Source organism: Pantoea sp. RG18, assembly GCF_025910075.1.
In the GTDB taxonomy this organism is placed as follows: domain Bacteria; phylum Pseudomonadota; class Gammaproteobacteria; order Enterobacterales; family Enterobacteriaceae; genus Pantoea; species Pantoea agglomerans.
This window is the reverse complement of the sequence record NZ_JAPCIL010000008.1, coordinates 1-57,671: the sequence shown is the minus strand read 5'-3', so window position 1 is coordinate 57,671 and position 57,671 is coordinate 1. Positions and strand designations below refer to the sequence as shown.

General features: G+C 55.9%; 51 protein-coding genes (1 of these 51 running past the window's edge). 33 read left to right on the top strand and 18 right to left on the bottom strand.

Translation table 11 applies throughout. The features are described from left to right. On the bottom strand, positions 1 to 214 hold the beginning of the coding sequence (sfsA, locus tag OK409_RS10835; protein ID WP_264367048.1) for a DNA/RNA nuclease SfsA. It extends 491 nt beyond the left edge of the window; the window shows 214 of its 705 coding nt (coding positions 1-214); it begins with the start codon at positions 212 to 214; its stop codon lies beyond the left edge, outside the window. After that, positions 192 to 749 (bottom strand): RNA 2',3'-cyclic phosphodiesterase, encoded by a 558-nt coding sequence (gene thpR / locus OK409_RS10830; protein ID WP_264367047.1) that lies wholly within the window; start codon positions 747 to 749, stop codon positions 192 to 194. The genes sfsA and thpR overlap by 23 nt, the downstream gene beginning before the upstream one ends. 36 nt (positions 750 to 785) lie before the next feature. Here thpR and hrpB point away from each other — a divergent pair, with 36 nt between their 5' ends. The 6 genes from hrpB to fhuB all read left to right on the top strand — a co-directional run bounded on the left by hrpB (position 786) and on the right by fhuB (position 12,014). Continuing rightward, positions 786 to 3,269 (top strand): ATP-dependent helicase HrpB, encoded by a 2,484-nt coding sequence (gene hrpB, locus OK409_RS10825; protein ID WP_182504674.1) that lies wholly within the window; start codon positions 786 to 788, stop codon positions 3,267 to 3,269. 98 nt (positions 3,270 to 3,367) lie between these two features. Continuing rightward, a complete protein-coding gene (gene mrcB, locus OK409_RS10820) occupies positions 3,368 to 5,908 on the top strand; it encodes a bifunctional glycosyl transferase/transpeptidase (RefSeq protein WP_010671853.1) in 2,541 nt (846 codons plus the stop codon). A gap of 199 nt (positions 5,909 to 6,107) precedes the next feature. Beyond that, a complete protein-coding gene (gene fhuA / locus OK409_RS10815; protein ID WP_033756618.1) occupies positions 6,108 to 8,312 on the top strand; it encodes a ferrichrome porin FhuA in 2,205 nt (734 codons plus the stop codon). 39 nt (positions 8,313 to 8,351) lie between these two features. Beyond that, positions 8,352 to 9,146 (top strand): Fe3+-hydroxamate ABC transporter ATP-binding protein FhuC, encoded by a 795-nt coding sequence (gene fhuC / locus OK409_RS10810; protein ID WP_264367046.1) that lies wholly within the window; start codon positions 8,352 to 8,354, stop codon positions 9,144 to 9,146. A gap of 10 nt (positions 9,147 to 9,156) precedes the next feature. Then, positions 9,157 to 10,035, top strand: coding sequence for a Fe(3+)-hydroxamate ABC transporter substrate-binding protein FhuD (fhuD, locus tag OK409_RS10805; protein ID WP_033756620.1), 879 nt, complete (start codon positions 9,157 to 9,159; stop codon positions 10,033 to 10,035). Beyond that, the gene (fhuB, locus tag OK409_RS10800) at positions 10,035 to 12,014 is read left to right on the top strand and encodes a Fe(3+)-hydroxamate ABC transporter permease FhuB (RefSeq protein ID WP_191921867.1); all 1,980 of its coding nucleotides are present in this window, start codon (positions 10,035 to 10,037) and stop codon (positions 12,012 to 12,014) included. Before fhuD ends, fhuB begins: the two co-directional genes overlap by 1 nt. Positions 12,015 to 12,291: 277 nt before the next feature. Here the strand turns inward: fhuB and hemL are convergent, their stop codons facing one another. Beyond that, complete coding sequence (hemL, locus tag OK409_RS10795; protein WP_010254062.1) at positions 12,292 to 13,572, bottom strand: glutamate-1-semialdehyde 2,1-aminomutase; 1,281 nt, start codon at positions 13,570 to 13,572, stop codon at positions 12,292 to 12,294. A gap of 203 nt (positions 13,573 to 13,775) precedes the next feature. On the opposite strand from hemL, the gene erpA reads away from it, so the two are divergent. Continuing rightward, positions 13,776 to 14,123, top strand: coding sequence for an iron-sulfur cluster insertion protein ErpA (erpA, locus tag OK409_RS10790; RefSeq protein WP_010254064.1), 348 nt, complete (start codon positions 13,776 to 13,778; stop codon positions 14,121 to 14,123). Positions 14,124 to 14,153: 30 nt separating this feature from the next. Here the strand turns inward: erpA and OK409_RS10785 are convergent, their stop codons facing one another. The 3 genes from OK409_RS10785 to mtnN form a co-directional block, all read right to left on the bottom strand. After that, positions 14,154 to 14,405, bottom strand: a complete 252-nt coding sequence (locus OK409_RS10785; RefSeq protein WP_010254068.1) for a hypothetical protein — start codon at positions 14,403 to 14,405, stop codon at positions 14,154 to 14,156. A gap of 123 nt (positions 14,406 to 14,528) precedes the next feature. Continuing rightward, positions 14,529 to 15,323 carry a vitamin B12 ABC transporter substrate-binding protein BtuF gene (gene btuF / locus OK409_RS10780; RefSeq protein ID WP_010671857.1) on the bottom strand — a complete coding sequence of 265 codons (795 nt, stop codon included), beginning with the start codon at positions 15,321 to 15,323 and terminating at the stop codon, positions 14,529 to 14,531. Beyond that, positions 15,316 to 16,014, bottom strand: a complete 699-nt coding sequence (gene mtnN, locus OK409_RS10775) for a 5'-methylthioadenosine/S-adenosylhomocysteine nucleosidase (RefSeq protein ID WP_010254075.1) — start codon at positions 16,012 to 16,014, stop codon at positions 15,316 to 15,318. Before mtnN ends, btuF begins: the two co-directional genes overlap by 8 nt. A 92-nt stretch (positions 16,015 to 16,106) precedes the next feature. Here mtnN and dgt point away from each other — a divergent pair, with 92 nt between their 5' ends. From dgt to OK409_RS10760, 3 genes are all read left to right on the top strand, one after another. After that, entirely contained in the window at positions 16,107 to 17,597 is a 1,491-nt protein-coding gene (gene dgt / locus OK409_RS10770) for a dGTPase (RefSeq protein ID WP_010254077.1), read from the top strand. A 133-nt stretch (positions 17,598 to 17,730) separates the two neighbouring features. Further along, entirely contained in the window at positions 17,731 to 19,176 is a 1,446-nt protein-coding gene (gene degP, locus OK409_RS10765) for a serine endoprotease DegP (protein WP_010671858.1), read from the top strand. A gap of 184 nt (positions 19,177 to 19,360) precedes the next feature. After that, positions 19,361 to 20,518, top strand: a complete 1,158-nt coding sequence (locus OK409_RS10760) for a CdaR family transcriptional regulator (RefSeq protein ID WP_010254083.1) — start codon at positions 19,361 to 19,363, stop codon at positions 20,516 to 20,518. Positions 20,519 to 20,578: 60 nt separating this feature from the next. Here OK409_RS10760 and OK409_RS10755 read toward each other — a convergent pair whose 3' ends face one another. From OK409_RS10755 to map, 4 genes are all read right to left on the bottom strand, one after another. After that, positions 20,579 to 20,971 carry a DUF3461 family protein gene (locus OK409_RS10755; RefSeq protein ID WP_010254085.1) on the bottom strand — a complete coding sequence of 131 codons (393 nt, stop codon included), beginning with the start codon at positions 20,969 to 20,971 and terminating at the stop codon, positions 20,579 to 20,581. A 224-nt stretch (positions 20,972 to 21,195) separates the two neighbouring features. Continuing rightward, on the bottom strand, positions 21,196 to 22,020 hold the full coding sequence (dapD, locus tag OK409_RS10750; RefSeq protein ID WP_010671859.1) for a 2,3,4,5-tetrahydropyridine-2,6-dicarboxylate N-succinyltransferase: 825 nt from the start codon (positions 22,018 to 22,020) through the stop codon (positions 21,196 to 21,198). Positions 22,021 to 22,103: 83 nt separating this feature from the next. Further along, positions 22,104 to 24,758 carry a bifunctional uridylyltransferase/uridylyl-removing protein GlnD gene (gene glnD / locus OK409_RS10745; protein ID WP_010671860.1) on the bottom strand — a complete coding sequence of 885 codons (2,655 nt, stop codon included), beginning with the start codon at positions 24,756 to 24,758 and terminating at the stop codon, positions 22,104 to 22,106. Between the two features lie 66 nt (positions 24,759 to 24,824). After that, positions 24,825 to 25,619: a type I methionyl aminopeptidase gene (map, locus tag OK409_RS10740; RefSeq protein ID WP_010254092.1), complete on the bottom strand. Its 795-nt coding sequence runs from the start codon at positions 25,617 to 25,619 to the stop codon at positions 24,825 to 24,827. Between the two features lie 318 nt (positions 25,620 to 25,937). On the opposite strand from map, the gene rpsB reads away from it, so the two are divergent. From rpsB to OK409_RS10635, 21 genes are all read left to right on the top strand, one after another. Continuing rightward, the gene (rpsB, locus tag OK409_RS10735) at positions 25,938 to 26,663 is read left to right on the top strand and encodes a 30S ribosomal protein S2 (protein ID WP_008925636.1); all 726 of its coding nucleotides are present in this window, start codon (positions 25,938 to 25,940) and stop codon (positions 26,661 to 26,663) included. A gap of 182 nt (positions 26,664 to 26,845) precedes the next feature. Beyond that, positions 26,846 to 27,697 carry a translation elongation factor Ts gene (gene tsf, locus OK409_RS10730; protein WP_010254097.1) on the top strand — a complete coding sequence of 284 codons (852 nt, stop codon included), beginning with the start codon at positions 26,846 to 26,848 and terminating at the stop codon, positions 27,695 to 27,697. 157 nt (positions 27,698 to 27,854) lie between these two features. After that, positions 27,855 to 28,580 (top strand): UMP kinase, encoded by a 726-nt coding sequence (gene pyrH / locus OK409_RS10725; protein WP_010254099.1) that lies wholly within the window; start codon positions 27,855 to 27,857, stop codon positions 28,578 to 28,580. Between the two features lie 143 nt (positions 28,581 to 28,723). After that, positions 28,724 to 29,281, top strand: a complete 558-nt coding sequence (gene frr / locus OK409_RS10720; protein WP_010254103.1) for a ribosome recycling factor — start codon at positions 28,724 to 28,726, stop codon at positions 29,279 to 29,281. Between the two features lie 111 nt (positions 29,282 to 29,392). Continuing rightward, positions 29,393 to 30,589 (top strand): 1-deoxy-D-xylulose-5-phosphate reductoisomerase, encoded by a 1,197-nt coding sequence (gene ispC, locus OK409_RS10715; protein ID WP_022625453.1) that lies wholly within the window; start codon positions 29,393 to 29,395, stop codon positions 30,587 to 30,589. Between the two features lie 181 nt (positions 30,590 to 30,770). Next, complete coding sequence (gene ispU, locus OK409_RS10710; RefSeq protein ID WP_010254107.1) at positions 30,771 to 31,523, top strand: (2E,6E)-farnesyl-diphosphate-specific ditrans,polycis-undecaprenyl-diphosphate synthase; 753 nt, start codon at positions 30,771 to 30,773, stop codon at positions 31,521 to 31,523. Between the two features lie 18 nt (positions 31,524 to 31,541). Beyond that, on the top strand, positions 31,542 to 32,399 hold the full coding sequence (cdsA, locus tag OK409_RS10705; protein ID WP_010254111.1) for a phosphatidate cytidylyltransferase: 858 nt from the start codon (positions 31,542 to 31,544) through the stop codon (positions 32,397 to 32,399). A gap of 12 nt (positions 32,400 to 32,411) precedes the next feature. Next, a complete protein-coding gene (gene rseP / locus OK409_RS10700) occupies positions 32,412 to 33,758 on the top strand; it encodes a sigma E protease regulator RseP (protein WP_010671861.1) in 1,347 nt (448 codons plus the stop codon). A gap of 51 nt (positions 33,759 to 33,809) precedes the next feature. Further along, a complete protein-coding gene (gene bamA / locus OK409_RS10695; RefSeq protein WP_010254119.1) occupies positions 33,810 to 36,221 on the top strand; it encodes an outer membrane protein assembly factor BamA in 2,412 nt (803 codons plus the stop codon). 110 nt (positions 36,222 to 36,331) lie between these two features. Then, positions 36,332 to 36,829 carry a molecular chaperone Skp gene (gene skp, locus OK409_RS10690; RefSeq protein ID WP_010254125.1) on the top strand — a complete coding sequence of 166 codons (498 nt, stop codon included), beginning with the start codon at positions 36,332 to 36,334 and terminating at the stop codon, positions 36,827 to 36,829. Between the two features lie 3 nt (positions 36,830 to 36,832). Then, positions 36,833 to 37,858 carry a UDP-3-O-(3-hydroxymyristoyl)glucosamine N-acyltransferase gene (gene lpxD / locus OK409_RS10685; protein ID WP_010254128.1) on the top strand — a complete coding sequence of 342 codons (1,026 nt, stop codon included), beginning with the start codon at positions 36,833 to 36,835 and terminating at the stop codon, positions 37,856 to 37,858. Between the two features lie 152 nt (positions 37,859 to 38,010). After that, complete coding sequence (gene fabZ, locus OK409_RS10680; RefSeq protein ID WP_003852639.1) at positions 38,011 to 38,466, top strand: 3-hydroxyacyl-ACP dehydratase FabZ; 456 nt, start codon at positions 38,011 to 38,013, stop codon at positions 38,464 to 38,466. 3 nt (positions 38,467 to 38,469) lie between these two features. Then, on the top strand, positions 38,470 to 39,258 hold the full coding sequence (gene lpxA / locus OK409_RS10675) for an acyl-ACP--UDP-N-acetylglucosamine O-acyltransferase (RefSeq protein ID WP_010254134.1): 789 nt from the start codon (positions 38,470 to 38,472) through the stop codon (positions 39,256 to 39,258). Between the two features lie 3 nt (positions 39,259 to 39,261). After that, the gene (lpxB, locus tag OK409_RS10670) at positions 39,262 to 40,410 is read left to right on the top strand and encodes a lipid-A-disaccharide synthase (protein ID WP_010254138.1); all 1,149 of its coding nucleotides are present in this window, start codon (positions 39,262 to 39,264) and stop codon (positions 40,408 to 40,410) included. Continuing rightward, positions 40,403 to 41,029: a ribonuclease HII gene (gene rnhB, locus OK409_RS10665; RefSeq protein ID WP_264367045.1), complete on the top strand. Its 627-nt coding sequence runs from the start codon at positions 40,403 to 40,405 to the stop codon at positions 41,027 to 41,029. Before lpxB ends, rnhB begins: the two co-directional genes overlap by 8 nt. A gap of 31 nt (positions 41,030 to 41,060) precedes the next feature. Further along, on the top strand, positions 41,061 to 44,543 hold the full coding sequence (dnaE, locus tag OK409_RS10660) for a DNA polymerase III subunit alpha (RefSeq protein WP_010671865.1): 3,483 nt from the start codon (positions 41,061 to 41,063) through the stop codon (positions 44,541 to 44,543). Between the two features lie 12 nt (positions 44,544 to 44,555). Then, on the top strand, positions 44,556 to 45,512 hold the full coding sequence (gene accA / locus OK409_RS10655; RefSeq protein ID WP_010254150.1) for an acetyl-CoA carboxylase carboxyl transferase subunit alpha: 957 nt from the start codon (positions 44,556 to 44,558) through the stop codon (positions 45,510 to 45,512). 169 nt (positions 45,513 to 45,681) lie between these two features. Then, on the top strand, positions 45,682 to 47,832 hold the full coding sequence (locus OK409_RS10650) for a lysine decarboxylase LdcC (RefSeq protein WP_158131985.1): 2,151 nt from the start codon (positions 45,682 to 45,684) through the stop codon (positions 47,830 to 47,832). Positions 47,833 to 47,896: 64 nt separating this feature from the next. Beyond that, complete coding sequence (locus OK409_RS10645) at positions 47,897 to 48,286, top strand: VOC family protein (protein ID WP_010671867.1); 390 nt, start codon at positions 47,897 to 47,899, stop codon at positions 48,284 to 48,286. Positions 48,287 to 48,338: 52 nt separating this feature from the next. Then, positions 48,339 to 49,658 (top strand): tRNA lysidine(34) synthetase TilS, encoded by a 1,320-nt coding sequence (gene tilS, locus OK409_RS10640; RefSeq protein WP_264367044.1) that lies wholly within the window; start codon positions 48,339 to 48,341, stop codon positions 49,656 to 49,658. Next, on the top strand, positions 49,658 to 49,966 hold the full coding sequence (locus OK409_RS10635; RefSeq protein ID WP_010254164.1) for a c-type cytochrome: 309 nt from the start codon (positions 49,658 to 49,660) through the stop codon (positions 49,964 to 49,966). Before tilS ends, OK409_RS10635 begins: the two co-directional genes overlap by 1 nt. A gap of 40 nt (positions 49,967 to 50,006) precedes the next feature. On the opposite strand, the gene rof is transcribed toward OK409_RS10635, so the two are convergent. Together rof and OK409_RS10625 are read right to left on the bottom strand one after the other, a co-directional pair. Next, on the bottom strand, positions 50,007 to 50,267 hold the full coding sequence (gene rof, locus OK409_RS10630; protein WP_010254167.1) for a Rho-binding antiterminator: 261 nt from the start codon (positions 50,265 to 50,267) through the stop codon (positions 50,007 to 50,009). After that, on the bottom strand, positions 50,254 to 50,454 hold the full coding sequence (locus tag OK409_RS10625) for a YaeP family protein (RefSeq protein ID WP_010254172.1): 201 nt from the start codon (positions 50,452 to 50,454) through the stop codon (positions 50,254 to 50,256). Before OK409_RS10625 ends, rof begins: the two co-directional genes overlap by 14 nt. Positions 50,455 to 50,671: 217 nt before the next feature. Between OK409_RS10625 and arfB the strand changes: the two genes are divergently transcribed. Further along, positions 50,672 to 51,082: an alternative ribosome rescue aminoacyl-tRNA hydrolase ArfB gene (gene arfB, locus OK409_RS10620; RefSeq protein ID WP_010254175.1), complete on the top strand. Its 411-nt coding sequence runs from the start codon at positions 50,672 to 50,674 to the stop codon at positions 51,080 to 51,082. Positions 51,083 to 51,314: 232 nt separating this feature from the next. Here the strand turns inward: arfB and proS are convergent, their stop codons facing one another. The 6 genes from proS to metN all read right to left on the bottom strand — a co-directional run bounded on the left by proS (position 51,315) and on the right by metN (position 56,878). After that, the gene (gene proS / locus OK409_RS10615) at positions 51,315 to 53,033 is read right to left on the bottom strand and encodes a proline--tRNA ligase (protein ID WP_264367043.1); all 1,719 of its coding nucleotides are present in this window, start codon (positions 53,031 to 53,033) and stop codon (positions 51,315 to 51,317) included. An 89-nt stretch (positions 53,034 to 53,122) separates the two neighbouring features. Continuing rightward, entirely contained in the window at positions 53,123 to 53,827 is a 705-nt protein-coding gene (tsaA, locus tag OK409_RS10610) for a tRNA (N6-threonylcarbamoyladenosine(37)-N6)-methyltransferase TrmO (protein ID WP_010254180.1), read from the bottom strand. Then, positions 53,824 to 54,222 (bottom strand): Rcs stress response system protein RcsF, encoded by a 399-nt coding sequence (gene rcsF / locus OK409_RS10605; protein WP_010254182.1) that lies wholly within the window; start codon positions 54,220 to 54,222, stop codon positions 53,824 to 53,826. Before rcsF ends, tsaA begins: the two co-directional genes overlap by 4 nt. 128 nt (positions 54,223 to 54,350) lie before the next feature. After that, on the bottom strand, positions 54,351 to 55,166 hold the full coding sequence (locus OK409_RS10600; protein ID WP_010254184.1) for a MetQ/NlpA family lipoprotein: 816 nt from the start codon (positions 55,164 to 55,166) through the stop codon (positions 54,351 to 54,353). Positions 55,167 to 55,200: 34 nt separating this feature from the next. Continuing rightward, positions 55,201 to 55,854: a methionine ABC transporter permease MetI gene (locus OK409_RS10595; RefSeq protein WP_003852613.1), complete on the bottom strand. Its 654-nt coding sequence runs from the start codon at positions 55,852 to 55,854 to the stop codon at positions 55,201 to 55,203. Then, positions 55,847 to 56,878: a methionine ABC transporter ATP-binding protein MetN gene (metN, locus tag OK409_RS10590; protein ID WP_264367042.1), complete on the bottom strand. Its 1,032-nt coding sequence runs from the start codon at positions 56,876 to 56,878 to the stop codon at positions 55,847 to 55,849. The genes OK409_RS10595 and metN overlap by 8 nt, the downstream gene beginning before the upstream one ends. Before the next feature lie 189 nt (positions 56,879 to 57,067). Here metN and gmhB point away from each other — a divergent pair, with 189 nt between their 5' ends. Continuing rightward, a complete protein-coding gene (gene gmhB / locus OK409_RS10585) occupies positions 57,068 to 57,628 on the top strand; it encodes a D-glycero-beta-D-manno-heptose 1,7-bisphosphate 7-phosphatase (protein ID WP_031591190.1) in 561 nt (186 codons plus the stop codon). The last annotated feature ends 43 nt before the right edge of the window (positions 57,629 to 57,671 follow it).

The window sequence follows — 57,671 nt, the reverse complement described above, 5'->3', positions numbered from 1 at the left end:
TTTCGGTCAGTTCCCAGCTGTGGGGGTATTTGCGCGTCAGGCTGTCGGACGTCGAATACCAGACGCGATCGCCCGGCGTGGCGCAGCCGGTCATGGCGCCGGTATTGGCGCAGTGAATTGTCAGAACGTCGCCCTCTGGCGTCACCACATCGGCCAAAAAACGTTTGTAACGGGCGATCAGACGGGCGGGTTTAAGGGACGGAGAGAAGTGCATGTGGATCCTGAGAATGTAATGGCCAGCTAGCCAGGGCGCGATAGCGGGTGCGGCCCCGGGCATATTCAGAGGCGAACAGAGAAAAGGTGGAGACGCGAAAACGCCAGTGAAAGCCGCGCGGCGGTAACGTCACCGGCTGCGTGGCGTGGCGTAACAGCGTGATGTGCGGATGAAACGGCTGGGGGCTCTGGTAACAGCCATGCCGGGCGGCCTGGGCCCGCAGCAGGCTGGCGAGCTGCAACAGACCGCGTGGCGCGCGCTGGCAGCCGAGCCAGACCACGCCGGGGCGCGGCCAGTGTCCGGCATCATCCAGGTCGAGATCAAAACCGGGCTGCACAATACGGGAGGCCAGCGTCTGCAGGCGCTGTGAGGTTTCCGGCGCAACTTCACCCAGAAACGCCAGCGTCAGGTGCAGATTCGCCGCGACCACCGGCTGGCCCGCCTCCGCAGGAAAGGTATCGGCCCGCCAGCGCACCAGCTCTTGCTGCATCTCGTCAGGCAGGCTGATGGCAAAAAATAAGCGTTGTGTCGCCATGGCGCTCTCCGGCAAATATCACGGATGGATGCTACAATGCGCGCCATCTTAGCACAGGCAGAAGCGGAGTTTGCTGTGAGCGATTTACCGGTCAGCGCGGTGCTGCCTGACATCCTGGCGGCGCTGAGTGACGCCCCACAAATCCTGCTGGCCGCACCAACCGGCGCGGGCAAATCGACCTGGCTGCCGCTGCAGTTGTTACAGCAGGCGGCGCTGCCAGGACGGATCATCATGCTGGAGCCACGTCGGCTGGCGGCGCGTAATGTGGCGCAGCGGCTGGCGGAGCAACTCGGCGAGCAGCCGGGTGGCACGGTGGGATTCCGGATGCGTGGCGAAAGCTGCGTCGGGCCACAGACCCGGCTGGAAGTGGTGACCGAAGGCATGCTCACGCGCATGCTTCAGCACGACCCGATGCTGGAAGGCGTGTCGCTGGTGATCCTCGATGAATTTCACGAGCGCAGCCTGCAGGCCGATCTGGCGCTGGCGCTGCTGCTTGATGTACAGCAGGGGCTGCGCGACGATCTTAAAATCATGCTGATGTCCGCCACGCTGGACAATGCCCGGCTGGCGGCGCTGCTGCCGGATGCGCCACTGATCGTCTCAGAAGGGCGCAGCTATCCGGTTGAGCGACGTTACGCGTCACTGAATCAGAATGTGCGTTTTGAAGAGGCGGTCGCGCGTGAAGTCGCCCAGCTGCTGCGGGATGAGAGCGGTTCGCTGCTGCTGTTTCTGCCGGGTGTGGCGGAGATCGAACGGGTGAAGCGCGAGCTGGAATCACGCATCAGTGACGACGTTGATCTGACGCCGCTCTATGGCGCACTACCGCTGGCGGCGCAGCGCCGGGCAATTCTGCCTGCCGCCGACGGCCGCCGCAAAGTGGTGCTTGCCACCAATATCGCCGAAACCAGCCTGACCATTGAGGGGATTCGGCTGGTGGTCGACAGTGCGCTGGAACGCAGCGCACTGTTTGACGCCCGCAGCGGCGTGACGCGTCTGCAGACCCAGCGAATCAGCCAGGCATCGATGATCCAGCGAGCGGGTCGCGCCGGGCGACTGATGCCGGGGCTCTGCCTGCATCTGGTGCCGCAGGAGCAGGCATCACGAGCGGCGGCGCAGAGTGAACCGGAAATCGTTAACAGCGATCTCTCGTCACTGTGGCTGGATCTGCTGCAGTGGGGCTGTACCCAGCCGCAACAGCTGCAGTGGCTGGATCAGCCGCCCGCCAGAAATCTGGATGCGGCGCAGCAGCAGCTGACCCGACTGGGAGCACTGGACAACAACGGCCTGCTCAACACGCTGGGACGGCGCATGGCGCAGCTGGGATGCGATCCCCGACTCGCCGCCATACTGTGTGCCGCAGGCGATGAGCCGGATGCGGTCGCCAGCGCCGCGCTGCTGGTGGCGATTCTGGAAGATCCTCCCCGCAGCGGCAGCGCCGACCTGCGTGATGCGCTGCATCGGCCGCAGGCGCAATGGCAGCGGCGGGCGCAGCAGTGGCAGCAGCGGCTTAAAATCCGTGGCGGGCGCATCGATGAAGATCGTTTCGCCGGATTGCTGGCGGTGGGCTTTGGCGATCGGCTGGCGCGGCGACGCGATCAGAGCGGTCGCTATCAGCTGGCCAACGGGCTGGGCGCCAGACTCGATGAGCAGGATGGCCTGACGCGTAATGAGTGGCTGATTGCGCCTGCTCTGTTGCAGGGCAGTGCCACACCGGATGCCCGGATGTTGCTGGCACTGCCGGTCGATATTGAAACGCTGTGCCAGCAGCAGCCCGCCCTGATTGAGCGCCGGACCGAAGTAGAGTGGGACGAAGAGAAAGGCACGCTGCGTGCGTTCAGACGTGAGCAGATTGGCGCGCTGATACTGAAAACCCAGCCGATGGCGCGCCCGGAACCGGAGGTGCTGCACGCGGCCATGCTGCGCTGGATCGTCGAAAAAGGTCTGTCGGTACTGGGCTGGACACCGGAGGCCGAACAGCTGCGTCTGCGAATCCAGTGTGCGGCCCGGTGGCTGCCGGAAGAGAGCTGGCCCGCGACCGACGATGACACCCTGCTTGAGAGCCTGTCGCAGTGGCTGTTGCCGCAGATGTCAGCGGTACGCGATCTCCGCAGCCTGCAGGCGGTGAACCTGACTACGGCACTCTTACATTTACTCACATGGTCACAACGTCAGCGGCTGGATACTGTGCTGCCAACTCATTACACTGTGCCCACCGGAAGCCGGCTGCCAATCCGCTACGATGCGGAGAAGCCGCCCGCGCTGGCGGTAAGGATTCAGGAGATGTTTGGCGAAGCGCAGAATCCCACCGTGGCGGAAGGACGCATTCCGCTGGTGCTGGAGCTGTTATCGCCCGCCCAGCGGCCGTTGCAGATCACCCGCGATCTGGCGGCGTTCTGGCGCGGTGCCTGGCCGGAGGTCAGGAAAGAGATGAAGGGACGTTATCCTAAACATCCCTGGCCCGAGGATCCGGCCACCGCCTTGCCAACAAGGCGAACCAAAAAAATGTCCCCGCAGGGTTGAGTCCGCTGGATCGAATTCAGAGGGTTCTGCCATGCGGCACGCGAGAAAGCAGTTAGAGTAGCGGCGCTGCCGTAAGCACTGCCTGGAGAAGAAAAGTAATGTCTGGGAACGATCGCGAACCAATAGGGCGCAAAGGTAAACCGTTGCCGCCGCGCAGCAGTGCGGGCCGGGGACGACGCAGGGATATCGAACAGGATATCGATCAGGACGATTTTAATGATGACGAGGAGGAAGCGCCGGTGCCACGTAAAGGTAAAGGTGGAAAACCGCCGCGCGGCAAACGCCGTTGGCTGGGATGGGTAATCAAACTGTTCCTGGTGTTTGTGGTGGTCATGGCCGCGTGGGGCATCTACCTCGACTCGGAAATTCGCAGCCGGATTGACGGTAAAGTGTGGCAACTGCCCGCCACCGTCTATGGCCGCATGGTCAGCCTGGAACCCGGCATGGCCTACAACAAAAGTGAAATGGTGGCGCTGCTGGAAGGTACTCAGTATCGCGAAGTCTCCCGTATTACCCGCCCTGGCGAGTTTTCGGTGAAGGGCAACACCATCGATCTGCTGCGTCGCCCGTTTGATTTCCCCGACAGTAAAGAGGGGCAGATCCACGCGCGCATGAGCTTCAGTAAAGATGAGCTGAGCGAGATTAAAAACCTCGAAACCGGTCGTGATTTTGGCTTTTTCCGCCTCGATCCGCGCCTGATCACCATGCTGCAGTCGCCGAACGGTGAACAGCGACTCTTCGTACCGCGCGCCGGTTTCCCGGACCTGCTGGTCGATACGCTGATCGCCACCGAAGATCGCCATTTCTATGAGCATGATGGCATCAGCCCTTACTCCATTGGCCGCGCCTTCCTGGCGAACATCACGGCCGGGAAAGCGGTGCAGGGCGGCAGTACGCTGACGCAGCAGCTGGTGAAGAACCTGTTCCTCACCAACGAGCGTTCGCTGTGGCGTAAAGCGCGTGAAGCCTACATGGCGGTGATCATGGATGCGCGCTACAGCAAAGATCGCATCCTGGAGCTCTACCTGAACGAGGTCTATCTCGGTCAGGCTGGCAGCGATCAGATCCGCGGTTTCCCGCTGGCCAGCCTCTACTACTTTGGCCGTCCGGTTGATGAGCTGAGTCTGGATCAGCAGGCGATGCTGGTCGGCATGGTGAAAGGCGCGTCGCTCTATAATCCGTGGCGTAACCCGAAACTGGCGCTGGAACGACGCAACCTCGTGCTGCGCCTGTTGCAGCAGCAGAAAGTGATCGACCAGGAGCTGTATGACATGCTGTCGGCCCGTCCGCTGGGCGTGCAGCCGAAAGGCGGCGTGATTACGCCGCAGCCGGCCTTTATGCAGATGGTGCGTAACGAGCTTCAGGCGAAACTGGGCGACAAGGTGAAAGATCTCTCCGGGGTGAAAATCTTCACCACGCTGGATCCTGTGTCGCAGGATGCGGCCGAAAAGGCGGTGATCGATGGCATTCCGACGCTGAAAAAACAGCGTGGTCTGAAAGATCTGGAAACCGCGATGGTGGTGGTTGACCGTTTCAGCGGCGAAGTCCGCGCTATGGTCGGCGGTGCCGATCCACAGTATGCCGGTTACAACCGTGCGCTGCAGGCACGCCGCTCTATCGGCTCACTGGCGAAACCGGCGACTTACCTGACCGCGCTGAGTCAGCCAAACAGCTACCGGCTGAACAGCTGGATCGCCGATGAACCGATTGCGCTGAAACAGCCAAACGGCAGCATCTGGAAACCGATGAACGACGATCGTCGCTTCAGCGGCAAAGTGATGCTGGTGGATGCGCTGACCAACTCAATGAACGTGCCGACCGTAAACCTCGGCATGACGCTGGGGCTGGATGCGGTGGTGGATACCTGGAACAAGCTGGGCGTGCCGAAAGAGCAGCTGCATCCGGTGCCATCGATGCTGCTGGGTGCCTTAAACCTGACGCCGGTTGAAGTGGCTCAGGCGTTCCAGTCGATTGCCAGCGGCGGCAACCGCGCGTCGCTGTCAGCGGTGCGTTCGGTGATTGCGGAAGATGGCAGCGTGCTCTATCAGAGCTATCCGCAGGCGCAGCGTGTTGAGCCGGCGCAGGCCGCTTATCTGACGCTCTACACCATGCAACAGGTAGCTGACCACGGTACCGCCCGTGCGCTGGGCGCGCGTTTCCCGAATGCGCATCTGGCGGGCAAAACCGGTACTACCAACGATCTGGTGGACAGCTGGTTTGCCGGTATTGATGGCAAAGAAGTGGCGATCACCTGGGTGGGACGCGATAACAACCAGCCGACCAAACTCTATGGTGCCAGCGGCGCGATGCAGCTCTACCGTCGCTACCTGGACATTCAGGCCCCGATGCCGTTACAGCTGACGCCGCCGGAAGATGTGTCGCTGATGAATGTGGATTCTGCCGGTAACTTTGTCTGCGGCACAGGCAGCAGTACCTGGCGTTCTCTGCCGGTGTGGGCGCTGGATCCGAATGCGCTGTGTCAGCAACAGCAGCAGCAGGTTCAGCAGCAACAACAGCTCTTCGATCAGCAGCAACAACAACAGCAGCAGCAGCAGCCGCAACAACCGGCCCAGCAACAGCAGGAGCAGAAAGATAGCGACGGCGTAGCAGGGTGGATAAAAGATATGTTTGGCAAATAAATCAGTCAGACAGGTTAAAAAGGGCGCTTCGGCGCCCTTTTTTTGTTCCTGATCAATACGCGTCAATCGGCCTGCAAACGGCGTCACTACTGGGATTTCTTCTTGCAGTGCCTGCTGAATTTCGCATATTATCTAAGCGTTATAATAATCATTATCGTTTCGATTCGCCTGCCTGAGCCTATTGTTAAGAGACACTTTTATGAATGCGCGAACGACTTTTTCTGACAACACCAAAAAAACATTTTCCCGACCGCTTCTGGGCATCATGATCTCACTGAGCCTGAGCTCCTCTCTTTACGCCGCGCAGACGGAGACGATGGTCGTCTCGGCTGATGGTGGCAGCGGCGTCGAGGCGGAAAGCGCCTGGGGACCAGCACCCACCGTGGCAGCGAAACGCAGCGCCACCGGGACCAAAACTGATACCCCCATTGAAAAAAATCCGCAGTCCATCTCCGTGGTCACCCGTGAAGAGATGGAGATGCGTAACGTAACCAGCGTGAAAGGGGCGTTTAACTACACGCCTGGCGTGCTGACCGGTAACCGGGGCAGCTCAGACGTGATTGATGCGCTGTCGATTCGCGGTTTCAGCGAAACCAACACCAATCAGTATCTGGATGGTCTGAAACTGCAGGGTGATAACTACTCTGAGTTTGCCATCGATCCTTACTTCCTGGAACGCGCTGAACTGCTGCGCGGCCCGGTTTCGGTGCTCTACGGTAAGAGCAATCCCGGCGGCGTGGTCTCGCTGGTGAGTAAGCGTCCGACCCAGGAAACGCTGCGCGAAGTGCAGTTCCAGATGGGCAACGACAACCTCTTCTCGACCGGCTTTGACTTTGGCGGCGCGCTGGACGACGACGGCGTCTACAGCTATCGCCTGACCGGCCAGGCGCGCAGTCAGGATGCGCAGCAGGCGATGAACAAAGAGAAGCGCTACACCATCGCACCGGCTTTCAGCTGGCGTCCCGACGATCGCACCCGCATTGACCTGCTGACCTATTTCCAGAACGAGCCAGAAACCGGTTATTACGGCTGGCTGCCGCGTCAGGGCACGGTGGTACCGATCACCCGCGCCGATGGCAGCCAGTACAAACTGCCAACCAACTTTGATGAAGGCGAGCAGAGCAACAAGATTTCACGCAACACCAAAATGGTCGGTTATAACGCCGAGCACAGCTTTAACGACACCTGGACGCTGCGCCAGAACCTGCGTTATGCCGACCTGCGCACCGATTACCGCAGCATTTATGGCAATGGTTTCCTGCCGGCGACTCAGGAAATCACGCGCGGTTCGGCGGTTTCAGAAGAGAAACTCAACCAACTGGCGGTCGATACCCAGGCGCAGGCGAAATTCGCCACCGGCCAGGTTGATCATACGCTGCTGCTGGGCGTGGACTTCCAGCGTACCCGCAATGATATCGATGCACAGTTTGGCACTGCCTCCAGCCTGAATGCGGTTAATCCGCAATATGGCGATAACAGCGTAACGCCATTTGCCGATCCCTATCAGCATCTCAACAAACAGCGTCAGACCGGCCTCTATGCTCAGGACCAGATGGAGTGGAACCGCTGGGTGCTGACGCTGGGTGGCCGCTACGACTATGCCATGAACTCGGTTTACGATCGGGTAGCGGATAGCGTTGATCGCCAGAACGATCAGGCCTTTACCTGGCGCGGCGGCCTGAACTATGTGTTTGATAATGGCATCGCGCCTTACTTCAGCTACAGCGAAGCCTTTATTCCGAATGCAGGTTCGACCTATGAGGGTCAGGCATTTGATCCGTCACGTGCTAAGCAGTATGAAGCGGGCGTGAAGTATGTGCCGAAAGATCGTCCGGTGGTGCTCACCGCCGCGCTTTATCAGCTGACCAAAACCAAGAACCTGACTGCCGATCCCGATCCAAACAGAGCTTTTTTCAGCGTTCAGAGCGGTGAAATCCGGTCACGGGGCGTAGAGCTGGAAGCTAAAGCGGCGCTGAATGCCAACGTTAACCTGACGGCGTCCTACACCTACACCGATGCGGAATATACCGAAGACACCCAGCTCAAAGGCAAAACACCGGTGCAGGTGCCGAAACATATGGCCTCACTGTGGAGCGACTACACCTTCCACGAAACCGCTTTGTCAGGCGTGACGATCGGCGCGGGTGTGCGTTATGTCGGTGAGAGTCAGGGCCTTTACAGCACTGGCACTGAGCAGAACCAGAACTTTAAAGTTGCCGGTTACACCACGGTGGATGCGGCGCTGAAATATGATCTGGGTCGTTTCGGTTTGCCGGGTTCGACTGTGGGCGTCAACGTCAACAATCTGTTTGACCGCGACTACGTCGCCAGCTGCTATCGTGAATACGCCTGCTACTGGGGTGCGGAGCGCCAGATTGTCGGCACCGCGACCTTCAGATTCTGATTTAACCGGGCGCTTCGGCGCCCGTTCACAGGGATAACCATGCCGCATCCGCACGCAGAAGAGGCGACCTTTACGCTGAAAAATGCCAGTTTTGAAGTGCCGGGCCGGACGCTCCTTCAGCCACTGTCGCTGACCTTTCCGCCGGGAAAAGTGACCGGGCTGATCGGTCACAACGGCTCGGGCAAATCAACACTGTTAAAAATGCTGGGTCGTCACCACGCGGCCAGCAGCGGAGAGGTGCTGTTGAATCAGCAGCCCGTCGGACGCTGGAACAGCAAAGCCTTTGCCCGTCAGGTAGCCTATCTGCCGCAGCAGTTACCGGCAGCCGAAGGGATGACGGTGCGTGAACTGGTGGCGATTGGCCGCTATCCCTGGCACGGCGCGCTGGGGCGCTTTGGTCAGGAAGATCGCCATCGGGTTGAGGATGCGATTGCCCAGGTCGGACTTAACGCATTTGCCGGACGGCTGGTAGATAGCCTGTCGGGCGGCGAGCGTCAGCGCGCCTGGCTGGCGATGATGGTGGCGCAGAACAGCCGCTGTCTGCTGCTGGATGAACCGACGTCGGCACTGGATATTGCCCATCAGGTTGAGGTGCTGGCGCTGATAAAAGCGCTGAGCCAGCAGCGCGGCTTAACCGTGATTGCGGTGCTGCACGATATCAATATGGCAGCACGCTACTGCGATCATCTGGTGGCGCTGCGTCAGGGCGCGATGATTGCCGAAGGAGACGCAGAGGCGATTATGCAGGCTGAGGTGCTCGGTGCGATTTATGGCATTCCGATGGGCATTTTACCGCACCCGCAGGGCGGCGCGCCGGTCAGTTTTGTCTGTTAAGGAGAGGATGATGCCCGATCTTAATCGCCGCCGACTGATGCTGGCGCTGGCAGTCTCTCCGCTGTTTTGTGCGCTTCCCCTGCGTGCCGCCAGGCCAAATCCGGGTCGGATTATTGCACTGGAGTGGTTACCCACCGAACTGCTGATAGCATTAGGCGTCACGCCCTGGGGCGTGGCCGATCTGCACAACTACAACATCTGGGTAGGGGAGCCGCCGCTGCCTGAAGGCGTGATCGATGTAGGTCTGCGCACTGAACCCAATCTTGAGCTGATGGCGCAAATGCAGCCGTCGCTGATCCTCTGCTCCAACGGCTACGGCCCGCCTAAAGAGAAACTGACGCGCATCGCGCCCATTATGGGCTTCGACCTCCACAGCGGCGACGGGAAACCTCTCACTGCCGCGCGCGCATCGCTGCGTCAGCTGGCGGCGCGCCTTGGATTAAGCGCGCGAGCGGAACAGCATTTGCGCGAGGTCGATGATCAGCTGGCGGCGGCGCGCCAGCGGCTGGCTCCCTATGCCGGACGCACTATCCTGCTGATGTCGCTGCTCGACAGTCGTCACGCCATTACCTTCGGCAAAAACAGTCTGTTTCTGGAAGTGATGACTCTGCTGGGCCTGAAAAATGGCTGGCAGGGCGAAACAAATTTCTGGGGCAGCGCGGTGATCGGCATTGAAAAGCTGGCGCAGGTCGGGGATGTGGATGTCATCTGTTTTGATCATGATAACGATGCGGAGATGCAGCAACTGATGCGCAGCCCGCTATGGCAGTCGCTGCCGTTTGTACGCACCGGACGCTTTCAGCGCGTCCCGGCCGTCTGGTATTACGGTGCGACGCTCTCGGCGCTGCACTTTGTTCGCGTGCTGGAACGCGCGCTGGAGACGCACTGATGCGCCATGCTCTGTTTCCCGCAGGCCTCCTCAGCCTGCTGTTTCTGCTAGCGCTCAGCCTGACGCTGGTCAATCTGCATCAGGCGTTGCCACAGGCTGAATGGTGGCAGGCACTCTGGTCACCGGCGGTCGATAGCCTGCCGCAGATGGTGTTTCACCACAGCCTGCTGCCGCGTATCGTGCTGGCGCTGCTGGTGGGGAGTGGACTGGGGTTAGCCGGTCTGCTGTTTCAGCAGATATTGCGTAATCCGCTGGCGGAGCCAACCACGCTGGGCGTCTCTTCCGGCGCACAGCTGGGCATTACCGTGGCGACGCTGTGGCATCTGCCGGGCGGGGCGCTGACACAGCAGTTTGCCGCGCTCAGTGGCGCGCTGCTGGTGGGCGCGCTGGTGTTTGGTGTGGCCTGGGGCAAACGTCTGTCGCCGGTAACGCTGATTCTGGCCGGGCTGGTGCTGAGCCTCTACAGCGGCGCGGTGAATCAAATCTTCGCTATCTTCAATCACGATCAGCTGCAGAACATGTTTCTGTGGAGCACTGGCGCGCTGAATCAGATGAGCTGGGAAAATGTGCAGCAACTCTGGCCGCGCCTGCTGCTGGCGTTTGTGCTGGCGCTGGCGCTGCTGCGTCCGCTGACGCTGATGGGGCTGGATGATGGCGTAGCGAAAAACCTTGGCCTTGCGCTCTCCGTGGCGCGTGTCGGTGGCCTCGGGCTGGCGATCCTGCTCAGCGCACAGCTGGTCAACGTCGCCGGTATCATCGGCTTTATCGGGCTGTTTGCGCCGCTGCTGGCGAAGATGCTGGGTGGACGACGGCTCATCACCCGGATGCTGCTGGCTCCGCTGACTGGCGCGCTGCTGCTGTGGCTGGCGGACAGTTGCGTGTTGTGGCTCAGCACTCACTGGCGCGATATCCCGACCGGCACCGCCACGGCGCTGCTCGGCGTACCGATTCTGCTGTGGCTGCTGCCGCGACTGCGCACCGGTTCGGTGCCGCCCGCGCTGAATCAGGGTGATAAGGTGCCCGTCGAGCGACAGAACCTGCTGCGCTGGGCGCTGACGGGACTTGCCATCCTGGCACTGCTGGGGTGGGGCGGTCTGGCGTTTGGGCGAGATGCGCAGGGCTGGGTCTGGTCAGCGGGTGAGATGCTGCAATCGCTGCTGCCGTGGCGCGCACCGCGCGTGCTGGCCGCGCTGGTGACCGGCCTGATGCTGGGCGTGGCGGGGAGTCTGATTCAGCGGCTGACCGGCAATCCCATGGCCAGTCCGGAAGTGCTGGGCATCAGTTCGGGTGCCGCTTTTGGCGTGGTGATGATGATGTTCTTTGTGCCGGGCGATGCGCTGGCCTGGCTGCTGCCCGCCGGTGCGCTGGGCGCGGCGCTGACGTTGCTGGTGATCATGGCGGTAGCCAGTCGGGGCGGCTTTTCGCCGGAACGAATGCTGCTGGCGGGCATGGCGCTTAACAGCGCCTTTGTCACCCTGCTGATGCTACTGCTGGCGAGTGGCGATCCGCGTATGGGCGGGCTGCTGAGCTGGATCTCCGGCTCGACCTATAACATCAGCGGCACTCAGGCGATTCAGAGCGCAATCTGCGCACTGGTGCTGGTGTCGCTGGCACCGCTGGCCAGTCGCTGGCTGACATTGCTGCCGCTGGGAAGCGCTACCGCACGCTCGGCCGGTATGGCGTTGACGCCTGCGCGGCTGAGTCTGCTGCTGCTGGCGGCCGCGCTGACCGCCAGCGCGACACTGACTATCGGCCCGCTGAGTTTTGTCGGACTAATGGCGCCCCATATGGCGCGCATGCTGGGATTCCGGCGGGCGTTGCCGCAACTGCTGCTGTCAGGATTACTGGGGGCGGGATTGATGGTGCTGGCTGACTGGTGCGGACGAATGCTGGCATTCCCGGATCAGATCCCAGCCGGGCTGATGGCGACCTTTTTAGGCGCGCCTTACTTTATCTGGCTGCTGCGGCGTTCAGGTTAAGAGGAAAAAGCAGGCTGGTTTCAGACGCCGGCCAGATCCAAAGTAGGGTGAATCTGACAACAACGAAGAAGCTCAATGCGCAGGAAATTGGGTCAGAGGAGGAAAGCGTCCCGCGCCAGGGACGGCGCGGGCCGAGCGAGTCAAGGATGACGGCTTTCGCGCCTTTCCGATCTGACCCTGTTTCCTGTGCGTGCACCCTCTCACAACAGAGCGGGGCAAGCCTCATCAATAACAAAAGACCAACTGCTGCCGGTCTTCATCTTTAACGCTGCCGCAATTACAGCTTCGCGAAACAACGACGCGCGGCGTCGACAGTGCGCTGAATATCCTCTTCGCTGTGCGCCAGCGACATAAAGCCCGCTTCATAGGCTGAAGGCGCAAAGTAAACGCCCTCTTCAAGCATCAGGTGGAAGAAGGTTTTAAAGCGCTCCACATCGCAGCGGGTCACATCGGCGTAACAGGTCACACTGTCAGCATCGGTGAAGAACAGGCCGAACATCCCGCCAACATGGTTAATCACCAGCGGGATATTTTGCTGTTGTGCTGCTTCGCGCAGACCCTCTGCCAGCTTGCGGGTCAGGGCATCCAGCTTCTCATGGGTGCCCGGCTGCGCGATCTGCGTCAGGCAGGCGAAACCCGCCGCCATGGCGATTGGGTTACCAGAGAGCGTTCCCGCCTGATAAACCGGACCGGTCGGGGCCAGCGCTGCCATCACTTCGCGACGGCCACCGAACGCACCGACGGGCATTCCGCCACCAATGATTTTCCCAAGGCAGGTCAAATCAGGGCGCACATTGTAATGAGCCTGCGCGCCACCCAGCGCGACACGGAAACCGGTCATCACTTCATCGATAATCAGCAGTGCGCCGAACTCATCACACAGTGAACGCAGACCCGGCAGGAACTCTGGCTGCGGTGGGATGCAGTTCATGTTGCCAGCCACCGGCTCAACGATGATGGCCGCAATCGACTCGGGATATTGCTCAAAAGCGCTGCGCACTGAGTCGAGATCGTTAAAGGTGCAGGTCAGGGTATGTTTAGCGAAATCGGCCGGTACGCCCGGCGAGTTCGGCTGACCCAGTGTTAACGCACCGGAGCCGGCTTTCACCAGCAGATGATCGGCGTGGCCGTGGTAGCAGCCTTCAAACTTGATGATTTTATCGCGGCCGGTAAAGCCACGCGCCAGACGGATAGCGCTCATAGTCGCTTCGGTGCCGGAGTTGACCATCCGCACCATCTCCATGCTCGGCACCAGCTCACACACCAGCTGTGCCATGGTCACTTCCATTTCGGTCGGTGCGCCAAAACTTAAGCCGCGCTGTGCCGCTTCAATCACGGCGTTACGGATCGCCGCGTTGTTATGACCCAGCACCATCGGACCCCATGAGCCGACATAGTCGATATAGGCTTTGCCGTCAGCGTCATAGAGATAAGCGCCATCAGCGTGTTCAATAAACAGCGGAACGCCGCCCACACCGGTAAATGCGCGTACTGGCGAGTTTACCCCACCCGGGATCAAGCGTTGTGCCTCGGCAAACAGTTGTTCGGACTTACTCATTTTCGGCTCCAGCGGTTCAGAAAAATATTGCGCCATTCTACGGAAGAGGGGCAGCAGACGAAAGGTGGATTCACCCCCTGTGCCCTTAACAGGAGTAAAAGCGGCACAGAGTGCGAAGGGCAGAGCTTGATTGCGCTGAGGTGCTGGCTGATAATAGCGTAATTAAGGTCGTTTTCTGACCTGGGCGTTTACCGGAGTAAAACATGAGTGATGAAGTAGTAGCACTGCCGTTGCAGTTTACCGACGCCGCAGCCACCAAGGTGAAGAACCTGATTGCCGACGAAGAGAACCCGGCGCTGAAACTTCGCGTCTATATCACCGGTGGCGGTTGCAGTGGTTTCCAGTACGGCTTCACCTTTGATGACCAGATGAATGATGGCGACATGACGATTGAAAAGCAGGGCGTCTCACTGGTGGTTGATCCGATGAGCCTGCAATATCTGGTGGGCGGTTCAGTGGATTACACGGAAGGTCTGGAAGGCTCACGCTTTATCGTGACCAACCCGAATGCCAAAACCACCTGTGGCTGTGGCTCTTCCTTCAGTATCTGATAATGCAGGCCGTCATACAGACGGCCTCGTTTACCATTCTATTGTGACCAGCCGGTTACTTTGCTTCACACTTCCCTGCGATTGAATCTGGCCGTTTGTGACGCGCGGCTGCGCACTTGCCTGTCTGCCGCAGTTGATCTGCGGCGCGGGCTGGCCGTTAGCCGTGTTGATTTCACAGCGTGAATAGATGACAAGTCTGGCGCCAATAGAGCCATTTATCGATCCTGCAAAGGCAGAACCGGCGATCGACAGCCCTATGGCCAGCAGCAGTGCTCTGGTCATATAAGGTTCCTGGTGTTTTAAAAAAGCGCCGGAGCGCTAAAAGGACGGCGAGCATACGTGGCGCGTTCGTCTCTGGTATTGATCAACGGCAAAAATCGCAGTGACTTTAATCAATTCGCCGATTTATTCATCGGGATGCAGGGCCGCACAGAGTTGCTGCGCGGCCAGCAGCAGTCGCGGGCCTGGCCGGCTAAGCCAGTCCTCGTTGATGGCAATCACCGGTACATCCAGCTGCGGTCGCCAGAACACCCGGATGTTTTCCGCCTGCTGCGCACTGCCACCCGTCACAACGGCCTGAGGATGGCGCATCAGCACCTGCTCACGGCTGACCTGCGGCCAGCTGACGCGGCTGTCAGCAAAGATGTTCCTGCCACCACATAACGTAATAATTTCATTCTGCAGCGTGGCTCTGGCGGCGGTAAACAGGGGCTGCTGACCAAATTGCAAAAAAAGCGGAACCGCAGTCAGATGAGCATAGCGCTGACGCAGCGCGGCTTCCTGCTGACGTAACTGGCGGGCAGCGCGAGTTGCCTGCTCCGGTCTGGGACTCCAGTGGCCCAGATCGGCCAGCGCCGTGAACATCTCATCCAGCGTCAGCGGATCAATCCATTTAACCGGCACGCCGAGCTGCTGTAGCTGGTCAATCTGCCGCTGCGGATTACCGCCTCGCCAGGCTAATACCAGATCCGGCTTAAGCTGCAGAATACGTTCAGCCTTGATGCCCTGCCAGTTTGCGACCTGCTCAATCTGTTTGGCCTGCGGCGGATAGTCGGACCAGGCGCTGACCGCAATCGGGGTAATCCCGGCAGCAAAGGCGAGTTCGGTAAGGTGAGGGGAGAGGGTAATCACGCGTGGCGGGGAAGCCAGCAGGCTGCCGCTCAACAGCAGCAGCCAGCAGAGGAGTAGCGTTTTAGCCACGCGCCAGATGCGCCAGCAGGTTCTCCACCATCAGCGAAGATTGCTTCGCCGCAACGCTTAAGAACTCATCAAAGCTGAGATGAGATTGCTTATCGGCCACGTCGGAAATGGCGCGGACTACCACAAAAGGCACCTGGAACTGATGACAGACATGGCCGATAGCGGTGGCTTCCATCTCAACGGCAATCGCCTGCGGGAACAGATTACGAATGCGCGCCAGCGGTTCGGCACCATTGATAAAGGCATCACCGCTGACCACCAGACCGCGTACGGCATTCAGATCCAGCTGCTGAATACAGGCTTCTGCAGCGGCGATAAGCTTGCTGTCTGCCACAAACGCGGCCGGACAACCCGCCATCTGACCCGGCTCATAACCAAAAGCGGTGACGTCAGCATCGTGATAACGCACTTCTTCTGACACCACGATATCACCGACGCTGAGCGACGGCGCTAAACCGCCAGCCGAACCGGTGTTGATCACCACATCCGGCTTGCAGAGCTGCAGCAGCAGCGTGGTACCCAGCGCGGCAGAGGTTTTACCAATGCCCGATTTCAGCAGAGCCACCTCAACGCCCTGCAGGGTGCCGGTATAAATTTCACAACCCGCCAGCGACAGCGTTTGACGGTTTTCAATTTTGTCGCGCAGCAGTGTGACTTCCTGCTCCATCGCGCCAATAATGCCTGCTTTCATAGTGAGTTCCGCTAATGTAAAGAATCAAAATTTAGGGCATAGTCTACCATGGCATTCAGGGGATTAATTCACGAAAAAATAAGGGGTAATCCATGTCAGCGATCAATTTCAGGAAGAAGATCAGCTTCTCGCGCCCTTATAACAGCCGCAAGGAACCGGAAGGCGAATATTACATTACGCGCCATTTTGAGAGCGATCGCGGACGGATTATAAACTCCGCCGCAATCCGGCGTTTGCAGCAAAAAACGCAGGTGTTTCCGCTGGAGCGTAACGCTGCCGTTCGTTCCCGCCTGACGCATTCGCTGGAGGTGCAGCAGACCGGGCGTTACATCACCAAAGAGATCCTGCAAACCCTGAAGATGCAGGGCGGGCTGGCGCAGTATGGTCTTGATGAGCTGGAAGGCGCGTTTGAAAGTCTGATTGAGATGGCCTGTCTGATGCATGATGTCGGTAATCCACCTTTTGGCCATTTTGGCGAGGCGGCGATTAACGACTGGTTTGAAGAGAACCTCTCTGCCGAGCTGGTGGATCCGCTGGTGGCCGGCGTGGAAGGAGAAGCACAGCGTAAAGCCTTTGATCAACTCAACGCCATGATCCGCCAGGATCTCTGTCACTTTGAAGGCAATGCGCAGGCGATCCGGATGGTGCATACGCTGCTGCAACTGAATCTCAGTTATTCTCAGGTCGCCTGCATCCTGAAATATACCGCGCCTGCCTGGTGGCAGGGGGAAAAGCCCGCCGAATTTAGCGTACTCATGAAGAAGCCTGGGTTTTATCTCTCTGAGCAGGATTATATTGCCGACCTGCGTGCTGCCACCAATATGGAAGAACACCACCGTTTTCCGCTGACTTATATAATGGAAGCTGCGGATGATATCTCCTATTGTATTGCCGATTTGGACGACGCTGTAGAAAAAGATATCTTTAATGTTGAAAGTTTGTATGAGTTTCTCAATAAAGCCTGGGGGCCGGTTAAAAATAATGACGCTTTCAGCCGGACTATTGGCGAAGCCTGGCGTGAAGCCTGCAGTAAAAAACGCCGAAGCCGCAGCGATCAATTTTTTATGTCACTCCGCGTAAACGTTCAGAGCGTGCTGGTAAGCTATGCGGTGAAACGTTTTGTTGATAATCTTCCTGCTATATTCGATGGAAGTTTTAACCATGCGCTACTGGAAGATGAGGGTGAAGAGGGCCGCTTACTGCAATTGTTTAAAACCGTTGCGCGCCAGCAGGTCTTTAATCATTCTGAAGTAGAGCAGCTGGAGTTGCAGGGTTACCGGGTGATTAAAGGGCTGCTGGAGATCTATCAGCCGCTGATGCGCCTTAATTACGAAGCCTTTACCACGCTGATAAATGAAGATTTCCTCCGTCAGCATCCGATCGAAACCCGGCTTTTTCATAAGCTCTCGGGTAAACACCGTAAAGCCTATTTGCATAAGATGCGTAATCTGGTTGTAGAACATAAATATCAGCGTCTGTTGTGGGAACGTTATTATCGCTTCCGGCTCATTCAGGATTATATCAGTGGTATGACCGATCTCTATGCCTGGGATGAGTACCGGCGACTGATGGCGGTAGAATAAGCCGCCAATTGTAAAGAGCGCGAATAAATTTTTACTTTTGCCTTAAACTTTTAAAGGAACTTCGCGCTAAAACATTTATCTCACTTTCGACCACAGCAATGGTCTGAACAGTAATCTTATTGAGAAACGAAAAATGAAAAAAAAGACCTTAATGTTAAGTGCGCTGGCGTTGAGCCTGAGCATGGCGCTCGCCCCTGTTACTGTTTCTGCTGCGCAAACGGCCTCTTCCGATAGCCTGCAACAGCCAAGTCTGGCACCGATGCTGGAGAAGGTGATGCCGTCTGTGGTCAGTATCAGCGTCGAGGGGACCACCACGGTGAAAACCCCGCGTATGCCGCAGCAATTTCAGCAATTCTTTGGCGACAATTCGCCATTCTGCCAGGATGGTTCCCCGTTCCAGGGTTCACCGATGTGCCAGAACGGCGACGGTGCAGGCGGTAACGGCGGCGCGCCAGTGCCTGATACCCAGCAGGAAAAATTCCGTGCTCTGGGATCGGGTGTCATCATTAACGCTGACAAAGGCTATGTGGTAACTAATAACCACGTCGTGAATAATGCCACCAAAATTCAGGTACAGCTCAGCGACGGTCGTCGCTATGACGCCAAAGTCATCGGTAAAGATCCCAGCTCTGACATTGCCCTGATTCAGCTGCAGGAAGCCAAAAATCTTACCGCAGTCAAAATCGCTGACTCTGACAACCTGCGCGTCGGCGATTATACCGTGGCGATCGGCAACCCTTATGGTCTGGGTGAAACGGTCACCTCAGGTATCGTCTCCGCGCTGGGACGCAGTGGCCTGAACGTGGAAAACTACGAAAACTTTATCCAGACAGATGCGGCCATTAACCGGGGCAACTCCGGTGGTGCGCTGGTTAACCTCAACGGTGAACTGATCGGGATTAACACCGCCATTCTGGCGCCCGATGGCGGCAACATCGGTATCGGCTTTGCTATCCCCAGCAACATGGTGAAAAACCTGACGGCACAGATGGTCGAGTTTGGTCAGGTGAAACGCGGCGAGCTGGGCGTGCAGGGGACTGAGCTGAACTCTGAGCTGGCAAAAGCGATGAAGGTCGACGCACAACGTGGTGCCTTTGTCAGCCAGGTGCTGCCAGACTCAGCGGCCGCCAAAGCCGGTATTAAGGCGGGTGACGTCATTGTCTCGATGAACGGTAAACCGCTGAGCAGCTTTGCTTCGCTGCGTGCGGAAGTGGGCTCACTGCCGGTTGGCACCACCCTGAAACTGGGGCTGCTGCGTGACGGCAAACCGGTCGATGTCTCTGTTAAGTTGCAGCAGAGCAGCCAGTCAAAAGTGCAGTCCGCGACCATCTACACTGGCATTGAAGGCGCCGATCTCAGCAATATCGAAGCGGGTACCAAAGGTGTCCGGGTTGATAACGTGAAACCGGGCAGTGCTGCGGCGCGTATCGGCCTGAAAAAGGGCGATGTGATCCAGGGCGTTAACCAGCAGGTAGTGACCAACCTGGGTGAGCTGCGCAAAGTTCTCGACAGCAAGCCGTCCGTTCTGGCGCTGAATGTAAAACGCGGCGACAGCAGTATCTATCTGCTGATGCAGTAAGAGAACAGCAACGGATGAAGAGGCGGACTGCGGTCCGCCTTTTTTATGTCCACTTTCTGCCTCATCAGAGTGTGATGCTCGCCGCAAATTCGGCAAATGACGGCCTGGCTCTGTGCAATTGCACAATGTTCTGCGTGCTGTGCATGCGTATTCTGTTTCTCCCCCTCTTTTTCAGGAGTAATGGATGGCTACCTATCACCTTGATGCCCGGCTGGCACAGGATATCGTGGCGCGCACCATGAAAATTATTGACAGCAATGTCAACGTGATGGATGCGCGGGGCCGGATTATCGGCAGCGGTGACCGGGAACGTATTGGGGAGTTGCACGAAGGTGCACTGCTGGTGCTCTCTCAGGGGCGCGTTGTCGACATCGATGAGGCCGTGGCTAAACATCTTCATGGTGTGCGGCCTGGCATTAACCTGCCGCTGCGCATCGATGGTGACATCGTTGGGGTGATCGGCCTGACCGGTGAGCCGCTGGCGCTGCGGCATTATGGCGAGCTGGTCTGCATGACCGCGGAGATGATGCTGGAGCAGGCCCGGCTGCTGCATATGCTGGCGCAGGACAGCCGTCTGCGTGAAGAGCTGGTACTGAACCTGATCCGCAGCGATACCCTGTCGCCACAGCTGACCGAATGGGCGCAGCGGCTCGGGATCGATCTCAATCAGCCGCGTGTGGTCGCCGTGGTGGAAGTGGATAGTGGTCAGCTCGGTGTCGACAGCGCGATGTCAGAGTTACAGCAGCTGCAAACGCTGCTGACCACGCCGGAGCGGGACAATCTGATCGCGATTGTGTCACTGACCGAAATGGTGGTGCTGAAACCGGCCCTTAATGGGCATGGGCGTCACGATCAGGAAGATCATCGCCGCCGCGTAGAGCAGTTACTACAGCGGATGAAAGAGAGCGGTCATCTTCGGATGCGTATCGCGCTGGGCAACTTCTTTACCGGACCCGGCAGCATCGCACGCTCTTACCGGACGGCGCGCACCACGATGATGGTGGGCAAGCAACGTATGCCCGAGGTGCGCAGCTATTTTTATCAGGATCTGGTGCTGCCCGTGCTGCTCGACAGCCTGCGGGGTGGCTGGCAGGCCAATGAGCTCGCCCGGCCACTGGCGAAGCTCAAGAGCATGGATAACAACGGCTTGCTGCGCCGTACGCTGATCGCCTGGTTCACCCACAACGTCCAGCCGAGCGCCACCGCGCGTGCGCTGTTCATTCATCGTAATACGCTGGAATACCGGCTGAACCGGATTTCTGAACTGACCGGACTAAATCTTGGCCATTTTGATGACAGGCTGTTGCTCTATGTCGCTTTGCAACTGGATGAGCAGGGCTGAAGTGCAGATTTGCGGCATAAAAAAGGCCAGCAATGCTGGCCTCTCTGGTCGGGCAGGAAATTAACGACCGTTACGGGTTAATTTTTCCAGATCCGATTCAATTTCAGTGATCTTGTGAGAAACCACGCTTTCCAGGTGACGCAGGTCATCCAGAATTTTGCGTTTCAGATCCACTTCAACCTGATCGCGCTGGCAAATCTGGTCCAGTTCATCGATGACATAACGCAGATTCGGGCTGATTTCCTGAACTTCTTTGTAGCCCTGGGTCGCGTGATCGGCAACAACCGTTTTGCGCTGGCGCGGATATTTGAATTTGACGCTCTTCGCGAAAAACTCACCTTTATCTTTGCGGAAGTAGATTTTCAGAATGTCGTTATTGGCTTCCTGACGCAGGCTATAGCGGTCAATGTCGTCCGGGTTACTGATACCTAAGCTTTTCAGATTGTCATACATAGCGTTGTTTCCATCAAAAGTGAGAAGCGCGCAGACTTGTTCATGACGTCCGTCAACTGTAGACATAAATAAGCGGGATGAACATTGCGCGACAGGATTTAACTGGCGCGGATTATGACCTGGATAAAAACTAAACGCACCAGTTAATTCGCGACGCGAAGCATGTTGTTCAGGAATCACTGTAAAGAAAAGATGACGGGCTGGAAACCAGCCCGTCGCTTAAATCAGTCGATGGTGCGCAGCAGCTCGTTAATACCTGTTTTGCCAAGCGTTTTCGCATCCACTTTCTTCACGATTACGGCACAGTAGAGGCTGTAGCTGCCATCTTTAGAGGGCAGGTTACCTGAGACCACCACGGATCCCGCAGGAACACGGCCGTAATGCACTTCGCCGGTCTCGCGGTCATAGATTTTGGTGCTCTGACCGATGTAAACGCCCATTGAGATCACGGAACCTTCTTCAACAATCACGCCTTCAACGATTTCAGAGCGCGCGCCAATGAAGCAGTTATCTTCGATGATGGTCGGGTTCGCCTGCAGCGGCTCCAGCACGCCACCGATACCCACGCCGCCAGAAAGGTGAACGTTTTTACCAATCTGCGCACAGGAACCAACGGTCGCCCAGGTGTCCACCATGGTGCCTTCATCCACAAAGGCGCCAATGTTGACGTAAGAAGGCATCAGCACCGTGTTGCGGGCGATATAGGCACCCTGACGCACAGCCGCAGGCGGCACGACGCGGAAACCGGCTTCTTTGAAACGTGCTTCATCCCAGCCAGCAAACTTCATCGGCACTTTGTCGTAAAAGCGGGTTTCTGCACCTTCCATCACCTGATTGTCATTGATGCGGAAAGAGAGCAGTACGGCTTTCTTCAGCCACTGATGCGTTACCCACTCGCCGTCGATCTTCTCAGAAACGCGCAGTGCACCGCTGTCCAGCAGGGCGATCACCTGGTTGATGGCATCACGGGTTTCGCTGTCGACGCTGGCGGGTGTGATGTCAGCGCGACGTTCGAAGGCGGATTCAATAACGCTCTGTAACTGTTGCATATTTTTTTCCTGATCTGTCATGTGCGATGCCGGGCAATACCCCGACACAAGTAAAGAGATTAATGTTTACAAATAGAGTCTGGTCACACTTTATCGTTTGGATTAAGGGCCTCTGTCAACCGTTGTCGCAACGCTTTTCGCATTTCTTCGTCCAGTGCCTGACGTTCGCTGTTGGCCAGAATAAACAAATCTTCGACCCTCTCGCCGATGGTGCTGATGCGTGCGCCATGCAGTGAGACTCCGAGATCGGCAAAGACTTCACCGACCCGCGCCAGCAGGCCTGGCTGATCCAGCGCCACCAGTTCCAGATAGCTGCGACGATCGGTATGCGTCGGCAGGAAATTGACCTCGGTATCGACGCTGAAATGCCTGAGTTTGGCCGACGGACGGCGGGTACGCGGCGGCGCCCACTCTGACTGGGTTATCGCCTGCTCCAGCGCCTGAATGATCATCGGATGGCGATCCGGAGAGAGCGGGCTGCCATCCGGCTCCAGCACAATAAAGGTATCCATCGCCATGCCGTCGCGGCTGGTAAAGATTTGCGCATCGTGCACGCTGAGATTACGGCGATCGAGTTCACCTGCAACGGCGGCAAACAGGTGCGGGCGATCGGGACTCCAGATAAAGATTTCGGTCCCGCCGCGCGTGGCCTGCGGACTGACCAGCACCAGCGGTTTTTTCAGGTCGTGAACCAGTAAGTGGCGGGCATGCCAGGCGATCTGATTCGGCGTATGGCGCAGGAAGTAGTCAGCGCGGCAGCGATTCCAGATCTGGTGCAGACGCTCTTCATCGATGTTGTCCATCCGCAGCAGCGCCAGCGCCTGCAGGCGATGATGACGCACCCGCTCACGCAGATCCGGACTATTTTCCATGCCGCGTCGCAACTGCTTCTCGGTGGCGAAAAAGAGCTCACGTAACAGGCTCTGCTTCCAGCTGTTCCACAGACTTTCATTGGTGGCGCAGATATCGGCTACGGTCAGGCAAACCAGATAGCGCAGCCGGTTCTCATTCTGCATCACCTCGGCGAACTGCTGTATCACCGTCGGGTCCTGAATATCGCGCCGCTGTGCTGTCACCGACATCAGCAGATGATGACGCACCAGCCAGGCCACCAGCTGGGTTTCACGTGAGTTAAGACCGTGCATTTCAGCAAAATCGAGCGCATCCTGCGCGCCGAGAATGGAGTGATCGCCGCCGCGCCCTTTGGCGATGTCATGCAGCAGCGCGGCCATCAGCAACAGCTCCTGTTGCGGCAGGCGCGGCCATAACTCGACGCACAGTGGATGCTGCGGGCGGGTGCTTTCATTGGCAAAACTTTCCAGCTTCTGCAACACCCGAATGGTGTGCTCATCCACGGTGTAGGCGTGAAACAGATCGAACTGCATCTGTCCGACGATATGGCCCCACAGCGGCGTATAAGCCCACAGCACGCTGTAGCGATGCATCGGCACCAGCGCCCGGCTGACCGCGCCGGGATGTCGCAGAATCGACATAAAGGTGCGGCGCGCTTCCGGGATCTGACACAGCGGCTGTTTAAGATGACGACGCGCATGGCGCAGGTGACGCAGGGTGGTGGAGTAGATCCCTTTGATGCTGTCGTTACGCACCATGACGTAGAACATGCGCAGAATCGCCTGCGGCTCTCGCCGGAACAGCGTTTCGTCGCGCAGGTCGATCAAATCGCCACGCAGCTGGAAATCGTCATCAATAGGCCTGGGCTTTTCGCTGGTGGAGAGCGCCAGAATCGCCTCATCAAACAGCTGCAGCAGCATCTGATTCAGTTCGCCGATACGCCGCGTGACCCGATAGAAATCTTTCATCATCCGCTCGACCGGCTCATTGCCCTCGCCCTGATAATTCAGGCGTTGTGCCACGCTGAGCTGGCGATCAAACAGCAGGCGGTTATCGTAACGGGGCAGGGAGAGGTGCAGGGCAAAGCGGATGCGCCAGAGAAATGCCTGACATTCGTTGAGTTCGCTGCGCTCCGCGTCGGTGAGGAAACCAAAGCCGACCATCTCATCCAGCGTGGTGGCGCCAAAATGGCGTCGGGCGACCCACTGCAGCGTATGAATGTCCCGCAGGCCACCGGGGCTACTTTTAATGTCCGGTTCGAGGTTATAGCTGGTGCCGTGATAACGCTTGTGGCGCTCCTGCTGCTCTTCAATTTTGGCGGCGAAAAAGCAGGATGAGGGCCAGAAACCATCGCTGAAGATGTTTTTCTGTAATTCCAGAAACAGCGCCACATCGCCGGTCAGCATGCGTGACTCAATCAGATTAGTGGCAACGGTCAGGTCAGATAACCCCTCCAGCAGACACTCTTCCAGCGTGCGGACGCTGTGACCCACTTCCAGCTTAAGGTCCCACATCAGCGTTAACAGATCGCTGGTGCGCTGCGCAGCCTGTTCATTCAGCGGCTGGCGGCTCAGGATCAGGACGTCAATATCAGAGAGCGGATGCAGTTCGGCACGGCCATAGCCGCCAACGGCGACCAGCGCGATAGCCGGCATCTCATCAAAGCCAAAGAAGCGCCACAGGCGACGCAGCAGCCGATCGATAAACAGCGTGCGGGCATCAATCAGCGGCTCAACGGGTTCACCGGCATCAAACGCGGCGGCCAGATGTTGCTGAAACTGCTCCAGCCGCGGCTTCAGAATGTCACGCGTCAGCTGGTCGTCACCCCATTCGGCTGGCGAATCGACCAGACCGTTTTTCACATCTTCTGACAGACTCACGCTCATGCAGCTCTTCTCTTTTTTAGCCAAAAAAAAGCCGGCTCAGCGCCGGCTTGATCTGTAATGGGGAAATTACCCTTCGGCGACAAGCACAGCGGGCAGCGTGTCGTCTTTGCGCAGGGTTAAAATCTCACAGCCGTTCTCCGTCACCACAATAGTATGCTCATACTGCGCGGACAAGCTGCGATCTTTGGTTTTTACCGTCCAGCCATCTTTCATGGTGCGGATGCGGTAATCCCCGGCATTGACCATCGGTTCTACCGTAAAGGTCATGCCCGCCTGGAGTACCACGCCGCCATCATCGGCATCGTAATGCAGCACCTGAGGCTCCTCATGGAAACCCTTGCCGATACCGTGGCCGCAATATTCGCGCACCACAGAGAAGTCGTTGGCTTCAACATATTTCTGGATGGCGCGGCCCAGTTCGCGCAGGCGGATGCCGGGCTTGATCAGACGCAGTGAGAGATAGAGGCTCTCCTGCGTGACACGGCACAGGCGTTCGCCCTGAATGGTCGGCTTACCGACGATAAACATCTTTGAGGTATCGCCGTGGTATTCATCTTTAATTACGGTGACATCGATATTCACTACATCACCATCTTTTAACGGACGATCATCGCTGGGGATCCCGTGGCACACCACTTCATTCACCGAGATGCAGACCGACTTCGGAAAGCCGTGATAGCCGAGGCAGGCGGAGACGGCCTGTTGCTTTTGAGTAATGTGATCGTGGCAGATGCGGTCCAGTTCACCGGTGGTCACACCCGGTTTTACGTAAGGCTCGATCATCTCCAGCACTTCGGCGGCCAGTCGGCCCGCGACGCGCATTTTTTCGATTTCTTCAGGGGTTTTAATTGAAATTGCCATTAAATTAATCCGCAGTTGTCGAAATTTTCGACAATAATAAGTTCTGTGCTGTCATGTTAGCAGCCAGCAAATGGGCTGCCAAATAGAGAACGCGCTGACCTCCGTCAGTGATCATTTATTGGCGTCCCTGGGCTGGTTGTGGTATAAAGCGCGCCGACGATTCTCTGTATGGCCGTTTCGGTCAGCAGGAAACGCATAACTCTCATTATGTGTAATAAAACACACATGTATCGACACATACGCCGGGGTGCCTTGAAAGAGGTCGGTCGTATGGGATACATGGAGGCCCAACCCCAATCAAACTTTAGAGGTTTTATCATGGCAACTGTTTCCATGCGCGACATGCTCCAGGCTGGTGTTCACTTCGGTCACCAGACCCGTTACTGGAACCCAAAAATGAAGCCATTCATCTTTGGTGCTCGTAACAAGGTTCACATCATCAACCTGGAAAAAACTGTACCTATGTTCAACGAAGCTCTGGCTGAACTGAACAAGATCTCTTCCCGTAAAGGTAAGATCCTGATCGTAGGTACTAAGCGTGCTGCTGCTCAGGCGGTAAAAGAGTCTGCACTGAGCTGCGACCAGTTCTTCGTAAACCACCGCTGGTTGGGTGGCATGCTGACTAACTGGAAAACCGTGCGTCAGTCAATCAAGCGTCTGAAAGATCTGGAGATTCAGTCTCAGGATGGTACTTTCGACAAACTGACCAAAAAAGAAGCGCTGATGCGTGCGCGTGAGCTGGCCAAGCTGGAAAACAGCCTGGGCGGTATCAAAGATATGGGCGGTCTGCCAGACGCGCTGTTTGTTGTCGATGCTGACCACGAACACATCGCAATCAAAGAAGCAAACAACCTGGGTATCCCGGTATTTGCTATCGTTGATACCAACTCAGATCCAGATGGCGTTGATTTCGTTATCCCAGGTAACGACGATGCAATCCGTGCTGTAAACCTGTACCTGACTGCCGTTGCGACCACCGTTCGCGAAGGCCGCTCTCAGGACCTGGCTGAGCAAGCTGAAGAAGCGTCTTTAGAAAACGCTTAATAAGGTTTGCTCTGCATAAGAGCCCTTAGCATTCAGATGTGATCTGTAAGGGGCCTATACTGGCCCCTTTATTTTATCTTAAGTCTGTTACGCCCCCAACCGGACGGCGGGACAGAGTAAATTTTCCGCAAATAAGTGTCTGCTGGTGCAAACGTACACAGGCACGAACCGAGGATTCTGGAATGGCTGACATTACCGCTGCATTGGTAAAAGAACTGCGTGAGCGTACTGGCGCTGGCATGATGGATTGCAAAAAAGCGCTGACTGAAGCGAACGGCGACATTGAGCTGGCGATTGAGAACATGCGTAAGTCTGGCGCAATCAAAGCAGCGAAAAAAGCAGGCAACGTTGCTGCTGATGGCGTAATCAAAACCAAGATCGTTGGCGACTACGGCGTGATTCTGGAAGTAAACTGCCAGACTGACTTCGTTGCAAAAGATGGCGGTTTCCAGGCGTTCGCAGACAAAGTTCTGGATGTGGCTGCAGCTGATCGCGTTACCGACGTTGAAGTTCTGAAAGCGCAGTTCGAAGAAGAGCGCGTTGCACTGGTTGCTAAAATCGGTGAGAACATCAACATCCGTCGCGTTGCTATCCTGGAAGGCGCAGAGCTGGGCAGCTACCTGCACGGCGCACGTATCGGCGTTCTGGTTTCAACCAAAGGCGCTAACGAAGATCTGATCAAACAGATCGCGATGCACGTTGCGGCAAGCAAGCCTGAATTCGTTAAGCCAGAAGACGTTTCTGCTGACGTGGTTGATAAAGAGTACCAGGTTCAGCTGGACATCGCGATGCAGTCTGGCAAGCCAAAAGAGATCGCAGAGAAGATGGTTGAAGGCCGTATGAAGAAATTCACCGGCGAAGTCTCTCTGACTGGTCAGGCTTTCGTTATCGACCCAAGCAAAACCGTTGGCCAGGCTCTGAAAGAGCAGGGCGCTGACGTTATCAACTTCATCCGCTTCGAAGTTGGTGAAGGCATCGAGAAAGTTGAGTCTGACTTCGCTGCAGAAGTTGCAGCAATGTCCAAACAGTCTTAATGCTTTGAAAGAACCGCCAGATGGCGGTTCTTTTTTGTCTGTGAATCGCAACAGATACGTTTTCAGTTTCATCCCAATAGCAATTTCATTGCGGTAAGCGGATGATCGATCAGAATTTACTTCTCCTTTACACCCAATCTTCCAGGAAGAACTGACCATGGCGACCAACGCAAAACCTGTTTATCAACGTATCCTGCTTAAACTCAGCGGCGAAGCCCTGCAAGGCGCTGAAGGTTTTGGTATCGACGCGAGTGTGCTTGACCGCATGGCACAAGAGGTAAAAGAGCTGGTTGAACTGGGCATCCAGGTTGGCGTGGTGATTGGCGGAGGGAACCTGTTCCGTGGAGCGAGCCTGCAGCAGGCCGGCATGAACCGCGTTGTGGGTGACCACATGGGTATGCTGGCAACCGTGATGAACGGCCTGGCGATGCGTGATGCACTGCACCGCGCCTATGTGAATGCACGCCTGATGTCAGCGATTCCACTGAATGGCGTCTGTGACAACTACAGCTGGGCAGAAGCAATCAGCCTGCTGCGTAACAACCGCGTGGTGATCTTCTCCGCCGGTACCGGTAACCCGTTCTTCACCACTGACTCTGCAGCGTGTCTGCGCGGCATTGAGATTGAAGCGGACGTCGTGCTGAAAGCGACCAAAGTGGACGGCGTCTACTCTGCGGATCCGGTGAAAAGCCCGGACGCAACGCTGTATGAGCAACTGACCTATGCTGAAGTGCTGGATCAGGAGCTGAAAGTGATGGATCTTGCGGCCTTTACCCTGGCGCGTGACCACAAATTACCTATCCGTGTTTTCAACATGAATAAGCCTGGCGCACTGCGTCGCGTAGTGATGGGTGAAAAAGAAGGCACCCTGATTACGCATTAATACCCGAGGCGAGATAAAATAAGGTATATTCTGTCAGCGCGATGATAATGCATCGCGCACCAGTCAGGATTATCGATGATTATCGATCCCGCTTCCGGTTACGCCGGAACTGGCCAGGTCAAACCGAATCCAAGGGTTTCAACGTGATTAACGACATCAAAAAAGATGCTGACACGCGCATGGAAAAATGCGTTGAAGCATTCAAAACCACCATCAGCAAAGTGCGCACCGGTCGTGCTTCACCTTCGCTGCTCGACGGCATCGTCGTCGAATATTACGGCACGCCGACGCCACTGCGTCAGCTGGCTTCTGTCACTGTGGAAGATTCACGCACGCTGAAAATCAACGTGTTTGATCGTTCACTGAGTCCGGCAGTCGAAAAAGCGATCATGAAGTCCGATCTCGGTCTGAACCCAAGTTCAGCCGGTACCGACATCCGTGTTCCGCTGCCTGCGCTGACAGAAGAGCGTCGTAAAGATCTGATTAAAATCGTGCGCGGCGAAGCCGAGCAGGGCCGTGTGTCGGTACGTAACGTCCGTCGCGATGCCAACGATAAAATCAAAGCGCTGCTGAAAGATAAAGAGATCAGCGAAGACGACGAACGTCGTGCGCAGGATGAAGTGCAAAAAATGACCGATGCGTACATCAAGAAAGTTGATGCTGCACTGTCAGAAAAAGAGACGGAGCTGATGGATTTCTAATCCCATCACTGCCGGACAAAACGCCGTACAGAGAGGTATTCGTATGAATGCGACATCTGGCGGCGTTTTACATTGTGCCTGTGGGCACGCTGACTTCACACGGATAGCTTCATGAAGCGATTAACTCTGCTGGGATCCACCGGATCAATCGGCACCAGTACGCTGGCGGTGGTGCGCGCCAACCCGGCGCTTTATCAGATTACGGCGCTGGTTGCCGGCCATAACGTGGCGCTGATGGCCGAGCAGTGTGCGGCCTTTACACCGCGCTACGCCTGCATGGCAGACGAGGCATCCGCCGCTGCGTTGCGTGAGCGACTGAGAGCAATCAGGGTCAATACTGAAGTGCTCTCCGGCGTTCAGGCAGCCTGTGAGCTGGCCGCGCTGGATGAGGTGGATCAGGTGATGGCGGCGATCGTTGGCGCATCGGGTTTGCTGCCGACGCTGGCGGCCATTCGCGCCGGAAAAACGGTGCTGCTGGCCAACAAAGAATCGCTTGTCACCTGCGGCCGTTTGTTTATGGAGGCCGTGCGTCATCATAACGCACAGTTACTACCGGTCGACAGCGAGCATAACGCCATTTTTCAGAGTTTACCGGCTACCATCCAGCATCAGTTAGGTTACGCTGACCTGCGGGATAATGGCATTGAGTCGATTATCCTTACGGGATCGGGTGGTCCTTTTCGTGACACAGATTTAGCGGATCTCAGCGCCATGTCGCCAGATCAGGCCTGTGCACATCCGAACTGGTCGATGGGGAGAAAAATCTCTGTCGATTCGGCCACCATGATGAATAAAGGTCTTGAGTACATTGAAGCCCGTTGGTTGTTTAATGCCAGCGCAGCGCAGATGGAAGTGATACTCCACCCACAGTCGGTGATTCACTCCATGGTGCGATACTGCGATGGCAGCGTGCTGGCTCAATTAGGTTCTCCTGATATGCGTACGCCGATTGCCCACAGCATGGCCTGGCCTTCGCGCATCAATGCAGGCGTGACGCCGCTGGATTTTACCCGCATGTCGGCGCTCTCCTTTGCAGAACCTGATTTTAGTCGCTACCCCTGTCTGAAACTGGCCATTGATGCCTGTGATGCAGGGCAGGCGGCGACCACCACGCTAAATGCAGCCAACGAGGTTGCCGTCGCGGCTTTCCTGAATCACCAGATCCGCTTCACCGACATTGCCGCGCTTAATAGTGAGGTGATGGCGGCACAAGTGTGTCCGGAGCCGGATTCGGTGGACGCTGTCCTTGAAATCGATCGCACTGCGCGCGCGCTGGCGACAGAAATGTTGCCGCGTTTCACGTCGTGATGCCGATCGTTATGAGGCCATTTGTTCGCTTCAGGTGAAAATGATATAGTCGCTGGCTCGCGTTTCACGGTCTGTCACCGAATTCGGTGTGGCCCGGCACTGAGAGTGTGTCGGGATTTGAATCGGGCGCAATGTATTCAGAAACCACAGCATTTCTGATGAAAGGAATTGGTTAAGCGTTATGTCGTCTAACAATCACAACAACACTGATGACCAGCAGGGAAACGGTCCGCGCCACGTCGCTATCATCATGGATGGCAATGGCCGCTGGGCCAAAAATCAGGGAAAATTGCGCATTTCAGGCCACAAAGCTGGCGTTAAATCGGTACGCCGTGCCGTCAGCTTTGCGGTCAGTAACAATCTTGAAGCCCTGACGCTTTACGCCTTCAGCAGTGAAAACTGGAGTCGTCCGCCGCAGGAAGTCACCGCGTTAATGGAACTCTTTGTCTGGGCGCTTGATAGTGAAGTGAAGAGCCTGCACAAACACAATGTTCGCTTACGCGTCATTGGCGATACCAGCCGTTTCAGCCCGCGTATTCAGGAACGTATTCGCCGTTCTGAGACGCTGACCGCAAATAATAGTGGCCTGACGCTCAACATTGCTGCCAACTATGGCGGCCGTTGGGATATTATCGAAGGCGTGAAAAAACTGGCTGAACAGGTTCAGGAAGGATTACTGCGACCTGACCAGATTACCGAAGAGAGCCTGACGTCGCAGCTCTGTATGCAGGAGCTGGCGCCAGTGGATTTAGTGATAAGGACCGGGGGAGAGCATCGGATTAGCAACTTCCTGCTGTGGCAGATTGCCTATGCTGAATTCTATTTTACCGATGTGCTCTGGCCGGATTTCGATGAACACGTTTTTGAAGGTGCACTGAATGCATTCTCTCTGCGGGAGCGTCGTTTTGGCGGCGCTGCACCAGGCGGCGCCTGAGCAATCTGGGGGTAACCTTTGCTGAAGTCTCGTCTGATTACCGCGTTGATATTAATTCCGCTGGTAATAGCTGCACTGTTCTGGTTACCGCCTGTTGGCTTCGCCCTGACAACCATCGTTATCTGCATGCTGGCAGCCTGGGAATGGGGTCAGTTTGCAGGGATGGCATCACGGCAACAGCGCGTCTGGCTGGCTGTACTTTGTGGTCTGCTGCTGGCGCTGATGCAGTTTACGCTGCCACCTTATCAACACACGGTGCATCTGCCACAGATCGCGACATCGCTTTGGGCGTCGCTGGTGTGGTGGGTCGTTGCACTGCTGCTGGTGCTCTCCTATCCCGCTTCTGCGGCCTTCTGGCGCCATTCGCGTCCCCTTCGCTTACTGTTTGGCGTGTTAACGCTGGTCCCTTTTTTCTGGGGCATGGTGGCGCTGCGCCAGTATCACTATGACACCGACCACTTCGCCGGTGCCTGGTGGTTGCTGTTTGTGTTGCTGCTGGTATGGGGAGCGGATTCAGGTGCTTATATGTTTGGCAAGATGTTTGGCAAGCACAAGCTGGCGCCAAAGGTCTCACCAGGCAAAACCTGGGAAGGCTTCCTGGGCGGTCTGGTCACCTCGGCGCTGATTGCAGTGCTGTTTGCGACGCTGGCGCCACTGACGGTTTCCACCGGTACGCTGGTGATTTGCGCGATTATCGCGACGCTGGCCTCTGTGCTGGGCGACCTCACTGAGAGCATGTTTAAACGTGAAGCGGGCATCAAAGACAGTGGTAATCTGATTCCTGGTCACGGCGGCATTCTTGATCGTATTGATAGTCTGACTGCGGCGGTGCCGGTGTTTGCCTGTTTATTGCTGCTGGTGTTTCGCACCCTTTAAGGACAGGCAAAGATGTTGAGCATACTCTGGAGTTTCGTCGCCTTTATCGTTGCGCTGGGCGTATTAATTACCGTTCATGAGTTTGGCCATTTCTGGGTCGCTCGTCGCTGTGGCGTCAAAGTTGAGCGCTTTTCCATTGGTTTTGGTAAGTCGCTCTGGCAGCGCCGTGATCGCCACGGCACCGAATTTGTCATCGCGCTGATTCCCCTTGGCGGCTACGTTAAAATGCTCGACGAGCGTGTTGAAAGCGTGCCAGCCGAATTTCGTCATCAGGCTTTTAACAACAAAGCCGTCTGGCAACGCGCCTCAATCATTGCGGCAGGTCCTGTCGCTAATTTCATCTTTGCCATCTTTGCCTACTGGGTTGTGTTTATTCACGGCGTGCCCGGTGTGCGCCCGGTAATCGGTGAAATTTTAAACGGTTCGGTGGCTGCGGAAGCTCAAATTACGCCCGGCATGGAACTTAAGGCTGTTGACGGTATCGAAACGCCTGACTGGGATGCTGTGCGTATGGCGCTGGTGGGTAAAATCGGCGACAGCAGCACCACCTTAACAGTGGCTCGATTTGGCGAGGACGCAACCCAGCAGAAACAGCTGGATTTGCGTAACTGGCAGTTTGAGCCTGATAAGCAGGATCCGGTCGTCGCGTTAGGGATTCAGCCACGCGGTCCGCAGATTGAGACCACGCTGGCAGAAGTGCAGGCGAACTCGCCAGCCAGTGAAGCCGGTTTGCAAGCAGGCGACAGGATCGTTAAAGTCGATGGTCAGCCATTATCGCAGTGGCAGACTTTTGTCACGCAGGTCCGGGATAACCCCGGCAAAAGCATGGCGCTTGAGGTGGATCGCGGCGGTGAGTCTATTGCGCTGACGATGACGCCAGAAGCGAAATCTGGCAGTAAAGCGGGATTTGCGGGTGTCATTCCGCGCATTGTTCCTCTGCCAGAAGAGTACAAGACGGTAAGACAGTATGGCGCGTTTGCGGCTATCGGTGAGGCTAGTGTAAAAACCTGGCAACTGATGAAGCTCACCGTCTCCATGCTGGGCAAGTTAATAACCGGTGATGTGAAGCTGAACAACCTGAGCGGGCCAATTTCGATTGCGCAGGGTGCAGGGTTGTCAGCAGAGTATGGGTTGATTTACTACCTGATGTTCCTGGCGTTGATTAGCGTCAACCTGGGCATCATCAACCTGTTCCCTCTGCCGGTTTTAGATGGTGGGCACTTGCTCTTCCTGGCGATCGAAAAGATCAAGGGTGGACCGGTGTCCGAGCGAGTTCAGGACTTTAGTTATCGCATCGGTTCAATTTTACTGGTGCTGTTAATGGGGCTTGCACTTTTCAATGATTTCTCACGTTTGTAACCGCTGGAACGCGAACATTCGAGGGATGTGTTAGGAAAACGCATAACAACGATGGCGATGAAAAAGTTGCTCATAGCGTCGCTGCTGTTTAGCAGCGCCACCGTTTACGGTGCAGACGATTTCGTAGTGAAGGATATTCATTTCGAAGGGCTGCAGCGAGTCGCCGTCGGCGCGGCTCTGCTGAGCATGCCAGTACGGGTTGGCGATACGGTGAATGACGATGATGTCAGAAATACCATTCGCTCGCTGTTCGCTACTGGCAACTTTGAGGATGTTCAGGTCCTGCGAGACGGTACAACGCTGATTGTCCAGGTCAAAGAACGTCCTACCATTGCCAGCATTACCTTCACCGGTAACAAAGCGGTGAAAGAGGATCAGCTCAAACAAAATCTGGAAGCCTCAGGTGTCCGTGTCGGCGAAGCGCTGGACCGTACCACCATCTCCTCTATCGAGAAGGGACTTGAGGATTTCTACTACAGCGTAGGTAAATATACCGCCAACGTGAAAGCCGTGGTCACGCCACTGCCGCGTAATCGTGTGGATCTGAAGCTGGTCTTTACTGAAGGTGTCTCTGCAAAAATTCAGCAGATCAACATCGTCGGTAATAAAGCCTTTAGCTCCGATGAGCTGATTTCCCGCTTCCAGCTGCGCGATGAAGTGCCATGGTGGAACGTGGTCGGCGATCGTAAATATCAGAAGCAGAAACTGGCGGGTGACCTTGAAACCCTGCGCAGCTTCTATCTGGATCGTGGCTATGCACGCTTTAACATCGATTCAACGCAGGTCAGTCTGACGCCTGATAAAAAAGGCATCTACATCACGGTGAACATCACCGAAGGTGACCAGTACAAAATCGCTGGCGTGATCGTCAATGGCAGCATGGCGGGCCATTCAGCAGAAATTGAACATCTGACCAAGATTCCGGCAGGCGAGCTTTATAACGGCGCCAAAGTCACGAAAATGGAAGATGACATCAAGAAACTGCTGGGCCGCTACGGCTATGCCTATCCGCGCGTGGCAACACAGCCAGAAATCAACGACGCCGACAAAACCGTAAAACTGCATATCAATGTGGATGCGGGTAACCGTTATTATGTCCGTAACGTCCGTTTCGAAGGCAATGACACGTCGAAAGACTCCGTGTTACGTCGCGAAATGCGTCAGATGGAAGGCGCGTGGCTGGGCAGCGATCTGGTTGAACAGGGTAAAGAGCGCCTGAACCGTACCGGTTACTTTGAAACCGTTGATGTGGATACTCAGCGTGTGCCAGGTTCGCCGGACCAGGTTGACGTGGTCTACAAGGTTAAAGAACGTAACACCGGTACCTTTAACTTCGGCGTCGGCTACGGCACCGAAAGTGGTGTGAGCTTCCAGGTCGGCGTCACGCAGGATAACTGGCTGGGCACCGGTAATACCGTGGGCATCAGCGGGACCAAGAACGATTACCAGACCTATGCTGAATTCTCGCTGACTGACCCTTACTTCACCGTTGATGGTGTCAGTCTGGGTGGTCGTCTGTTCTACAACGACTTTAAAGCAGATAACGCGGACCTTTCTGACTATACCAACAAAAGTTATGGTCTGGATGGCACGCTTGGCTTCCCGGTTAACGAAAACAACACCCTGCGTGTCGGTCTGGGCTATGTCCACAATGACCTGTCAAACATGCAGCCGCAGGTGGCGATGTGGCGTTATCTTGACTCGGTCGGCAAGCCGCAGCAGCTCAATGATGAAGGTGATTTCTCAGCAGATGACTTCACCTTTAACTACGGCTGGACTTATAACACCCTGGACCGCGGCTTCTTCCCGACGTCCGGTAACCGTACCAACCTGAACGGTAAGGTGACGATTCCGGGCTCGGATAACAGCTTCTATAAGGCCACGCTGGATACTCAGCAGTATGTGCCGATTAACCAGGATCGTACCTGGGTGCTGTTAGGCCGTGGTCGCGTAGGTTATGGTGATGGTCTCGACGGCAAAGAGATGCCGTTCTACGAGAACTTCTACGCCGGTGGTTCAAGCACCGTGCGCGGCTTCCAGTCCAACACCATTGGACCGAAAGCAGCCTACTTAAATAACAACTCGTCGAACTGCCGAATCGCCGATCCAAATGGCGTCTGTAAGTCTGACGATGCGGTGGGCGGTAACGCTATGGCGATTGCCAGCCTTGAGCTGATTACGCCAACGCCGTTCCTGAGCGAGAAGTATGCTAACTCGGTTCGTACCTCGGTGTTTGTCGATGCCGGTACAGCGTGGGATACCCATTGGGAAAATACCGCGGAAACGCGTGCGGCGGGCATTCCTGACTACAGCGATCCAAACAATATCCGTGTATCCAGCGGTGTTGCGCTACAGTGGATGTCACCGCTCGGCCCGCTGGTGTTCTCTTACGCCCAGCCGATGAAGAAAGTCGATGGAGACAAGTCAGAGCAGTTCCAGTTTAACATTGGTAAAACCTGGTAATGTTCTGAGCATGGATGCATAGCTGAAGTATTGCTGCCGGACAGCACCTGTTGCTGTTCCGGGGCAAACACTGTGTCGCTGACACAAACGTTGATGGTAAGGAGTTTATAGTGAAAAAGTTGTTGTGTGCCGCAGGTCTGGGTCTTGCTTTAGCGGTCTCCGCTGGTGTTCAGGCTGCCGACAAAATTGCAGTGGTAAACGTGTCCAGCATTTTCCAACAGTTACCGCAACGTGCGACTGTTGCTAAACAGCTGGAAAACGAGTTCAAAGGCCGTGCAACTGAGTTGCAGAGCCAGGAGCGCGATCTGCAAACCAAAATGCAGCGTCTGCAGCGTGACGGTTCTACCATGAAGGCGAGCGAACGCAGCCGTATGGAAAAAGATGTCATGTCTCAGCGTGAAGCTTTCTCTACAAAAGCCCAGTCTTTTGAGCAGGATAATCGCCGTCGTCAGATGGAAGAGCGTAACAAGCTGCTGAGCCGTATTCAGGATGCCGTGAAGAAAGTCGCTGACAGCGATGGTTACGACGTCGTGATCGACGCTAACGCGGTGGCTTATGCGTCAAACGCAAAAGACATTACTGCTGACGTGCTGAAACAGGTTAAATAATTCATGTCATCTATTCGACTGGCTGATTTAGCCCAGCAGTTGGATGCAGAATTGCACGGAGATGGCGATATCGTCATCTCCGGCATTGCTTCTATGCAATCCGCCACAACTGGCCAAATCACTTTTCTTGCAAACAGCCGTTACCGCGAGCAACTCGCCCTGATTAAGGCCTCAGCCGTGGTGCTGACGGAAGCGGATCTGGAGTGGTGCAATACCGCAGCGCTGGTGGTCAAAGATCCCTACCTGACCTATGCGCGTATGGCACAAATACTCGATACCACGCCACAGCCAGCGCAAAATATTGCCCCCAGTGCAGTGATCGATCCCTCAGCCCGACTCGGCAGCAACGTCGCCATTGGCGCCAATGCGGTGATCGAAGCGGATGTTGAGCTGGGCGATAACGTGGTCATTGGTGCAGGATGTTTTGTTGGCAAAAAAACCCGTATCGGCAGCGGTACCCGTCTCTGGGCCAACGTCTCTGTTTATCACGAAATTGAAATCGGTCAGGATTGCCTGATTCAGTCAGGTACCGTCATTGGTTCTGATGGTTTCGGCTATGCCAACGATCGTGGTAACTGGGTGAAAATCCCGCAGTTAGGCGCGGTGATAATCGGCGATCGCGTAGAAATAGGTGCCTGCACCACTATCGATCGCGGTGCGCTGGATAACACTCTGATCGGCAATGGTGTTATCATAGACAACCAGTGCCAGATCGCTCACAACGTAGTTATTGGCGACAATACTGCGGTTGCAGGCGGTGTGATCATGGCGGGTAGTTTGAAAATTGGGCGTTACTGTATGATTGGCGGTGCCAGCGTCATTAACGGCCATATGGAAATCTGTGACAAAGTAACGGTGACCGGTATGGGTATGGTCATGCGTCCTATCACAGAGCCTGGTGTCTATTCATCAGGCATTCCGCTGCAACCCAACAAAACCTGGCGCAAAACTGCAGCGCTGGTGATGAACATCGATGACATGAGCAAACGCTTAAAAGCCATCGAGCGCAAGGTCGGCAAAGACGACTAACCGCCATCCCAAAACTGACCGGCTTTCATAATAAAAATGTTAAGCAGGGAAGCCCGGCGCCACAGAACCTATTTGCGGCCTGCGGAAGATCATTTTGATCTGTGCAGGCCGTGTTATTGATGTCATCAGATTTTTAGGACAGGAAGAGTATTTTGACTACTGAAACTCATACTCTGAAAATTGAAGAGATTTTAGAGCTGCTGCCGCACCGCTATCCGTTTCTGCTGGTAGACCGCGTGCTGGAATTTGAAGAGCACAAATACCTGCGTGCAGTGAAGAACGTTTCTGTTAATGAACCGTTTTTCCAGGGGCACTTCCCTGGTAAACCGATTTTTCCTGGCGTTCTGATCCTGGAAGCGATGGCGCAGGCTACCGGTATTCTGGCGTTTAAAAGCGTAGGTAAACTGGAGCCAGGCGAACTCTACTACTTTGCCGGTATCGACAGTGCCCGTTTCAAGCGCCCTGTGGTACCAGGCGACCAAATGATCATGGAAGTCACTTTCGAGAAAACCCGCCGTGGTCTGACCCGCTTTAAAGGCGTGGCGACTGTCGACGGTAAAATCGTTTGTGAAGCGACCATGATGTGTGCCCGCAGCCGGGAGGCATAATTCGTGATTGATCCAACAGCCACTATCCATCCCAGTTCTGTCATCGAAGAGGGCGCTATTATTGGCGCCCGCGTTCACATTGGCCCGTTTTGCTTTATTGGTGCGAATGTTGAGATCGGTGAAGGAACGGTACTGAAGTCACATGTTGTGGTGAACGGCCACACGCGCATCGGTAAAGATAATCAGATTTATCAGTTCGCCTCAATTGGCGAAGTGAATCAGGATCTGAAATATGCCGGTGAGCCAACACGGGTTGAGATCGGTGATCGTAACCGCATCCGTGAAAGCGTGACGATTCATCGCGGCACCACGCAGGGTGGCCAGGTCACCACAGTGGGCAGCGATAATCTGCTGATGGTTAATGCTCACATCGCGCATGACTGCGTGATTGGCAACCGCTGTATCTTCGCCAACAACGCCACCCTGGGTGGTCACGTGACGGTCGATGATTTCGCCATTATTGGCGGCATGACAGCGGTACATCAGTGGTGCATCATCGGTGCTCACGTGATGGTTGGCGGCTGTTCGGGCGTGGCGCAGGATGTGCCGCCTTATGTTATTGCGCAGGGCAACCACGCTACGCCGTTCGGGATCAATATCGAAGGCCTCAAGCGTCGTGGCTTCAGCAAAGAGTCGTTGCACGCTATCCGCAACGCCTACAAGTTGCTCTATCGCAGCGGCAGAACGCTGGAGGAAGTGAAACCGGAGATCGAAGCCATCGCACAGCAGCACAGCGAAGTGCAACCTTTCTACGATTTCTTCACCCGTTCAACCCGTGGATTAATTCGTTAATCCATGTCAGCGCGTCCCTTAACGATTGCCCTGGTCGCCGGAGAAACCTCCGGCGATATTCTTGGTGCAGGTCTGATCCGTGCCCTGAAAGCCCGTCATCCGGATGCACGCTTTGTCGGCGTGGCGGGTCCCCTGATGCAGGCAGAAGGGTGTGAAGCCTGGTATGAGATGGAAGAGCTGGCGGTGATGGGCATTGTCGAGGTGCTCGGTCGCCTGCGACGCCTGCTGACAATCCGTCGCGATCTCACCCGGCGTTTTACCGAACTCCGACCCGATGTCTTTGTCGGGATTGATGCGCCCGATTTCAATATCACGCTGGAAGGCAATCTTAAACGCACTGGCATTCGCACTATCCACTATGTCAGCCCCTCGGTGTGGGCATGGCGGCAAAAGCGTGTCTTTAAGATTGGTCGTAACACCGACCTGGTGCTGGCGTTCCTGCCATTTGAAAAAGCTTTTTACGATCGCTATAACGTTCCCTGTCGTTTTATCGGTCACACCATGGCGGATGCCATGCCGCTGCAACCCGATAAGCTGGCTGCACGCCGTCATCTGGGCATTGCCGATGATGCGCTCTGCCTGGCCTTGCTGCCCGGCAGCCGGGGTGCGGAAGTGGAAATGCTCAGCGCCGATTTTCTGAAAACCGCTCAGTTGCTGCGTCGTCACTATCCGGCGCTGGAAATCGTGGTGCCGCTGGTCAACGCCCGTCGCCGCGAACAGTTTGAGAAGATTAAAGCCGAAACCGCCCCCGAACTGCCGATGCATCTGCTTGATGGTCAGGGACGTGAGGCGATGATTGCGAGCGATGCCGCACTCCTGGCGTCAGGCACTGCCGCACTGGAGTGTATGCTGGCAAAATGCCCGATGGTCGTCGGTTATCGCATGAAGCCGGCCACCTTCTGGCTGGCGAAACGGCTGGTCAAAACCCCTTACGTCTCGCTGCCAAACCTGCTGGCAGGGCGTGAGCTGGTCAAAGAGTTACTGCAGGATGAGTGTCAGCCTGAAGCCCTGGCCGCAGCGTTAGATCCGCTGCTGCATGCCGGGCCTGAGCGAGAAACACTCCTGCAGACGTTTCATGAATTACATCAACAGATCCGCTGGAACGCCGATGAGCAGGCAGCGGATGCGGTACTGGAGCTGGTGAATGCCTGATTTTATCTATCCTGTCGCCAGACTGATTGCCGGTGTGGACGAAGTGGGGCGCGGTCCGCTGGTTGGCGCGGTCGTTACTGCCGCGGTGATCCTCGATCCGGCAAACCCGATTACCGGCCTGGCCGACTCGAAGAAACTGTCTGAAAAGCGCCGCCTCGCGTTGTATGACGAAATCAAAGAGAAAGCGCTGGCATGGAGTCTGGGACGCGCAGAGCCTGAAGAGGTCGATCAGCTCAACATTCTGCATGCCACTATGCTGGCGATGCAGCGCGCCGTAGCTGGCCTCGGCATTCAGCCCGATTATGTGCTGATTGATGGTAATCGTTGCCCGGCACTGCCAATGCCTTCACAGGCGGTAGTTAAAGGGGATAGTCTGGTTGCCGAAATCAGTGCAGCATCGATCATCGCCAAAGTGTCGCGTGACCAGGAGATGACCGAACTCGATCTGCTGTTCCCGCAGTATGGTTTTGCGCAGCACAAAGGTTATCCGACGGCGCTGCATATGGAAAAACTGACGCAGTATGGCGTCACGCCGCACCACCGTCGCAGTTTTGCGCCCGTACGCAATGCGCTGCTCGATGCTGAAGTACTGGCTGCACGCCAGACCCTTACGCTTTAATAGCCTGACGCTGTTTTAACCGGAAACTGATATGGCTGAACCCCGTTTTATACATCTGCGTGTCCACAGTGACTATTCGATGGTTGATGGCCTGGCGAAAACCGGGCCGTTAATCAAGAAGGCGGCTGCCCTTGGCATGCCGGCTATCGCGATTACCGACTTCACTAACCTCTGTGGCCTGGTGAAATTCTACGGTGGCGCGCACAGCGCAGGGATAAAGCCGGTCATTGGTGCCGATTTCAACGTTGCCAGTGAGCTGATGGGGGATGAACTGACACAGCTTACCGTGCTGGCGTCCAGTAATACCGGATATCAGAACCTGACGCTGCTGATCTCCCGTGCCTATCAGCGTGGGTATGGCGTGGACGGACCGATCATCGACCGCGACTGGCTGATTGAATTGCAGGAAGGATTAATCCTGCTGTCGGGCGGACGGCGCGGCGATGTGGGTCGCAGCCTGCTGCGCGGCAACAATGCCCTGGTTTCGCAATGCCTGTCGTTTTACCAGCAACATTTCCCCGATCGCTACTACCTGGAGCTGATTCGTACCGGCCGTCAGGACGAAGAGAGCTATCTGCATGCGGCAGTTGAACTGGCGATTGCAGAGGGAATACCGGTCGTTGCCACCAATGAAGTCTGCTTTATCAATGCAGAAGATTTCGATGCGCACGAAATTCGCGTTGCCATTCATGATGGCTATACGCTGGATGATCCCAAGCGTCCGCGTAACTACAGTCCTCAGCAATATATGCGCAGCGAAGAGGAGATGTGCGAGCTCTTCTCGGACATCCCGGAAGCGCTGGAAAACAGCGTAGAGATTGCTAAGCGTTGTAACGTCACGGTCCGGCTGGGCGAATACTTCCTGCCGCAGTTCCCGACCGGTGACATGACCACCGAAGATTATCTGGTGGTGAAATCCCGTGAGGGTCTGGAAGAGCGTCTCGAGTTCCTGTTCCCGGACGAAGCCGAACGCCTTGAGAAACGCCCGGAATATGATGAACGTCTGGAGATTGAACTCAACGTTATTAACCAGATGGGTTTCCCCGGCTACTTCCTGATCGTAATGGAGTTCATCCAGTGGTCCAAGGACAACGGCGTGCCGGTCGGGCCGGGGCGTGGTTCCGGTGCCGGTTCGCTGGTGGCCTATGCGCTGAAAATCACCGATATCGATCCGCTGGAATTTGACCTGCTGTTCGAACGCTTCCTGAACCCGGAACGCGTCTCGATGCCCGATTTCGACGTCGACTTCTGCATGGAGAAGCGCGATCAGGTGATCGAACACGTTGCAGATATGTACGGACGTGAAGCGGTTTCCCAGATTATTACCTTCGGCACCATGGCGGCGAAAGCGGTCATTCGCGATGTGGGCCGCGTGCTGGGACATCCTTACGGCTTCGTTGACCGCATTTCAAAACTGATCCCGCCCGATCCCGGCATGACGCTGGAAAAAGCTTTTATTGCTGAACCGCAGCTTCCCGCCATGTATGACGCGGACGAAGAGGTTAAAGCGCTGATCGACATGGCGCGCAAGCTGGAAGGGGTCACGCGTAACGCCGGTAAACATGCGGGCGGCGTGGTCATTGCGCCAACGAAGATCACCGATTTTGCGCCGCTCTATTGCGATGAGCATGGGCAGTTCCCGGTAACTCAGTTCGATAAAAATGATGTGGAATATGCCGGCCTGGTGAAGTTCGACTTCCTGGGCCTGCGTACGCTGACCATCATCGACTGGGCGCTGAAGATGATCAACCCGCGCCGGGAAAAGCAGGGGCTGGAGCCGATCGATATCGCCTCTATCCCGCTGGATGATAAGAAAAGCTTCGATATGCTGCAGCGCTCGGAAACCACCGCGGTGTTCCAGCTTGAATCGCGCGGCATGAAAGATCTGATTAAGCGTCTGAAGCCCGACTGCTTCGAAGATATGATCGCACTGGTGGCGCTGTTCCGTCCTGGCCCACTGCAGTCCGGCATGGTGGATAACTTCATTGACCGTAAGCATGGCCGTGAAGCGATCTCCTATCCCGACATTCAGTGGCAGCATGAAAGCCTGAAACCGGTGCTGGAACCGACCTACGGCATCATCCTCTATCAGGAACAGGTGATGCAGATCGCCCAGGTTCTCTCCGGTTACACGCTGGGCGGTGCGGATATGCTGCGTCGCGCCATGGGTAAAAAGAAACCCGAGGAGATGGCCAAACAGCGTTCTGTATTCCGCGACGGTGCCGAAAGTATGGGCATCGACGGGGAACTGTCGATGAAGATCTTCGATCTGGTAGAAAAATTTGCAGGTTATGGCTTTAACAAGTCACACTCTGCGGCCTACGCACTCGTCTCCTACCAGACGTTGTGGCTGAAGGCGCACTATCCGGCTGAGTTTATGGCTGCGGTCATGACCGCCGATATGGATAACACCGAGAAAGTGGTTGGCCTGGTCGATGAGTGCTGGCGGATGGGACTGAAAGTCCTGCCGCCTGATATCAACTCCGGTCTCTATCAGTTCCATGTTAATGACGCGGGCGAGATCGTTTACGGTATCGGCGCGATCAAAGGCGTCGGTGAAGGCCCGATCGAAGCGATCATCGACGCCCGTAACGAAGGCGGTTATTTCCGCGAGTTGTTTGATCTCTGCGCCCGTACCGACACCAAAAAGATCAACCGTCGGGTAATGGAAAAATTGATCATGTCCGGGGCCTTTGATCGCCTTGGACCGCATCGCGCTGCGCTGATGAGTTCACTCAGTGACGCGTTAAAAGCGGCCGATCAGCACGCGAAAGCGGAAGCGATTGGCCAGGCTGATATGTTTGGCGTACTGGCGGAAGAGCCGGAGCAGGTTGAGAAATCGTACGCCAGCGTCACGCCGTGGCCTGAGCAGGTGCAGCTGGATGGCGAACGGGAAACGCTGGGGCTTTACCTTACCGGCCACCCGATTAATCAGTACCTGAAAGAAATTGAGCGTTACGTTGGCGGGGTGCGGCTGAAAGATATGCATCCTACCGATCGGGGTAAAATTACCGTGGCGGCCGGTCTGGTGATCGCGGCACGGGTAATGGTCACCAAACGCGGCAACCGAATTGGTATCTGTACTCTGGACGATCGCTCCGGTCGTCTTGAGGTGATGTTATTTACCGATGCGTTAGATAAATACCAGCAGTTGCTGGAGAAAGACCGAATTCTGATCGTCAGCGGACAGGTCAGCTTTGATGACTTCAGTGGTGGCCTTAAAATGACCGCTCGTGAAGTCATGGACATCGACGAAGCTCGCGAAAAATACGCGCGCGGACTTGCTATCTCGCTGACGGACAGGCAAATTGATGACCAGCTATTAAACCGACTCCGTCAGTCTCTGGAACCTCATCGATCAGGGACTATTCCGGTGCATCTCTACTATCAGAGAGCCGACGCGCGAGCGAAGCTGCGCTTTGGTGCAGCGTGGCGAATTTCGCCCAGCGATCGTTTACTTAACGATCTGCGCTCGTTGATTGGATCGGAGCAGGTGGAACTGGAGTTTGACTAGAACAGGAACATTATGAGTCTTAATTACCTGGATTTTGAACAGCCAATTGCAGAACTGGAAGCGAAGATCGATTCGCTGACCTCAATTGGTCGTCAGGATGATAAACACGTTAATCTGGATGAAGAAGTTCAGCGTCTGCGTGAGAAAAGCGTTGAGCTGACCCGTAAGATCTTCGCCGATTTGGGCGCATGGCAAATCGCTCAGCTGGCGCGTCATCCTTTGCGTCCTTACACCTTTGACTACGTGCGCAACGCCTTCGACGATTTCGATGAGCTGGCGGGCGACCGTGCTTATGCCGATGACAAAGCGATTGTGGGCGGGATTGCACGTCTTGATGGACGTCCGGTGATGATCATCGGGCACCAGAAAGGCCGTGAAACCAAAGAGAAAATTCGCCGTAACTTCGGCATGCCAGCACCGGAAGGCTATCGCAAAGCGCTGCGCCTGATGGAGATGGCTGAGCGTTTCAAAATGCCAATCATCACCTTCATCGACACACCGGGTGCCTATCCGGGTGTGGGCGCGGAAGAGCGTGGGCAGTCTGAAGCGATTGCCCGCAACCTGCGTGAAATGTCTGGCCTGAAAGTGCCGGTGATCTGTACGGTCATCGGTGAGGGTGGTTCAGGTGGTGCGCTGGCGATTGGCGTGGGCGACAAAGTGAATATGCTGCAGTACAGCACCTATTCAGTGATCTCGCCGGAAGGCTGTGCATCCATTCTGTGGAAAAGCGCTGACAAAGCGCCGCTGGCCGCTGAAGCGATGGGCATTACCGCTCACCGTCTGAAAGAGCTGAAGCTGATTGACTCGGTGATCCCTGAGCCGCTGGGTGGCGCGCATCGCCGTCCGGTTGATATGGCGCAGTCACTGAAGCAGCAGCTGCTGGCCGATCTGGCCGATCTCGATGGATTTAGCACTGAAGAGCTGCTGGATCGTCGTTATCAGCGCCTGATGAGCTACGGCTACGCCTGATTTAGCCCCATCAATAAAAGCGGACTCCGGTCCGCTTTTTTTATGCCGCCGGTTTATCTCCGCACGCTATTCCCCTCTCTTTCAGCGCCATCCGATAGCCGCCTTGCTACACCTTCCGCGGGTTAGCGGTTATGCTTGTCCGGTTCCACAATAATCAGGGAGATGGGCATTGAATATTCTGGCGATCATGGGCGCGCACGGCGTGTTTTATAAAGATGAACCGTTACGCGAACTCGACGCGGCGTTAAATCTGCAAGGCTTCAGGCTGCTTTACCCGAAAAACAGTGACGATCTGCTGAAACTGATCGAGCACAATCCGCGTATCAGCGGCGTCATCTTCGACTGGGACGCGCACAACAGTCCGGAACTCTGCCGTGAGATTAATCAGCTCAACGAATATCTGCCGCTGTACGCCTTTATCAACACCCACTCGCAGATGGATATCAGCGTCAATGAGATGCGCATGCCGCTGCACTTTTTTGAGTACGCGCTGAATGCCGCCGACGATATCGCGCTGCATATCCGGCAATATACCGATGACTATCTCGACCACATTACGCCGCCGCTGACTAAAGCGTTGTTCACCTATGTGAAAGAGGGCAAGTACACCTTCTGCACGCCGGGCCATATGGCGGGTACCGCGTTTCAGAAGAGCCCGGTGGGCTGCCTGTTCTACGATTTCTTCGGGGCCAATACCCTGAAATCGGACATCTCAATTTCCGTTACCGAACTGGGTTCGCTGCTTGATCACACCGGTCCGCACCTTGAAGCGGAGGAGTACATTGCACGCACTTTTGGCGCCGAGCAGAGTTACATGGTGACCAACGGGACCTCAACGTCGAACAAAATTGTCGGCATGTATGCCGCACCGGCGGGCAGCACCGTGCTGATCGATCGCAACTGCCACAAGTCACTGACCCATCTGCTGATGATGAGCGATCTTATCCCCATCTGGCTGAAGCCGACCCGCAATGCGTTGGGTATTCTCGGCGGTATCCCGAAGCAGGAGTTCACCCGCGAGAGTATTTCGCTCAAGGTGGCTGCCACCGACCGTGCCACGTGGCCGGTTCATGCGGTGATCACCAACTCCACCTATGATGGGCTGCTCTACAATACCCAGTACATCAAAGAGACACTGGATGTACCGTCGATTCATTTCGATTCAGCCTGGGTGCCTTACACTAATTTCCATCCGATCTACGCCGGTAAAAGTGGCATGAGTGGCGACCGCATCCCGGGAAAAGTGGTGTATGAGACGCAATCGACCCACAAACTGCTGGCGGCGTTTTCGCAGGCATCAATGATTCACATTAAGGGCGACTACGACGAACAGACGTTTAACGAAGCCTACATGATGCACACCACCACCTCGCCCAATTACGCCATCGTCTCCTCTATTGAAACTGCTGCTGCCATGCTGCGTGGCAATCCCGGTAAACGACTGATCAATCGCTCGGTGGAGCGCGCGCTGCACTTCCGTCGGGAGATCCAGCGCCTGCGCGAAGAGTCCGACAGCTGGTTCTTTGATATCTGGCAACCGGAAGAGGTTGACGAAGCGCAATGCTGGCCGATCCAGCCCGGCGACGAAGAGTGGCACGGATTTACTCAGGCCGATCGCGATCACATGTACCTGGATCCGATCAAAGTCACCATTCTGACGCCGGGCATGAGCGAACTGGGGAAGATGGCGGAAGAGGGGATCCCGGCGGCGCTGGTGGCGAAGTTTCTGGATGAGCGCGGCATCGTGGTGGAGAAAACCGGTCCCTATAACCTGCTGTTCCTGTTCAGCATCGGCATCGACAAAACCAAAGCAATGAGCGTGCTGCGCGGTCTGACCGAGTTCAAACGCGCCTACGATCTTAATCTGCGGGTGAAAAACATGCTGCCGGATCTCTATGCCGAAGATCCTGACTTCTATCGCAATATGCGCATCCAGACACTGGCGCAGGGGATCCATCAGCTGATCCGCCATCACGATCTGCCGCGTCTGATGCTGCAGGCATTTGATGTCCTGCCCGAAATGAAGATGACGCCGCATCAGGCGTTTCAGCAGCAGGTGAAGGGCAACATCGAAACGGTGGATCTCAGCGAGCTGGTCGGGCGGGTGTCGGCCAATATGATTCTGCCTTATCCGCCAGGCGTTCCACTGGTGATGCCAGGCGAGATGATTACTGAGAAGAGCCGCGCGGTGCTCGATTTTCTGCTGATGCTATGCAGCATTGGACGGCATTATCCGGGCTTCGAAACGGATATTCACGGTGCCAGCCTGACCGAAGAGGGCGAGTATCGCGTCCGCGTGCTGAAAAACGACCTCGCATAAAACTTTAAACAACTATCAGCGGCAGGGTGTCTGCGGACAGCCTGCCCGAATCAGGGAATTGAACATGTTGCAGTTAACCGCTATTCACCACATCGCCATCATCGCCTCTGACTATCAGCGCAGCAAAGCATTCTATTGTGACGTACTGGGTTTCCGTCTGATGGGCGAATATTACCGCGAAGCGCGGGACTCCTGGAAAGGCGACCTTGCCCTACAGGATCGCTACACCATTGAGCTGTTCTCTTTTCCTGAGCCGCCGGCGCGGGTCAGTCATCCCGAAGCGTGTGGCCTGCGTCATCTGGCCTTTACCGTGCCGGATGTTGCCGCTGCCGTCGCGACGCTGGCCGATAAAGGCGTTATCTGCGAACCGATTCGCATTGATGACCTGACCGGTAAACAATGCACTTTCTTTGCCGATCCGGATGGTTTGCCGCTGGAGCTTTATCAGGCGTAAAATAGCGCGCTCAGCGGGCGACATTCAGTGGCCCGATTTTCTGGATTCTGCCATGTCTTTGCCCGCTTTTGACACTCTGTTGCAACCTGGTGCCGCCCTGGTGGTCGCATTCAGCGGTGGACTGGATTCAACCGTGCTGCTGCATCAGCTTCGCGGCTGGCAGCAGCAGCATCCTCAGTTGCGCCTGCGGGCACTGCATGTTCACCATGGGCTTAGCCCGAATGCCGATCGCTGGGCAACCCATTGCCAGACGATTTGCGCGCAGTGGCAGCTGCCCTGTGAAGTGCTCCGCGTTAACGTTGATGGCCGGGAAAACGGCATTGAAGCGGCCGCCCGCACCGCCCGTTATCAGGCGCTGAGTGCGGCACTGCAGCCGGGCGAAGTGTTACTCACTGCGCAGCACCTCGACGATCAGTGCGAAACATTCCTGCTGGCGCTGAAGCGCGGCAGTGGCCCCGCCGGGCTGGCAGCGATGCCCGCTACACGCACGCTGGGTTCACATCAGCTGGTGCGTCCGCTGCTGAATCAGACGCGACAGTCGCTTGAAGCCTATGCCGACGCGCATCAGCTGGTGTGGATTGAAGATGAGAGCAATCAGGATCTTCGCTACGACCGCAACTTTCTGCGTCAGCGGCTGCTGCCTGAGCTTTACCAGCGCTGGCCCCATTTTGCCGGGGCAACGGCCCGTAGTGCGACGTTGTGCAGTGAGCAGGAGCAGTTGCTGGATGAACTGCTCACCGGGCAACTGGCAGAGCTGATCCAGCCTGATGGCAGCCTGCACTTTCCACCCTTAATGGCCATGAGTGAGCTGCGTGCTAATGCCTTATTGCGGCGCTGGATCGCCGGACAGGGTGGGGCGATGCCGTCCCGTGAAGCGCTGAAACGCATCCACGACGAAGTGATGGCGAGCCGGGAGGATGCGCAGCCCCGGCTGCGATTCGGTCAGGCTGAACTCCGTCGTTACCGTCAGCAGCTCTACTGGCTGCCGTTGTTCAGTTCACTGCGCGATACCGCGCTGGCATGGCCCGATCTCTGCCAGCCGCTGGCGTTACCGCAGAATCTTGGCACGCTGCGTGCCAGCCAGTCGCAGAGCCTGTTGCGCTATCCTGAGCCGGATGAGCAGGTCAGCGTGCGGTTTCACGCACAGGGTCATGTCCATCTGGTGGGCCGTCGTGGCGGAAGGGAAATGAAAAAACTGTGGCAGGAGTTACAGATACCGCCGTGGCAGCGTGAACGGCTGCCGTTAATTTTTTATAACCAGACGCTGGTCTGCGTTCCGACTCTCTTTGTCACCCGTGATGGCGCGGCCCCTGATCAGCAGGGCTGGCAGATAGTCTGGGACGGGGCATCCGGCGCAGGAGAACAACAATAATGAAACAGTGGCTTATTGCCTGTTTAGCGGTCACCGTGTTACCGGCATGGGCAGCGGGTGATGCGCAGCGCGGCGCACAGAAAGCGGGCAGTTGCATGGCCTGTCATGGCGCAGCAGGAAAAGCGGCGGTGCCGCTCTATCCTGACCTGGCCGGGCAGCACGCACCTTATCTGGAACATGCGCTGCAGGCCTATAAAAAGGGCGAACGCAGTGGCGGTCAGGCTGAAGTCATGAAGGCGTTTGTGGCGGGATTGAGTGACAGCGATATGGCGGATTTAGCGGCGTACTACAGTTCGTTGCAGCCCTGAAGTTTAACAGGGCGGAAAGGTCCCGCCCTGAATGCGTAGGTTACTCTGCGCTGACAACCACCGTACCCAACTCGGGATGGGTGAAGCTGGCGATATGGTCGAGACGTAATTCGCGATGTTCACCGGAAAGATCGATAGCCAGATATTCAACGTTCTTACGTGAAAAGATCTCTTTGGCTTTTGCCTTAAGCTGCTCGCCATCTTTCATTTCCAGCGACAGCATCCAGTTGTTCTGGCAGGCGAGTTCCAGATTATCGTAATCATCGCAATTGATAGGTTGGTACGCTTCATTTATCAACATAGTCGCTCACCAATAAGTTAGCAGCGGCGTAGGCCGCCTGTTCCCTGACAGAAGAGTTTAGCTCAGTATTTGCGGCAACATCATTAAGTGCCTTCAATGCGCAGCCAATCGCATCCGGTATGTAACCTAAATCCCCGCTGCCGATTTCGGCATACTTCCGGCGAACTAACTCACAATAATTTTGCACGTGGCCCTCCTCGGCAGAGCGTAAATACTCTGGTTAACTGGCGACTATATCATAGCCATTTAGAGGAAATCAGCCTGCGTAAAGCAGGAACAGTGCGCGAATCACTGCTAAAGTGACAGATTCCGCTGTCTGAGGCGGAATAAATCAGAGCACAAAAGGTTAATTTGATGAACAGGTTATCGGAGGTCAACGTGGTTAAGGTGTGGGGAGCGAGCTTATGATTATGCTATCCCGTTCGGTTGAGATTCCGGAGAGTGAGATTGAGCTGACGGCGATTCGTGCTCAGGGCGCAGGCGGACAACATGTCAATAAAGCCAGCACCGCCATTCATCTGCGCTTCGATATCGCTGCCTCTTCACTGCCCGCGTTTTATAAAGAGCGGCTGCTCACCGCCACTCATCATTTGATTACCGGTGATGGCGTTGTGGTGATCAAGGCGCAGGAGTATCGCAGTCAGGAGATGAATCGTGAAGCGGCGCTGCAACGTCTGGTTAATCTGATCCAGGAGCTGAGTACCGTGGAAAAAGCCCGGCGCGCCACGCGGCCGACCCGCGCCTCAAAAGAGCGCCGTCTGGAAGGAAAAGCCCGCCGCAGTTCAACTAAATCGATGCGCGGCAAGGTGCAATAAAAAACGCCCCGCAGGCGGGGCGTTTGAGTACTTACAACGTCAGGGGCGAGCGGCGAAGAGTTCGAGCCTGCTCAGGGAACGGGGTCAGATCGGAAAGTCGCTAAAGCCATCCATGGCCGCTCGGCCCGCACCGTCCCTGGCGCGGGACGCTTTCCTCTCCTGACCCGGTTCCCTTCGCGTTGAGCTCATCTGTTGCGGCCAGATTCAGCCCGCTTTGATTAACGCTAAGAACTTACTTATTCAGAGCCTTCAGCAGGAATTCAACAATTTCATCCTGCTTAATCATCTGCTTCTCACCGGCACGACGTGATTTGTACTCAATCTCCTGATTATCGAGATTGCGGTCACCAATGACGATGGTGTGTGGCACGCCGATCAGTTCCATATCAGCGAACATCACGCCCGGACGCTCTTTACGGTCATCCAGAATAACCTCAACGCCTTTGGCACGCAGGGTGGCATACAGCTCTTCCGCCAGCTCTTTAACCCGGAACGATTTCTGCATATTCATTGGAAGAATCGCAACCTCGAAAGGTGCCAGTGCGGCTGGCCAGATAATGCCGCGGTCGTCATGGTTCTGCTCAATGGCTGCCGCAACAACGCGGGTGATGCCGATGCCGTAGCAGCCCATGCTCATCACCTGATTGCGGCCATCTTCGCCCTGAACAGACGCTTTCAGCGCGTCAGAATACTTGGTGCCGAGCTGGAAAATATGACCGACTTCGATGCCGCGCTTAATCTGCAGCGTACCTTTACCATCCGGGCTTAAATCGCCTTCGACCACGTTACGAATATCCGTAACGCTGGCCAGCGGCAGATCGCGCTCCCAGTTAATGCCGAAGTAGTGCTTACCATCGACGTTGGCACCGGCGCTGAAGTCGCTCATCTTCGCCACGGTACGGTCAGCAATCACAGGCATCTGCAGACCAACCGGGCCGATTGAACCCGGTCCGGCACCCACTGCGGCGCGAATCTCTTCTTCGGTCGCGAACACCAGCGGTGACGCAACGATCTCTGACTTCTCCGCTTTGATCTCATTAAGCTGATGATCGCCGCGTACCAGCAGGGCAACCAGCGCGTGGCCGCTCTCTTCGGCACCTTTAACAATCAGCGTTTTCACTGTTTTTTCAACAGGCACATTGAATTGCTCAACCAGCTCCGCGATGGTTTTTGCGTCTGGCGTCTCGACCAGTTGCATCTCCTGCGACGGCGCTGCGCGCTCACCGGCGGGTGCGACGGCTTCGGCCAGCTCAATATTGGCCGCGTAATCAGAATCGGTAGAGAAGATCACATCATCTTCACCGCTCTGCGCCAGAACCTGGAACTCATGGGAGGCGCTGCCGCCAATCGAGCCGGTGTCGGCCTGCACGGCGCGGAAATCCAGACCCATACGGCTGAAGATCTGGCTATAGGCGCGGTACATCGCGTCATACGTTTCCTGCAGCGACTCCTGCGAAACGTGGAACGAGTAAGCATCTTTCATGATGAATTCACGTGAACGCATCACGCCAAAGCGCGGACGGACTTCATCACGGAATTTGGTCTGGATCTGATAGAGGTTGAGCGGCAGTTGCTTATAAGAGCTCAGCTCATTGCGGATCAGGTCAGTGACCACCTCTTCATGCGTCGGACCCAGCACGAACGGACGCTCGTGGCGATCTGCAATACGTAACAGTTCCGGGCCATACTCCTCCCAGCGACCGCTCTCCTGCCACAGGTCGGCGGGCTGCACAACCGGCATTAAAATCTCAACCGCGCCCGCGTTGTTCATCTCTTCGCGCACGATGTTTTCGACTTTTTTCAGCACGCGAACCCCGGTCGGTAACCAGGTGTACAAGCCAGAAGCCAGTTTGCGGATCATACCGGCGCGCAGCATCAGCTGGTGGCTGATCACTTCAGCGTCGGAAGGCGTCTCTTTCTGAGTAGAGAGCAGATATTGAGTAGTACGCATTGATTACGGTTCCAGTTGATCGGAAAGTCACAGACAGAATTTTGCTGGCGGCTAGTGTACCAGTGAGATCACCGGCTCAAAAGCGGGTTTTAACGCGGGTCGATGGCGATCACTTCAGTACCGGCATCGTCAATGCGCCAGCGTACATTAAAATCCATCAGCCAGGCCGCATATTCCCGCGCCTGTGTCTCGCCCTGACGGTAAGCGGGACGGGGATCCTGTGCCAGCACTTCACTGATAAAGCGAGCCAGATTGGGGTAGCGCGACTGCTGGTGAAGCTGCTGTTGTGCCAGCGCGGAGAAGCGAACCGGCATATCAGCCGCAGGTGCCGCCTGAGCAAAACCCGCCTGGGCATGCGGCAATGCTTCGGCAAAGGGCAGATAAGGTTTGATATCCACCACCGGGGTGCCATCGACCAGATCCAGACTGCCAAGCTGCAGGATCACCTGCTGTTTTTCAATCCTGATACCTTTTAGCTCAACCAGCGACATGCCAATGGGATTGGGACGGAACGTTGAACGTGTCGCAAATACACCCATGCGCGCATTGCCGCCCAGCCGGGGAGGGCGAACCGTGGGACGCCAGCCGCCCTCCATCGTCTGATGGAAGACAAACAGCAGCCAGAGGTGGCTGAACGCTTCCAGTCCACGCACCGCTTCCGGCTGATTGTAAGGTGGCTGCAGGTGCAGTTCGCCGCCGCCATCCTGCACCAGCCCTGGCTGGCGCGGCACGGCAAACTTCTCCTTCCACGGTGAGCGGATTACCCCAATTTGCGCAAAGGCGAATTCACTCATTGATTGCTGACTTTCAGTGCCGAACCCTGACACACCGCCTGACGATAGCAGCCTGGCGTGCCGGTGACGATTTCACACTGATGCAGCAGCACCGCATTGGCTTTCATCTGTGACGCTTTGATCTGCAGGCGTTTACGTGCAGTAGCGATGTTGGCTGGGGAGTTCTGATTACTCATCTGGCAATCTTCAGCGGAGACTTCACCCAGATCGCGGAACGGCTTGCTGACCAGATCGGCGGCATCGGTATAGAGCTTAACCGGTGCCGGTCGTGACACAGGCTTGCGGGTGGGTTCACTGGATTGCTGCGGCCGGGACGGTGCGCTGCTTATCGGGTGATACTCATGAACACACCCTGTCAGCATCAATGCTAACAAGCAGAGCGGTAAAAAACGCATGGCAACATCCTCAGGTTTCAAAAAGTGGCGTTATTGAAACAAGGACAAGAATAAATAACAAGTCGGGCAGGGCACCCAATAACAGAAAGGGCGGCATAGCGCCGCCCTTAAGGAGATGAACAGCTGAATTACCAGCCTTTAACCGCGCCGCCGTTAAAGACTTTGTTAGCGGCATCGTAGACTTCGTCAGACTGGTAAGCTTTGACAAATTTCTTCACGTTTTCCGCATCTTTATTATCTTCGCGCGCCACAATCAGGTTCACGTACGGTGAATCTTTATCTTCGACGAAAATACCATCTTTGGCTGGCGTCAGGCCAATCTGGCTGGCGTAGGTGGTGTTGATAACCGCCAGCGCGATCTGCTGATCGTCCAGTGAGCGTGGCAGCTGCGGCGCTTCCAGCTCAACAATTTTCAGATGCTTAGGGTTTTCAGTGATATCCAGTGAGGTTGGCAGCAGGCCCACGCCATCTTTCAGCTTGATCAGACCCACTTTCTGCAGCAGCAGCAGCGTACGGCCCAGGTTGGTCGGGTCGTTTGGAATAGCAACCTGAGCGCCATCCTGCAGCTCATCCAGTGACTTGATCTTTTTCGAATAGCCCGCAATTGGGTAGACGAAGGAGTTACCCACTGAAACCAGCTTGTAGCCACGATCTTTGATTTGCTGATCCAGATACGGTTTGTGCTGGAAAGCGTTGACGTCGATATCGCCTTTGCTCAGCGCTTCATTCGGCAGTACGTAATCGTTGAAGGTGACCAGCTCAACGTCCAGACCATATTTCTCTTTGGCAACTTTCTGCGCTGCTTCAGCAACCTGCTGCTCAGCACCGACAATCACACCCACTTTGATGTGGTTAGGGTCTTTCTCTTTTTGATCGCATCCTGCCAGCGCAATCGCGCCAATCAGTGCACCCACAGCGGCAATTTTCTTGAATCTGAAAGACATATCCTTTCCTTCTTAATAATGTGATATTGCTGGCTTATTTATGGGACACCGCATGCACGATGCGGTCGCCACAGAATTGAATGAGATACACCAAAACTACTAACAACACCAATACCGTATTCATCACAGTGGCGTTATATCCGATATAACCATACTGATAACCGATCTGGCCCAGACCACCGGCACCCACCGCGCCACCCATGGCGGAGTAACCAACCAGGGTAATCAGGGTGATGGTCGCAGCATTCACCAGGCCAGGCATCGCTTCCGGCAGCAGAACCTTACGGATGATCTGCATTGGCGTGGCGCCCATAGCTCGTGACGCTTCAATCAGTCCGGTTGGCAGTTCCAGCAAGGCATTTTCAACCATACGTGCGATAAACGGTGCCGCGCCAACGGTCAACGGCACGATGGCCGCCTGCAGTCCGATTGAGGTGCCGACGATTACGCGAGTAAAAGGAATCATCCAGACCAGTAAGATAATGAAAGGAATGGAGCGGAAGATATTCACCAGCGCGGAGAGCACGCGATAAAGTCCCTGATTCTGCAGAATCTGGCCCGGACGGGTGACATAGAGTAAAACGCCGACCGGCAGACCCAGCACAAAACCGAAAAAGCCAGAGACGAAGGTCATCATCAGCGTTTCCCACACGCCCCGTCCCAGCAACCACATCATCGCTTCAGACATAACCTAACACCTCTACTTTCACATGATTCTCCTTCAGCCAGGCTATCGCCTCGCGGGTATCGCTTTCTGTGCCGTGCATTTCGGCCAGCATGATGCCGAACTTCACGCCACCGGCGTAATCCATCTGGGCACTGATAATGTTGTTATTCACGTTGTAACGGCGGGCAGCTTCAGACAGCAGCGGCGCATCAACCGATTTACCGGTGAATTCCAGCCGCAGCAGAGGCACGGTGCCTTCAGCGGCTGTGGCAGAAAGACGCTGCTGGTAATCATCCGGAATATCCAGATGCAGCGTAGACTGAATAAACTGCTGCGCCAGCGGTGTCTTAGGATGAGAGAAGACCTCACTGACGCTATCTTTCTCAATCAGCTCACCGTGACTGATGACCGCAACCTGATCGCAGATGCGTTTCACTACATCCATTTCATGGGTGATCAGCAGAATCGTCAGCCCAAGCCGGCGGTTAATGTCTTTAAGTAATTCCAGAATAGAGCGGGTCGTCGCGGGATCCAGTGCACTGGTAGCTTCATCACAGAGCAGAACCTTGGGATTGCTGGCCAGGGCGCGGGCAATCGCAACACGCTGCTTCTGACCGCCCGAGAGATTCGCGGGCCACGCATCATGCTTGTCTGATAATCCCACCAGTTCCAGCAGCTCAGTTACGCGAGCCGTGATCTGAGTGCGGGAGAGATTACCGAGTTCCAGTGGAAGAGAAACATTGCCCGCGACGGTACGGGAGTTCATCAGATTAAAGTGCTGGAAGATCATGCCGATCTGGCGGCGCGCCTGAGTTAACTGACGTTCGTTGAGTGCGGTTAAATCAGCACCGTCTACCAGTACGCGGCCCGAAGTAGGGCGCTCCAGCAGGTTAACGCAACGAATCAACGTACTTTTACCGGCACCGGAAGCACCGATAACGCCATAAATCTGTCCGGCAGGCACGTGCAGGCTGACATCCGTTAACGCCGGAACAGACCGCGTGCCTTGCTGAAACACCTTGGTGATATTTTCTAGTTTAATCATTATGTTATTTATTATCGTGTTGCGTTGTCCGTGGTGTGGGAAGCCTCGTCGCTTTTATTCGGTATAAAAGCTGGATGGATGTTAAGGCATCCAGACGTCTAAATCAATGGAAGTGATTCAATCTGACATTCTCCCTTTTATAGCAATCATGCGATACTGATCGGCAATTTTTACAGCAGGAGTTTCTACGTGGCGAATAAAGTCCCCGCTATTTTTCTTGATCGTGATGGCACCCTTAATGTCGACAATGGCTATGTCCATGAGATCGATGACTTCCAGTTTATTGACGGCACGATTGAAGCGCTGCAACAACTGAAGGCAATGGGTTTTGCGCTGGTGGTCGTGACCAATCAGTCTGGCATCGCGCGCGGTATGTTTACTGAAGATACCTTTATGCGGCTGACAGAATGGATGGACTGGTCGCTGGCCGATCGCGATGTTGACCTTGATGGCATCTATTTCTGTCCTCACCACCCTGAAGCAACAGTAGCAGAGTTCCGTCAGGCCTGTGACTGCCGCAAGCCTCAGCCGGGTATGCTGCTGACGGCACAGGAAGAACTGAATATTGATATGGCCGCTTCTTATATGGTGGGTGACAAGCTGGAAGACATGCTGGCAGGGCAGGCTGCCGGTGTCGGCATGAAAGTACTGGTGCGCAGCGGCAAACCGGTCACCGCTGAAGGTGAAGCAGCAGCAGATTGGGTGATTAATAGCCTGGCAGAGCTTCCGGCGCGCATTAAAAAGGGGTAAAACGGCGCTTTTGTGCAAATTTCAGACGAACAGAAAAAAAAGC

Excerpts from the sequence above, each read along its gene's own strand:
- thpR (WP_264367047.1), bottom strand. The coding sequence starts at position 749 with ATGGCGACACAACGCTTATTTTTTGCCATCAGCCTGCCTGACGAGATG.
- hrpB (WP_182504674.1), top strand. The coding sequence starts at position 786 with ATGCGCGCCATCTTAGCACAGGCAGAAGCGGAGTTTGCTGTGAGCGAT.
- mrcB (WP_010671853.1), top strand. The coding sequence starts at position 3,368 with ATGTCTGGGAACGATCGCGAACCAATAGGGCGCAAAGGTAAACCGTTG.
- fhuA (WP_033756618.1), top strand. The coding sequence starts at position 6,108 with ATGAATGCGCGAACGACTTTTTCTGACAACACCAAAAAAACATTTTCC.
- fhuC (WP_264367046.1), top strand. The coding sequence starts at position 8,352 with ATGCCGCATCCGCACGCAGAAGAGGCGACCTTTACGCTGAAAAATGCC.
- fhuD (WP_033756620.1), top strand. The coding sequence starts at position 9,157 with ATGCCCGATCTTAATCGCCGCCGACTGATGCTGGCGCTGGCAGTCTCT.
- fhuB (WP_191921867.1), top strand. The coding sequence starts at position 10,035 with ATGCGCCATGCTCTGTTTCCCGCAGGCCTCCTCAGCCTGCTGTTTCTG.
- hemL (WP_010254062.1), bottom strand. The coding sequence starts at position 13,572 with ATGAGTAAGTCCGAACAACTGTTTGCCGAGGCACAACGCTTGATCCCG.
- erpA (WP_010254064.1), top strand. The coding sequence starts at position 13,776 with ATGAGTGATGAAGTAGTAGCACTGCCGTTGCAGTTTACCGACGCCGCA.
- OK409_RS10785 (WP_010254068.1), bottom strand. The coding sequence starts at position 14,405 with ATGACCAGAGCACTGCTGCTGGCCATAGGGCTGTCGATCGCCGGTTCT.
- mtnN (WP_010254075.1), bottom strand. The coding sequence starts at position 16,014 with ATGAAAGCAGGCATTATTGGCGCGATGGAGCAGGAAGTCACACTGCTG.
- dgt (WP_010254077.1), top strand. The coding sequence starts at position 16,107 with ATGTCAGCGATCAATTTCAGGAAGAAGATCAGCTTCTCGCGCCCTTAT.
- degP (WP_010671858.1), top strand. The coding sequence starts at position 17,731 with ATGAAAAAAAAGACCTTAATGTTAAGTGCGCTGGCGTTGAGCCTGAGC.
- OK409_RS10760 (WP_010254083.1), top strand. The coding sequence starts at position 19,361 with ATGGCTACCTATCACCTTGATGCCCGGCTGGCACAGGATATCGTGGCG.
- OK409_RS10755 (WP_010254085.1), bottom strand. The coding sequence starts at position 20,971 with ATGTATGACAATCTGAAAAGCTTAGGTATCAGTAACCCGGACGACATT.
- dapD (WP_010671859.1), bottom strand. The coding sequence starts at position 22,020 with ATGCAACAGTTACAGAGCGTTATTGAATCCGCCTTCGAACGTCGCGCT.
- glnD (WP_010671860.1), bottom strand. The coding sequence starts at position 24,758 with ATGAGCGTGAGTCTGTCAGAAGATGTGAAAAACGGTCTGGTCGATTCG.
- map (WP_010254092.1), bottom strand. The coding sequence starts at position 25,619 with ATGGCAATTTCAATTAAAACCCCTGAAGAAATCGAAAAAATGCGCGTC.
- rpsB (WP_008925636.1), top strand. The coding sequence starts at position 25,938 with ATGGCAACTGTTTCCATGCGCGACATGCTCCAGGCTGGTGTTCACTTC.
- tsf (WP_010254097.1), top strand. The coding sequence starts at position 26,846 with ATGGCTGACATTACCGCTGCATTGGTAAAAGAACTGCGTGAGCGTACT.
- pyrH (WP_010254099.1), top strand. The coding sequence starts at position 27,855 with ATGGCGACCAACGCAAAACCTGTTTATCAACGTATCCTGCTTAAACTC.
- ispC (WP_022625453.1), top strand. The coding sequence starts at position 29,393 with ATGAAGCGATTAACTCTGCTGGGATCCACCGGATCAATCGGCACCAGT.
- ispU (WP_010254107.1), top strand. The coding sequence starts at position 30,771 with ATGTCGTCTAACAATCACAACAACACTGATGACCAGCAGGGAAACGGT.
- rseP (WP_010671861.1), top strand. The coding sequence starts at position 32,412 with ATGTTGAGCATACTCTGGAGTTTCGTCGCCTTTATCGTTGCGCTGGGC.
- bamA (WP_010254119.1), top strand. The coding sequence starts at position 33,810 with ATGGCGATGAAAAAGTTGCTCATAGCGTCGCTGCTGTTTAGCAGCGCC.
- lpxD (WP_010254128.1), top strand. The coding sequence starts at position 36,833 with ATGTCATCTATTCGACTGGCTGATTTAGCCCAGCAGTTGGATGCAGAA.
- lpxB (WP_010254138.1), top strand. The coding sequence starts at position 39,262 with ATGTCAGCGCGTCCCTTAACGATTGCCCTGGTCGCCGGAGAAACCTCC.
- rnhB (WP_264367045.1), top strand. The coding sequence starts at position 40,403 with ATGCCTGATTTTATCTATCCTGTCGCCAGACTGATTGCCGGTGTGGAC.
- dnaE (WP_010671865.1), top strand. The coding sequence starts at position 41,061 with ATGGCTGAACCCCGTTTTATACATCTGCGTGTCCACAGTGACTATTCG.
- accA (WP_010254150.1), top strand. The coding sequence starts at position 44,556 with ATGAGTCTTAATTACCTGGATTTTGAACAGCCAATTGCAGAACTGGAA.
- OK409_RS10645 (WP_010671867.1), top strand. The coding sequence starts at position 47,897 with ATGTTGCAGTTAACCGCTATTCACCACATCGCCATCATCGCCTCTGAC.
- tilS (WP_264367044.1), top strand. The coding sequence starts at position 48,339 with ATGTCTTTGCCCGCTTTTGACACTCTGTTGCAACCTGGTGCCGCCCTG.
- OK409_RS10635 (WP_010254164.1), top strand. The coding sequence starts at position 49,658 with ATGAAACAGTGGCTTATTGCCTGTTTAGCGGTCACCGTGTTACCGGCA.
- rof (WP_010254167.1), bottom strand. The coding sequence starts at position 50,267 with ATGTTGATAAATGAAGCGTACCAACCTATCAATTGCGATGATTACGAT.
- arfB (WP_010254175.1), top strand. The coding sequence starts at position 50,672 with ATGATTATGCTATCCCGTTCGGTTGAGATTCCGGAGAGTGAGATTGAG.
- proS (WP_264367043.1), bottom strand. The coding sequence starts at position 53,033 with ATGCGTACTACTCAATATCTGCTCTCTACTCAGAAAGAGACGCCTTCC.
- tsaA (WP_010254180.1), bottom strand. The coding sequence starts at position 53,827 with ATGAGTGAATTCGCCTTTGCGCAAATTGGGGTAATCCGCTCACCGTGG.
- rcsF (WP_010254182.1), bottom strand. The coding sequence starts at position 54,222 with ATGCGTTTTTTACCGCTCTGCTTGTTAGCATTGATGCTGACAGGGTGT.
- OK409_RS10600 (WP_010254184.1), bottom strand. The coding sequence starts at position 55,166 with ATGTCTTTCAGATTCAAGAAAATTGCCGCTGTGGGTGCACTGATTGGC.
- OK409_RS10595 (WP_003852613.1), bottom strand. The coding sequence starts at position 55,854 with ATGTCTGAAGCGATGATGTGGTTGCTGGGACGGGGCGTGTGGGAAACG.
- metN (WP_264367042.1), bottom strand. The coding sequence starts at position 56,878 with ATGATTAAACTAGAAAATATCACCAAGGTGTTTCAGCAAGGCACGCGG.